At 64.2% G+C, this 57,363-nt stretch carries 48 protein-coding genes, 1 tRNA gene and 1 pseudogene (2 of these 50 only partly in view); 23 read left to right on the top strand and 27 right to left on the bottom strand.

Features of this window, described 5'->3' with window-relative positions; genetic code table 11:
- A protein-coding gene (locus tag DWB85_RS08345) for a DUF3604 domain-containing protein (protein WP_162846061.1) crosses the window boundary here: on the top strand, positions 1 to 38 show its final stretch. Its footprint begins 1,780 nt before the window's first position; only the last 38 of its 1,818 coding nucleotides appear in the window; its start codon lies off the left edge, out of view; it ends in the stop codon at positions 36 to 38.
- Positions 39 to 59: 21 nt separating this feature from the next.
- On the opposite strand, the gene DWB85_RS08340 is transcribed toward DWB85_RS08345, so the two are convergent.
- Positions 60 to 1,583, bottom strand: a complete 1,524-nt coding sequence (locus tag DWB85_RS08340) for an arylsulfatase (protein WP_239017265.1) — start codon at positions 1,581 to 1,583, stop codon at positions 60 to 62.
- 127 nt (positions 1,584 to 1,710) lie between these two features.
- Positions 1,711 to 4,194 carry a TonB-dependent receptor gene (locus DWB85_RS08335; protein WP_239017264.1) on the bottom strand — a complete coding sequence of 828 codons (2,484 nt, stop codon included), beginning with the start codon at positions 4,192 to 4,194 and terminating at the stop codon, positions 1,711 to 1,713.
- A gap of 236 nt (positions 4,195 to 4,430) precedes the next feature.
- Here DWB85_RS08335 and DWB85_RS08330 point away from each other — a divergent pair, with 236 nt between their 5' ends.
- Both DWB85_RS08330 and DWB85_RS08325 read left to right on the top strand, forming a co-directional pair.
- The gene (locus tag DWB85_RS08330) at positions 4,431 to 5,222 is read left to right on the top strand and encodes a 2-keto-4-pentenoate hydratase (RefSeq protein WP_117953756.1); all 792 of its coding nucleotides are present in this window, start codon (positions 4,431 to 4,433) and stop codon (positions 5,220 to 5,222) included.
- Between the two features lie 31 nt (positions 5,223 to 5,253).
- A complete protein-coding gene (locus DWB85_RS08325; protein ID WP_162846060.1) occupies positions 5,254 to 6,042 on the top strand; it encodes an HpcH/HpaI aldolase family protein in 789 nt (262 codons plus the stop codon).
- A gap of 77 nt (positions 6,043 to 6,119) precedes the next feature.
- Here the strand turns inward: DWB85_RS08325 and DWB85_RS08320 are convergent, their stop codons facing one another.
- The 4 genes from DWB85_RS08320 to DWB85_RS08305 all read right to left on the bottom strand — a co-directional run bounded on the left by DWB85_RS08320 (position 6,120) and on the right by DWB85_RS08305 (position 13,697).
- Positions 6,120 to 8,225 (bottom strand): PQQ-dependent dehydrogenase, methanol/ethanol family, encoded by a 2,106-nt coding sequence (locus DWB85_RS08320; RefSeq protein WP_117953754.1) that lies wholly within the window; start codon positions 8,223 to 8,225, stop codon positions 6,120 to 6,122.
- 31 nt (positions 8,226 to 8,256) lie between these two features.
- Complete coding sequence (locus DWB85_RS08315) at positions 8,257 to 10,389, bottom strand: PQQ-dependent dehydrogenase, methanol/ethanol family (protein WP_117953753.1); 2,133 nt, start codon at positions 10,387 to 10,389, stop codon at positions 8,257 to 8,259.
- A gap of 48 nt (positions 10,390 to 10,437) precedes the next feature.
- Positions 10,438 to 12,189, bottom strand: a complete 1,752-nt coding sequence (gene ilvD / locus DWB85_RS08310; RefSeq protein WP_117953752.1) for a dihydroxy-acid dehydratase — start codon at positions 12,187 to 12,189, stop codon at positions 10,438 to 10,440.
- A gap of 65 nt (positions 12,190 to 12,254) precedes the next feature.
- Positions 12,255 to 13,697, bottom strand: coding sequence for a coniferyl aldehyde dehydrogenase (locus DWB85_RS08305; RefSeq protein ID WP_117953751.1), 1,443 nt, complete (start codon positions 13,695 to 13,697; stop codon positions 12,255 to 12,257).
- Between the two features lie 217 nt (positions 13,698 to 13,914).
- Here DWB85_RS08305 and DWB85_RS08300 point away from each other — a divergent pair, with 217 nt between their 5' ends.
- The 4 genes from DWB85_RS08300 (at position 13,915) to DWB85_RS08285 (ending at position 19,310) form a co-directional block, all read left to right on the top strand.
- Positions 13,915 to 15,423 (top strand): WS/DGAT/MGAT family O-acyltransferase, encoded by a 1,509-nt coding sequence (locus tag DWB85_RS08300; protein WP_117953750.1) that lies wholly within the window; start codon positions 13,915 to 13,917, stop codon positions 15,421 to 15,423.
- A complete protein-coding gene (locus DWB85_RS08295) occupies positions 15,420 to 16,796 on the top strand; it encodes a wax ester/triacylglycerol synthase family O-acyltransferase (RefSeq protein WP_162846059.1) in 1,377 nt (458 codons plus the stop codon). Before DWB85_RS08300 ends, DWB85_RS08295 begins: the two co-directional genes overlap by 4 nt.
- A 32-nt stretch (positions 16,797 to 16,828) precedes the next feature.
- Positions 16,829 to 17,725 (top strand): 3-hydroxyacyl-CoA dehydrogenase, encoded by an 897-nt coding sequence (locus DWB85_RS08290; protein WP_117953748.1) that lies wholly within the window; start codon positions 16,829 to 16,831, stop codon positions 17,723 to 17,725.
- Between the two features lie 91 nt (positions 17,726 to 17,816).
- Positions 17,817 to 19,310 (top strand): UxaA family hydrolase, encoded by a 1,494-nt coding sequence (locus DWB85_RS08285; RefSeq protein WP_117953747.1) that lies wholly within the window; start codon positions 17,817 to 17,819, stop codon positions 19,308 to 19,310.
- A gap of 132 nt (positions 19,311 to 19,442) precedes the next feature.
- Here DWB85_RS08285 and DWB85_RS08280 read toward each other — a convergent pair whose 3' ends face one another.
- From DWB85_RS08280 to DWB85_RS08215, 14 genes are all read right to left on the bottom strand, one after another.
- The gene (locus tag DWB85_RS08280) at positions 19,443 to 20,819 is read right to left on the bottom strand and encodes an FAD-binding oxidoreductase (RefSeq protein WP_117953746.1); all 1,377 of its coding nucleotides are present in this window, start codon (positions 20,817 to 20,819) and stop codon (positions 19,443 to 19,445) included.
- Between the two features lie 33 nt (positions 20,820 to 20,852).
- Entirely contained in the window at positions 20,853 to 21,797 is a 945-nt protein-coding gene (locus tag DWB85_RS08275; RefSeq protein ID WP_117953745.1) for a 2-hydroxyacid dehydrogenase, read from the bottom strand.
- The gene (locus DWB85_RS08270) at positions 21,794 to 22,954 is read right to left on the bottom strand and encodes an L-lactate dehydrogenase (protein ID WP_117953744.1); all 1,161 of its coding nucleotides are present in this window, start codon (positions 22,952 to 22,954) and stop codon (positions 21,794 to 21,796) included. Before DWB85_RS08270 ends, DWB85_RS08275 begins: the two co-directional genes overlap by 4 nt.
- A gap of 97 nt (positions 22,955 to 23,051) precedes the next feature.
- Positions 23,052 to 24,422, bottom strand: a complete 1,371-nt coding sequence (locus DWB85_RS08265) for a GntP family permease (RefSeq protein WP_117953743.1) — start codon at positions 24,420 to 24,422, stop codon at positions 23,052 to 23,054.
- Positions 24,423 to 24,596: 174 nt separating this feature from the next.
- On the bottom strand, positions 24,597 to 26,303 hold the full coding sequence (locus DWB85_RS08260) for a Na(+)/H(+) antiporter subunit D (RefSeq protein ID WP_117953742.1): 1,707 nt from the start codon (positions 26,301 to 26,303) through the stop codon (positions 24,597 to 24,599).
- Complete coding sequence (locus DWB85_RS08255; RefSeq protein WP_117953741.1) at positions 26,296 to 26,562, bottom strand: hypothetical protein; 267 nt, start codon at positions 26,560 to 26,562, stop codon at positions 26,296 to 26,298. Before DWB85_RS08255 ends, DWB85_RS08260 begins: the two co-directional genes overlap by 8 nt.
- Positions 26,559 to 28,028, bottom strand: coding sequence for a monovalent cation/H+ antiporter subunit D family protein (locus tag DWB85_RS08250; protein ID WP_117953740.1), 1,470 nt, complete (start codon positions 28,026 to 28,028; stop codon positions 26,559 to 26,561). Before DWB85_RS08250 ends, DWB85_RS08255 begins: the two co-directional genes overlap by 4 nt.
- The gene (locus tag DWB85_RS08245) at positions 28,025 to 29,512 is read right to left on the bottom strand and encodes a monovalent cation/H+ antiporter subunit D family protein (protein WP_117953739.1); all 1,488 of its coding nucleotides are present in this window, start codon (positions 29,510 to 29,512) and stop codon (positions 28,025 to 28,027) included. The genes DWB85_RS08250 and DWB85_RS08245 overlap by 4 nt, the downstream gene beginning before the upstream one ends.
- A 4-nt stretch (positions 29,513 to 29,516) precedes the next feature.
- A complete protein-coding gene (locus DWB85_RS08240; RefSeq protein ID WP_117953738.1) occupies positions 29,517 to 29,876 on the bottom strand; it encodes a cation:proton antiporter subunit C in 360 nt (119 codons plus the stop codon).
- Positions 29,873 to 30,850, bottom strand: coding sequence for a DUF4040 domain-containing protein (locus DWB85_RS08235; RefSeq protein WP_117953737.1), 978 nt, complete (start codon positions 30,848 to 30,850; stop codon positions 29,873 to 29,875). The genes DWB85_RS08240 and DWB85_RS08235 overlap by 4 nt, the downstream gene beginning before the upstream one ends.
- Positions 30,847 to 31,170, bottom strand: a complete 324-nt coding sequence (gene mnhG / locus DWB85_RS08230) for a monovalent cation/H(+) antiporter subunit G (protein ID WP_117953736.1) — start codon at positions 31,168 to 31,170, stop codon at positions 30,847 to 30,849. Before mnhG ends, DWB85_RS08235 begins: the two co-directional genes overlap by 4 nt.
- A complete protein-coding gene (locus tag DWB85_RS08225; RefSeq protein ID WP_239017263.1) occupies positions 31,163 to 31,438 on the bottom strand; it encodes an MrpF/PhaF family protein in 276 nt (91 codons plus the stop codon). The genes mnhG and DWB85_RS08225 overlap by 8 nt, the downstream gene beginning before the upstream one ends.
- A 2-nt stretch (positions 31,439 to 31,440) precedes the next feature.
- Positions 31,441 to 31,935 (bottom strand): Na+/H+ antiporter subunit E, encoded by a 495-nt coding sequence (locus DWB85_RS08220; protein ID WP_205422692.1) that lies wholly within the window; start codon positions 31,933 to 31,935, stop codon positions 31,441 to 31,443.
- A gap of 4 nt (positions 31,936 to 31,939) precedes the next feature.
- Positions 31,940 to 32,416: a Rap1a/Tai family immunity protein gene (locus tag DWB85_RS08215; RefSeq protein WP_133300586.1), complete on the bottom strand. Its 477-nt coding sequence runs from the start codon at positions 32,414 to 32,416 to the stop codon at positions 31,940 to 31,942.
- A 240-nt stretch (positions 32,417 to 32,656) separates the two neighbouring features.
- Between DWB85_RS08215 and DWB85_RS08210 the strand changes: the two genes are divergently transcribed.
- The 5 genes from DWB85_RS08210 to DWB85_RS08190 all read left to right on the top strand — a co-directional run bounded on the left by DWB85_RS08210 (position 32,657) and on the right by DWB85_RS08190 (position 38,048).
- Positions 32,657 to 35,065: a Lon protease family protein gene (locus tag DWB85_RS08210; RefSeq protein ID WP_117953734.1), complete on the top strand. Its 2,409-nt coding sequence runs from the start codon at positions 32,657 to 32,659 to the stop codon at positions 35,063 to 35,065.
- Positions 35,058 to 35,825, top strand: coding sequence for a hypothetical protein (locus DWB85_RS08205; protein ID WP_117953733.1), 768 nt, complete (start codon positions 35,058 to 35,060; stop codon positions 35,823 to 35,825). Before DWB85_RS08210 ends, DWB85_RS08205 begins: the two co-directional genes overlap by 8 nt.
- A 26-nt stretch (positions 35,826 to 35,851) precedes the next feature.
- Positions 35,852 to 36,337 (top strand): hypothetical protein, encoded by a 486-nt coding sequence (locus DWB85_RS08200; protein WP_117953732.1) that lies wholly within the window; start codon positions 35,852 to 35,854, stop codon positions 36,335 to 36,337.
- Between the two features lie 158 nt (positions 36,338 to 36,495).
- Entirely contained in the window at positions 36,496 to 36,831 is a 336-nt protein-coding gene (locus tag DWB85_RS08195; protein ID WP_117953731.1) for a helix-turn-helix domain-containing protein, read from the top strand.
- A complete protein-coding gene (locus DWB85_RS08190) occupies positions 36,828 to 38,048 on the top strand; it encodes a type II toxin-antitoxin system HipA family toxin (RefSeq protein ID WP_117953730.1) in 1,221 nt (406 codons plus the stop codon). The genes DWB85_RS08195 and DWB85_RS08190 overlap by 4 nt, the downstream gene beginning before the upstream one ends.
- Positions 38,049 to 38,371: 323 nt before the next feature.
- Here the strand turns inward: DWB85_RS08190 and DWB85_RS08185 are convergent.
- Positions 38,372 to 38,458 (bottom strand) — tRNA-Leu (locus DWB85_RS08185).
- A 212-nt stretch (positions 38,459 to 38,670) separates the two neighbouring features.
- On the opposite strand from DWB85_RS08185, the gene rnr reads away from it, so the two are divergent.
- The 8 genes and pseudogenes from rnr to DWB85_RS19945 form a co-directional block, all read left to right on the top strand.
- Positions 38,671 to 41,022 (top strand): ribonuclease R, encoded by a 2,352-nt coding sequence (gene rnr, locus DWB85_RS08180; RefSeq protein WP_117953729.1) that lies wholly within the window; start codon positions 38,671 to 38,673, stop codon positions 41,020 to 41,022.
- Between the two features lie 191 nt (positions 41,023 to 41,213).
- Positions 41,214 to 41,975 (top strand): 23S rRNA (guanosine(2251)-2'-O)-methyltransferase RlmB, encoded by a 762-nt coding sequence (rlmB, locus tag DWB85_RS08175; protein WP_239017262.1) that lies wholly within the window; start codon positions 41,214 to 41,216, stop codon positions 41,973 to 41,975.
- Between the two features lie 188 nt (positions 41,976 to 42,163).
- Positions 42,164 to 42,601 (top strand): 30S ribosomal protein S6, encoded by a 438-nt coding sequence (gene rpsF, locus DWB85_RS08170; RefSeq protein WP_117953728.1) that lies wholly within the window; start codon positions 42,164 to 42,166, stop codon positions 42,599 to 42,601.
- A gap of 17 nt (positions 42,602 to 42,618) precedes the next feature.
- Positions 42,619 to 42,846, top strand: coding sequence for a 30S ribosomal protein S18 (gene rpsR, locus DWB85_RS08165; protein ID WP_117953727.1), 228 nt, complete (start codon positions 42,619 to 42,621; stop codon positions 42,844 to 42,846).
- Between the two features lie 37 nt (positions 42,847 to 42,883).
- Positions 42,884 to 43,771, top strand: coding sequence for a hypothetical protein (locus tag DWB85_RS08160; RefSeq protein WP_117953726.1), 888 nt, complete (start codon positions 42,884 to 42,886; stop codon positions 43,769 to 43,771).
- A 48-nt stretch (positions 43,772 to 43,819) separates the two neighbouring features.
- Positions 43,820 to 44,269 (top strand): 50S ribosomal protein L9, encoded by a 450-nt coding sequence (rplI, locus tag DWB85_RS08155; RefSeq protein ID WP_117953725.1) that lies wholly within the window; start codon positions 43,820 to 43,822, stop codon positions 44,267 to 44,269.
- Between the two features lie 302 nt (positions 44,270 to 44,571).
- Positions 44,572 to 45,984 (top strand): replicative DNA helicase, encoded by a 1,413-nt coding sequence (dnaB, locus tag DWB85_RS08150; RefSeq protein ID WP_117953724.1) that lies wholly within the window; start codon positions 44,572 to 44,574, stop codon positions 45,982 to 45,984.
- Positions 45,985 to 46,113: 129 nt separating this feature from the next.
- Positions 46,114 to 46,284: pseudogene (locus DWB85_RS19945) on the top strand (GIY-YIG nuclease family protein); the annotation flags it as partial.
- Positions 46,285 to 46,744: 460 nt separating this feature from the next.
- Here DWB85_RS19945 and DWB85_RS08140 read toward each other — a convergent pair.
- Positions 46,745 to 47,413 carry a replication protein P gene (locus DWB85_RS08140; protein ID WP_239017260.1) on the bottom strand — a complete coding sequence of 223 codons (669 nt, stop codon included), beginning with the start codon at positions 47,411 to 47,413 and terminating at the stop codon, positions 46,745 to 46,747.
- Positions 47,325 to 48,452: a DnaT-like ssDNA-binding domain-containing protein gene (locus DWB85_RS08130; protein WP_117953721.1), complete on the bottom strand. Its 1,128-nt coding sequence runs from the start codon at positions 48,450 to 48,452 to the stop codon at positions 47,325 to 47,327. Before DWB85_RS08130 ends, DWB85_RS08140 begins: the two co-directional genes overlap by 89 nt.
- A 356-nt stretch (positions 48,453 to 48,808) precedes the next feature.
- Between DWB85_RS08130 and radA the strand changes: the two genes are divergently transcribed.
- Positions 48,809 to 50,206, top strand: a complete 1,398-nt coding sequence (gene radA, locus DWB85_RS08125) for a DNA repair protein RadA (protein ID WP_117953720.1) — start codon at positions 48,809 to 48,811, stop codon at positions 50,204 to 50,206.
- Between the two features lie 48 nt (positions 50,207 to 50,254).
- Here the strand turns inward: radA and DWB85_RS08120 are convergent, their stop codons facing one another.
- Positions 50,255 to 50,626, bottom strand: a complete 372-nt coding sequence (locus DWB85_RS08120; RefSeq protein WP_117953719.1) for a PilZ domain-containing protein — start codon at positions 50,624 to 50,626, stop codon at positions 50,255 to 50,257.
- A 131-nt stretch (positions 50,627 to 50,757) separates the two neighbouring features.
- Here DWB85_RS08120 and DWB85_RS08115 point away from each other — a divergent pair, with 131 nt between their 5' ends.
- Together DWB85_RS08115 and DWB85_RS08110 are read left to right on the top strand one after the other, a co-directional pair.
- Positions 50,758 to 52,869: a toll/interleukin-1 receptor domain-containing protein gene (locus tag DWB85_RS08115; protein ID WP_117953718.1), complete on the top strand. Its 2,112-nt coding sequence runs from the start codon at positions 50,758 to 50,760 to the stop codon at positions 52,867 to 52,869.
- Positions 52,870 to 52,928: 59 nt separating this feature from the next.
- Positions 52,929 to 53,378 carry a hypothetical protein gene (locus DWB85_RS08110; RefSeq protein WP_133300585.1) on the top strand — a complete coding sequence of 150 codons (450 nt, stop codon included), beginning with the start codon at positions 52,929 to 52,931 and terminating at the stop codon, positions 53,376 to 53,378.
- 28 nt (positions 53,379 to 53,406) lie between these two features.
- On the opposite strand, the gene ettA is transcribed toward DWB85_RS08110, so the two are convergent.
- The 3 genes from ettA to DWB85_RS08095 all read right to left on the bottom strand — a co-directional run.
- The gene (gene ettA, locus DWB85_RS08105; RefSeq protein WP_117953716.1) at positions 53,407 to 55,071 is read right to left on the bottom strand and encodes an energy-dependent translational throttle protein EttA; all 1,665 of its coding nucleotides are present in this window, start codon (positions 55,069 to 55,071) and stop codon (positions 53,407 to 53,409) included.
- A 208-nt stretch (positions 55,072 to 55,279) separates the two neighbouring features.
- Positions 55,280 to 56,173: a transglutaminase family protein gene (locus tag DWB85_RS08100; protein ID WP_117953715.1), complete on the bottom strand. Its 894-nt coding sequence runs from the start codon at positions 56,171 to 56,173 to the stop codon at positions 55,280 to 55,282.
- Positions 56,173 to 57,363, bottom strand: partial view of a circularly permuted type 2 ATP-grasp protein gene (locus DWB85_RS08095; RefSeq protein WP_117953714.1) — the final stretch only. The gene runs 1,380 nt beyond the window's last position; 1,191 of the gene's 2,571 nt are visible here — the last part of the coding sequence; its start codon lies off the right edge, out of view; the stop codon is at positions 56,173 to 56,175. Before DWB85_RS08095 ends, DWB85_RS08100 begins: the two co-directional genes overlap by 1 nt.

The raw sequence follows: 57,363 nt of genomic DNA, 5'->3' as shown, positions 1-57,363 counted from the left end.
AGCGTGCCTGGACCTCCCCAATCTGGTATACACCCTGATTCGGCCCTCGCCAGCAGCAACTATTGAGCTGCCGGTGCATGCAATGAATCCATCACCGCATCGATGTCCAGGTCGAAGCTGCGCTGGCGCGGCGGATAGTCCTGCAGCGACTTGACGAATCCCTGGAAGCGCGGCATGACCGCGCCCAGCAGCCAGGAGCGATTCTCCTGCCACTCGTCGAAACCGCGGGCGTGCTGGAAGCGCTCGAAAGGGTCCAGCTTGAGATTGGTAATCACCGGCGTCACCAGCGGCTGCTGCACACCGTTGAACCACTTGTCCTGTGACTTGAACAGGAACTTGTAGTCGCCCCAGCGCATCCCGTGCAGGGTGGTCTCGGTGAAGTAGAAAAACTCCTCGCGGGCGGTGGGGCCGGTGTCGGTGAGTATGGCGCTCTGGTCGACGCCGTCCAGGTGGACGCGATAGCTGCGGTTGCCGATGCGATGGCCATCGAGCAACTGCTGCTTGAGCGCCGGCTGTCCCAGCATCGACATGATGGTCGGCACCCAGTCCTCCATGGTCATGAATTCACCGGTCGCCGTGTCTGCGGGTACCTTGCCCGGCCATTTGACCAGCATGGGTACCCGGAATCCGCCCTCGTAGCCGCCCACGCCCTTTTCACCGCGGAAAGGGTGGTTGCCGCCGTCCGGCCAGCTGTTGGAGGCGGCGCCATTGTCGGTGGAGAACATCACCAGGGTGTTGTCGGCAACCCCCAGTTCCTCCAGCAGGTCGAGCAGCACACCGACATCGTCGTCTATCTCCATCATGCCGTCGGCGTAGAGGCCATAGCCGCTCCTGTCCTGGTACTCGGCGGAGAGGTTGGTGCGGTAGTGCATGCGGGTCATGTTGTGCCAGACGAAGAAGGGCTTGTCCGCGGCCACGGCTTTGCGGATAAAGGCGGTGGATTTGCCCAGCACTTCCTCGTCCAGCACCTCCTGCCGCCTGCGGCCGAAGCCGCCGAGGTCCTCGGGCTTGCGGTCCGACCAGGCGTGGATAACGCCCCTCTGGGCAAAGGCGCGGGCATCCTCACCCTTGGGGAAATCGTACTGCTCCACATACTCGCCGGCGTTGAGGTGGTAGAGAATGCCGAAAAACTCGTCGAAGCCGTGGGCGGTGGGCAGGTGCTCGTCGCGGTCACCCAGGTGATTCTTGCCGAACTGGCCGGTGGCGTAACCCAGCGGCTTGAGCATTTCCGCCAGGGTCGGGTCCTCAGCCGAGAGGCCCTGGGCCGCCCCGGGCAGGCCGACGCTGCTGAGCCCGGTGCGGATGGGGTACTGGCCGGTAATAAAGGCCGAGCGTCCGGCGGTACAGGAGGGGTGGGCGTAATGATCCATGAAGATCATGCCTTCCTCGGCGATGCGGTCGATATTGGGTGTGGTGCCGCCCATCATGCCGCGGTGATAGGCGCTGATATTCCACATGCCGATATCGTCGCCCCAGATGATGAGGATGTTGGGTTTGTCGCTGTCTGCCCGGGCTGTCAGTGGCGCCAGCCCGCACAGCAGCAGGCACAGGGTGAATAAGAGATTGCCGCGAAATAGCATCATGTCATGTCCTCGCCAGGATGATCCGTTTTGTCGTGCCCGGTATAACCATAGTCCAGTGGCCCTGGCCACGAATGAAAAAAAGGGGGAGCCCGTCGGGCTCCCCCAACACCCCTGACGGGGTTCGCAGTCAGAATCTGTAGGTTGCCTGCACGGCGTAGGAGCGCAGGCGGTCGGTAGAGGCGAAGCCGTTACCGGGCACCAGCGGCTGGTCATCGCTGTTGCCACTGATGTACTCATCGGTGAGGTTCTTGCCAATCAGCGCCACGTCCCACATGCCATTTACTCCGCCGAGGCTCAGGCGCAGGTCGACCTTGGTGTAGTCGTCCTGCCAGGTGTAGATCTCATCGAGGTCACCGGCTGTGGCGTAACCGTCCGAGTAATTGATGTTCAGCACCGCCCGCGCCTCCAGGCTGTCGCCTACCGGCTGTCGGTAATCGAAGTTGAGGTTGTAGGCCCACTCCGGTGCATAGTTGATGGTGTCACCGGAAGCGTCCCGGCGCTCTGTCGACTGGCCGCGGTCGATGCAGCCGCCACGATTGACCGGTTCACTGCCGGACAGGGTCCAGCAGGGGCCATTGGCGTAGTCGGCGTAGGTCGCATCCAGGTAGCTGCCGGCAAAGCCGACGGTCAGGTATTCGGTTGCCGCCCACTTGACATCAACTTCCACACCCTTGGACTCCAGTTCTGCGGCGTTCTGCACGACGAAACCGGTTTGCCCGTCAAAGATGCTGACCTGGAAGTCGTCAACTTCGGTGTAGAACGCGGTGGCGTTGAATGTCATCAGGCCATCCAGCAGATAGCTTTTAAGACCCAGCTCGTAACTGATCGCTGTCTCTTCGTCGTACTCGAACCTCGGGTCGTCGGTGGTCTTGAGGAACCGGGCGTCAAATCCGCCACCTTTGGTGCCGTTGGCGATGGTGGCAAAGACCATGGAATCGCCACCGATGTCGTGTTCCAGGGTAATGGATCCCATGACATCTTCTTCATCGCGCTTGCGCTTGCGGATGTCGTGCTCGAAGGTACCCAGGAGGGCGGTATAGATGCCCTCGGAAATGGTCGTCATCGGGGTGCCGGCGAAATCATTCAGGAAGCGGTCATACTCGGCCGCGGTATCGCCATAGGTGACGGTCCCCGCCGGGGCTCCCACGGCGGCGCTGTAGTCCCAGCCATCGGTAAAGCGTTTGCTCAGGGGGTGATCAGCTTCCTTGCTCTCCTCGAAGTAGCGCAGGCCAACGGTGAGGCGCGTCGCATCGGTGAAACTCCAGGTGGCGGAGCCGAATACCGACCACATGTCCTGCTCCTGTTCGAGACTGTAGTCCCGGCTGAGGTTGGGCGTCAGGGCCGCCGGCGCGCCCAGCAGGGGAGCCGCGAGCGAGGTGCCGAGACTGTCACTGGCGCGGTACTCGAGATCGCTCTGGTGATAGTAAAAACCGACGATGTAGTCCAGTTTTTCCCCGCCCGGAGAGGTCAGGCGGATCTCCTGGCTGAACTGGTCGTAGTCCTCGCGGGCGTCAACCTGGATGAAGGGCAGGGCCGAGAAGTCACAGTCGCAGATATCGCGGTAGTCGTAGTGCGCGTAGCCGGTAATGGCGGTGAGGGAGTGCTCTCCAAGTAGCCAGTCAATGGTGAGCGTGCCAAGCTCCATGGAGTTTTTACTCACTTCCGGCAGATCCGGGAAACCGGGGAGCCCGGCATATTCAGGAAGCAATTCGCCGAGGGCCGCGCCGCCATCGTTGATGACAGCGCGTTCGTCGTCATACTTCTCGTTACCATTGCCACCAGTTATGCTGGCCACCAGGGCCTGGTTGAGGTTGTTGAAACCGACCCCCCCGGGGGCGGGATCAAAGGTAGCCAGCTGGGTGGACACCTGCTGGTTTTCGAATTCGCTCTGCTCCCACTTGCCGGTGATGAGCAAGGTGTCAGTGGCGTCCCAGGCCAGTTGCACGCGCAGGGTCTCGTCGTCGCGCTCGGGGCCGTCCTCGCCGGTCAGGACATTTTCCAGATAACCATCCAGTTCGTAGCCGCGGTAGGCAATGCGGCCGGACAGGGTATCGGTAATTGGCCCGGAGATAACGCCGGTGATCTCCTTCTCGCCGTCTTCCCAGCCGTACAGGCCGCTGATCATGCCCTCCACTTCCTGGGTGGGTTTGGCGCTGATCACGTGAATGGCGCCACCGATGGTGTTCTTGCCGAACAGCACACTTTGCGGGCCGCGCAGGACTTCGACCCGGTCGAGGTCCATAAACGGTGCCCGGGCCAGCTGGCTGCGGCCCATGTAGATACCATCGTGGAAAATCGACACGGACTGTTCGATACCCTGGTTGACGCCGGGGGTACCGACGCCGCGAATGAACACGAAGTTGCCGATCGGGCTCTGGGTGATGGCAACGGCGGGAATATCGACGGCAAAATCCTCGCCGCGGGTAATGCCCATATCCTTGATTGAATCACCACTCATGGCGATCATGGATATCGATACGTCCTGCATGCTCTCGGCACGCTTGGTGGCCGTCACCACGACCTCTTCCAGCTGTTGCGCCAGCACCGGCTGGGCCAGGCCGAGGCCGATGATGGCGGCGGTGAGTGTTTTCAGGGCGGGGCGCTTGTGCATTGGGTGTTCCCTCCGGATTGCCGTTTCAGGGGCAGTTATTAAAATAATCAGGGGCCGATTAGCGGCGTTGTTGCAGTAATCGGAGCGGGACTTTAGCAGCGAGCCGGGCCCGAGAATGTCAACTAGGGGACAGTTCGGGCCGACGGGCAAGTGTCGGCGGCTTGACAGTTATTGTTGCGCGCTTGCGCCACGATTGGCGTTATCCAATCCCGATAGTCAACCAGAGAGTTAACGCCATGCTGACCGAACACCTGCGCCAGGACATTGCCGCCGACATCTTCCGCTGCTTCCAGGAGAAATCCCAGGTCCCGCTGCTGAACCCGCGCTTCCCCGATATCGAAATGGAAGATGCCTACCGCATCCAGGAGAAGGTCGTGCAGCAGTTTCGCGACAAGGGCCACAAGGTCCGCGGCTACAAGATCGGCCTCACCTCCAAGCCGATGCAGGAAATGGCCAATTCCACCGAACCCGATTACAGTGCCATGCTGGATTTCATGTTCTATCCTGAGGCGGGTGAGAGCCCCCGCGCGGACTGGCAGCAGCCCCTGGTGGAAATCGAGATGGCCTTTGTCATGAAGGAGCGCCTGGCGGGTCCCGGGGTCAACGTGGCCGATGTGATCCGTGCCACCGACTTCGTCCTGCCGGCGATTGAAGTCGTCGACTTCCGGGTGGCCTACGGGCCGGGCATGGACGTGCGCGATACCATTGCCGACCTGGCCGCCGTGGGCGGGGTGATCCTCGGCGGCAATCCCCTGGACCTGCGCGATATCGACATTCGCAATATCCAGGGCAGCCTGGAAATCAATGGCGAGGTGAGGGAGCAGGGCAACTCCGCTGCGGTGCTAGGCAACCCGCTCAACGCGGTTGCCTGGCTGGCCAACAAGCTGGCTGAATTCGGCGTTGCCTTCGAGCCCGGCGATGTCATCCTGTCGGGTTCGTTCCTGCGGGCGGTACCGGTGGCGGCCGGTGACGAAATCGTGGCCCGCTTCGACAGCGGTTTCGGCGACGTCAGCTTCACCTTCAGCTGATAACGGCAGCGACGCATACTGGAGACTCAAAATGATCAACACCGCACTGCAACACTGGCGCGAGGGCAAGCCCTCGCTGGGCATCTGGATCAACCTGCCGGATATTCATGTGGCCGAAACCCTGGCCCGCACGGGGGTGGACTGGCTGTGCTTCGACCTGCAGCACGGCCTGATGGACTACAGCGACCTCAACCGCCTGCTGCCGGCTATCTGCGGCCAGCCGGTGACGCCGCTGGTGCGGGTGGCCGCCAATACCCCGGACCAGATCGGCAAGGTGCTGGATGTGGGTGCCGAGGGAGTCATCGTGCCCATGGTGAATTCGGCCGAGGAGGCCCGGCGGGCCGCGGCCGCCTGTTACTACCCGCCCCAGGGCCAGCGCTCCTGTGGGCCCATGCGGCCGGCGATGGAATCCGGGATCGAGTACCTGGCCCACGCCAACGCGCAGATCGCCTGCCTGCCAATGATAGAGACCGAGGAAGGGCTGGCGAATGTCGAGGAAATTGCTGCTGTGGAGGGCGTCGATGGCCTGTTCGTCGGCCCCATGGACCTGTGTTACGGCCTGGGTATAGCCCCCGGGGATTTCGCCAACCCGCGCTTCAAGGATGCCATCGCGGCCATTGTTGCCGCGTGCCAGAAGCATGAGCGCGCCGTGGGCATGTTCGGCTACTCGGCGGAGATGGCCCACGACTCCCTGGCCAGCGGCTTCCATTTCGCCTCCGCCGGCACCGACATCAGCTTCTTCCGCGCCGGCGTCAACCGCGGGCTGGCGATTGCCCGGGGCGAGGACCCGGACGCGGCCGCCGCCCGGGGTGGCTACTGACGGCGCCTGGCTGCCGTCATAGCCGCGCGGGCAGTCGTGCCTGTCGGCGCCCGCGCCCAATCCACATGGCGATCTCCTTACTCTGAGCCGCTATTGCGGTTTTGCAGTTCCTCGCGCCAGTCATGGCTGCGCTGGATGATGTACTGGCGAATACTCTCGGCCTCCTGCTGTTCCAGGATGCCACCGAAGGGCGGCATGCCCTGGTGGGACCTCAGGCCGTACACGATAGGCAGAAACTCGGCGTGTTTCTCCGGCGTCAGGTAGCGCAAATCGGGAATAATATTGGCGCTCAGGGCAGACAGCCCGTGGCATACCCCGCAGTGATCCGCATAGAGTCGCTTGCCCTCGGCCAGGGTCGCTGCATCCGCGGTCAGTGGCGGTGGTGACGGCGGCTCCAGTGTGCGCCGCTCGACAGGTGGCATGGCCGCCTTGCCGTTCAGCTTGAACACATACAGGCGGGAGTCCGGCACCACGCCGGTGCGATAGGCCAGGGCGCCGAAGGTGATGGGGAAAGCACCGCCCCAGCCCACATTGAAGGCCACATACTGCTCGCCCTCCACTGCGTAGGTGACAGGCCCTGCGACCACGCCGCTGGACACGGGCTGCTCCCACAGTTTAACGCCCTCATCCGCGCTATAGGCCAGCACCCGCCCGTCGGCGGTGCCCTGGAATACCAGATTGCCGGCAGTAGTCAGGGTGCCGCTGTTATGGATGTGCTCATAGGGCTGTTTCCAGCGCACTTCCTGCCGTACCGGATCCCAGGCGACCAGGTTGCCCCGATAGACCTGCGCCAGCTCCTCGATCCCCGCCAGGGTCTCGGGCACGATCGGCACCTCAAGGCCCAGGTTGGGAACACCGGTTTTGACCGCTTTCGGTGATTCCAGGGGCACGAAATGCTCCATCGTCACCTGCTGGGGGATGTAGACCAGGCCGGTCTCGGGATTGAAGCTCATGGGCGGCCAGTTGTGGGCCCCCTGGGAACCCGGGAATACCGTCTTGGGCTCGGAATCGGTCCAGTAATCGGCCGCTTCCCGGTCGATGATGGGACGCCCCGTTTGCGGGTCGATGCCCTTGGCCCAGGTGACCTCGCCGAACTTGCCCGCGGAAATGAACTTACCCGTGGCGGCGTCCAGCACGTAGAAGAAGCCGTTTTTCGGGGCCTGCATCACCACCCGGCGATCCTTGCCGGCGATCGGCAGGGTGGTGACGATGATGTGCTGGGTCGCGGTGTAGTCCCAAGCGTCTCCCGGGGTGGTCTGGTAGTGCCACACGTAGTCGCCCGAATCGGGGTTGATAGCCACGATGGAGGAAACGAACAGATTGTCGCCTTTTGCCTCCGAGCGCAGCTTGTAGTTCCAGAAAGAGCCATTGCCGACACCGATATACAGCAGGTTCAACTCGCTGTCGTAAGCCATGGCGTCCCAGACCGTGCCGCCGCCGCCCTGCTTCCAGTACTGGTCGCCGTGCCAGGTCTTGCGGATCATGCTGATGGTGTCGGTTTCGTCACCCCTGGCCGGGTCGCCGGGTACGGTGAAGAAGCGCCAGGCCTGCTTACCCGTCTCAGCTTCGTAGGCGGTGATGTAACCGCGTACGCCGAATTCGGCGCCGCCGTTGCCGATAATCACCTTGCCTTTCACCACCCGGGGAGCCCCGGTGATGGTGTAGTTGCGTTCGGCGTCGATCAGGGTGTTGACCGACCAGACCAGTTCACCGGTTTTTGCATCCAGCGCCTCCAGGCGGCCGTCGTAGACTCCCACATAGACCATGCCATTGTGGACAGCGACCCCGCGATTGGCGGCGTCACAGCAGCCTCGGCCCTGGTAGCCGCGCCAGACCTTGGGGTTGTACTCCCACAACAGCTCGCCTGACTTCGCATCCAGGGCAAAGACCATGCTGTAGGCGCCGGTGGTGTAGAGAACGCCATGCACCACGATGGGGGTGGCCTCCACCACGCGGTCGAGGGGGTACTTGAAGCTCCAGGCCAACCCCAACTTGTCGACGTTACCCTCATTGACGCTGTCTAGGGGGGAGAAACGCTCCTCGCCGCTGTTGCGCCCGTGGCCAGGCCAGTTGCCGGTTGCTTTCTGGCTTGCCAGCGCTTGCGGCGTGCTATCCTGAGCTGCCGGTGCGACAGGAGCGAAGCAGGCCAGTAGCCCGGTGATCAGTAACGCGCTGTAGTTCATATTATGTTTTCCAGTGTCATTGTGGGGTCAGTCAGCGGCCGGCGTCGCCATCCTCCGGGGCCCTCTGTTCCTGAGGCGCAATATAGGCCCCCTGCTGCCGCTGGTAAAGGCGATTGGCCTCCAGCAGCACGTACTGGCGGATGGCTTCGGCGCTGGCCTCGTCCACATAGGGGGCGAAACTGACCATGCCCCGGGCAGCCAGTATTCCCTCGCGCACGATGGCCTGCCACTGTTCATGGACGGCGGCGCCGGAGTAACGCAGGTCGGGCGTCAGGCCGCCGGTGCGCATGCCATCGCCGTGGCAGTAACTGCAGTGGCGCTGGTAGATCACCTTGCCGTGCTCCAGGGTCTCCACCGAGGCGGTCACCGGTGCCGGTTTCGGCAGTTCGCGGTCCCGCTCCGGCACTGGCGGCAGGGTAGCCTTGCCCCCCAGTTTATAGACCAGTACCCGGGACAGGTTGGGAATGTCCCAGTGGTGCACGATGGCCCCTGCCTCGGCTCCGGCGCCGCCGCCAAAGCCGACCGCCACGGCGACATACTGCTCGCCATCGATGGCATAGGTGATGGGCGCGGCCATGGCCAGGGTCTGGATGTCATCGCTCCACAGCACCTCGCCGGTAGCGGCGTTAAAAGCGCGCAGCTGGGCGTTATTGCCCTGGAACACCAGGTTGCCGGCGGTGCTGAGGGCGCCGCCACCGGCCACCCGAGTCCAGTCGCTGGCCCAGCGCAGCTCGCCCTTTAGCGGGTCCCAGGCCAGCAGGCGGCCCTTGTAGGTTTCATCCAGCACCTCATTGAGGTTGGGAATATTCGGCGGCACGTTGGCGATGCGGTCAAAGCCCACGTTCCAGTAGCCCTGATTGGGCTGGCGATCGCGCTCGTTGCTGGGCGCCAGGAACTTGATGGGAATCTGCATGGCCGGGATGTAGACCAGGCCGGTGCCGGGGTGGTAGGACATCGGGTGCCAGTTATGGGCGCCGGCATTGCTCGGCAGGCTGACGTTTTCGCCATCGAACAGGCGTGCGTCCGGGGTTTCCACCGGGCGCCCGGTCTCCATGTCGACATGGCTGGCCCAGGTGGTCACGGCGTAGGGCTCCGCCGACAATAGCTCGCCCGTCACCCGGTCGAGCACGTAGAAGAACCCGTTTTTGGGCGCCTGCATCAGCACCTGGCGCGGCTTGCCGTCGATCTCCAGGTCCGCCAGGATCATGTGCTGGGTAGCCGTGTAGTCCCAGGTCTCCCCGGGGGTGGTCTGGTAGTGCCAGACGTACTCACCGGTCGCCGCCTTCAGCGCCACGATCGAGGTCAGGAACAGGTTGTCTCCGCCCCCGGGGCTGCGCAGCTTCTGGTTCCAGGGCGAGCCGTTGCCCACGCCGATATACAGCAGTTCCAGCGCCGGATCGTAGGCCATGGCATCCCAGACGGTGCCGCCACCGCCCCACTGCCACCATTCCCCGGTCCAGGTGTCAGCGGCTTTTTTCATTACGGTTGATTCAAAACCGTCGGCGGGATTACCGGGTACGGTATAGAAGCGCCAGGCCTGCTTGCCGGTTTTCTGGTCATAGGCGGTGACGTAACCGCGCACGCCCAGTTCGGCGCCGCCATTGCCGATGACCACCAGGTCTCCGGCGATGCGCGGCGCCCCGGTAATGGTATAGGACTGTTCGCGATCCGTGGTCTGGACATCCCAGAGCACGCTGCCGTCGTCCGCGTCCAGGGCCACCAGGCGGCCGTCGTAGGTGCCCACGTACACGCTGCCGTCGGCATAGGCCACACCGCGATTGACCGCGTCGCAACAGCCCTTGGCGAGGAAGGACCGGTCCACCTCGGGGTTGTAGAACCACTTCAGGGCGCCGGTTTTGGCGTCCAGGGCGTAGACCATGGACCAGCTGCCGGACACATACAGTGTGCCGTCGACCATCAGCGGCGTGGCCTCGACCCCGCGCCGGGTGTACATGTCGAAGTACCAGGCCAGGCCCAGCTGGTCGACATTGTCGGTGTTGATCTGGCGCAGGGCGGAGTTGCGCTGCTCGCCCACATCGTTGCCGTGCAGGCGCCACTCCGTATCGGCTGCCTTGGCTACGACAGGCTCAGCGGCGGTCGCGGCGCCGGCGAATAAACAGGCCACGCAGATGGTGGCCAACCAGAGCCCCTTGTTGCTGCTCATTGCTCGTTTCTCCCTCTCTGTTATAGTTTTACGGGCGGAACCGGTGCTTCAGTCCTGGTTGCCGGGTTGGGCCTCGTTGGGCCAGTGCACATTGCCGGCGTGGGTGACGGCGCCCCGGGTGGCGGGCCCCACGCTGGCGACGTATTTCTGGGCGTAGCCGGAGCGGGTCATATAGGCCTTGCCGCTGGGGTCGCCCCTTTCAGTGCCTGTCCGCCGTGCCGCCAGCGTCTGTTCGTCAACCTCCAGGGTCAGCGATTTGCTGTGCAGGTCGATGTTGATGGTATCGCCGTCCTCGACCAGCGCCAGCGGCCCGCCCAGGGCGGCCTCGGGGGTGACATAGCCCACGCTGAAGCCGCGGGAGGCGCCGGAAAAGCGGCCATCGGTAACCAGCGCCACGCTCTCGCCCTTGCCCATGCCGTACAGCAGTGCGGTCACCGTGACCATCTCGCGCATGCCGGGCCCGCCAACCGGCCCCTCGTTGCGGATAACCACCGCTTCGCCTTCATTGATGTCGTCCGCCAGTACGCTCTGCAGGCAGGCTTCCTCGGACTCGAATACCCGGGCTGGCCCGCTGAAGCTGCTGCGCTCGAGCCCGGCGGTCTTGATCACCGCGCCATCGGGCGCCAGGTTGCCCTTGAGCACCGCCAGGCCACCGCCCTCGGTGCGCGGCTGCTCGATCGGCATCACCACCCTGCCGTCCGCGTCCGGCGCATCCGCCAGGGCCTCGGCCAGGGTGCGACCGTCCAGGGTGAGGCAGTCGCCGTGCAGATAGCCGCCCGCCAGCAGCTGTTTCAGAACGACCGGGACGCCACCGACTTCGTGGAGGTCGGGATACAGGTAGGGCCCCGACGGACTCAGGTGGGTAATCAGCGGCGTGCGCGCGAAGACGGCGGCCACATCGTCGACGTCGAAGTCGATACCGGCCTCGTTGGCAATGGCCGGGATATGCAGCACGGCGTTGGTGGAGCCGCCGGTGGCGGATACCGCCGCGCAGGCATTCTCCAGGCTCTCCCGGGTCACCAGGTCCCGCGGCAGCGGGTAGTTGGCCTCCACCGCCACCATCAGCTGACGGCCGGCCTTGCGCGCCATGGCCCGGCGCTGGGAGTGGACTGAGGGGATGGTGCTCGAACCCAGGGGGGCGAAGCCCAGCACCTCGGCCACCATGCCCATGGTATTGGCGGTAAACTGGCCGGCGCAGCAGCCGGAGGCGGGCCAGGCCGCGCGCGATACCGCCTCCAGTTCCTCTTCGTCGGACTGCTTTGCGATCAGTTTGCCGGTGTACTCCCCCACGGTCTTGATTTCCACCGGCTGGTCGCGGAAGCGGCCGGGCAGGGCGGGGCCCCCGTTGAGGAAGGCGCCAGGCACGTTGAGGCGGGTCAGCGCCATCATCATCCCGGGGAAATTCTTGTCGCAGGCGCCGATACACATCAGGCCGTCGTACTGGTGGGCGCGCACCACCAGCTCGATGCTGTCGGCGATCACCTCCCGCGACATCAACGAGAAGTGCATGCCGGTGTGGCCGTTGACCAGAGCGTCCGAGACTGAAATGGTATTGAATTCGCGCGGTGTGCCGCCCCCCCGGTAGATGCCCCAGCGGGCCTGTTCCGAGACCTCGTTCAGGCGCATGTTACAGGCGCTCATTTCGCCGTGGCTGGACACCACGCCGACAAAGGGCTGGGCGATGTCCTCGTCGTCCAGGCCCAGGCCGCGCAGCATGGCGCGGGCGGCGGCTTTTACCGGGCCGGCCTTCATCACGTTGGAGCGGTAGGGCGGGCGCTTGGCGTTGTTATCGTTGCTCATTCACTTGTCCTTTCTTTATCTGGCATGCGCACAGGGGCGAGCACCTGGCTGGCGGCGCCGAATCTCTAGCTCTTCATCTTCAGCATGAAGTTGAGGATCTTGTTGGCCTTGCCGGCGTAGGGCGGCATCAGCATATCGACACTGCGGAACGGCCCCTGGTAAAACACCGGGCGCATTTTGGAAAACGTACTGAAGCCCTCGTAACCGTGATAGTGACCCATGCCGCTGTTGCCGACCCCGCCAAAGGGCAGGTCGTGCTGGGCGGCGTGCAGCAGGCCGTCGTTGACGGTCACCCCGCCGGACATGGTGTTGTCGATATACCAGTCAACCAGTGACTTGTCGTTAGTATAGACATAGAACGCCAGGGGACGGGGATGGCCGTCGATATAGTCGACGACCGCCTCGCGATCGCGGTAGGTCATCACCGGCAGCAGCGGGCCGAAGACCTCCCGCTGCATGATCTCCATCTGGTCGTCGACATCGAGCACGATGTGCGGCGGGAAGATACGGCGTTCGGCGTCGGGCTGCTGGCCCTCGAACAGGTTGATGACACGCGCGCCCCTGGCGCGGGCATCCTCCAGGGTCGCCTGCAGGCGGTCGTAGGAGCGCTGGTCGATGACGGCGGTGTAGTCGCCGTTGTTGATATCCGGGTAGCGCGCGTTGCAGATGCGCCGGGCCTCGTCGACAAAATCCTGCTCCCTGCCCTCGGGCAGGAACAGGTAGTCGACGTTGGTGCAGATCTGGCCGGCATTGAACATCTTGACCCACATGATCCGTTCCACCGCCTTGGTGAAGTTGAAATCGGGGGCGATGACGGTGGGGGACTTGCCGCCCAGTTCCAGGGTGACCGGGGTCAGGTGCTGGGCACAGTTCGCCATGACCGCCTTGCCGGTGGCCGGAGAGCCGGTGAAGAACAGGTGGTTGAAGGGCAGCGAGGTGAACGCCGGTCCGCGGCCGTTGCCGTCCTCGAAGAAGGCGAGCTTGCCGCGGGGGAAATACTTCGGCGCCAGTTCCTTGAACAGCTTGGCCAGGGCCTGGGAATTCTCCGACATCTTGATCATGGCGGTATTGCCGGCGGCAAAGATGCCGGTCAGGGGCGAGAAGGCCATGGAGATGGGGAAGTTCCAGGGCACCACGATACCCACCACGCCCAGCGGCTGGGGGATCACCCTGGCCTTCGCCAGCGGATACTGGGTGGCATCGAGATGGCGCTTCTGCGGCTTCATCCACTTCTTCAGCTGCTTGATGGCGTCGAGGATGCCGTCCTGATTGATCAGCAGCTCGGAAAAGATGGTCTCGAAGCGCGAGCGGCAGCCGTAATCGGCGTTGACCGCCTCGATCAGCGCTTCCCGGTTTTCCACCAGCATCCGGTGCAGCGCCTTCAGGTCGGCCACCCGCTCCTGGTAGTCCGGATTGCGATGGGCCAGGTAATAGGCCTGCTGTTCGTCGAAGACGTCCTGGAATTCATCGGGAATGAGTTGTTGTCCTGTTGCGAGCGGCTGGTTCATTGCCTTGACCTCGTGTTGGGGCACTGTGGCCCGTGCTGGAAGTTGATGTCCCGGTGTTTGGGGCTATGACCGCAAATGTAACCGGGTCGGCGCAAAAAGAGTGTCATGCAGGCGACAGTTGACGAATTCCCCCGGATAGTCAGCTAGTTGACAGATGCGGGGCACTGGATAGACGACTATATTGCTACTGCAACCATTAGTCCGGGAGAACAGGCGCATGCGACAGACCACAGGCGGTGACGCGTTTTTTCTGTATACCGATCGGGAGAGCCGGCACCAGCATATTTCGATGCTGAACATCTACGACCAGTCCTCGGTGCGCGGCGGTCCATTACGCTTCAAGACTATTCTCGAGCAGGTGGAGAAACGCCTGGGGGCATCGCCGATCTTCCGCCAGAAACTGGTGCAGGTACCGCTGAATCTCGACTACCCCTACTGGATCAACGATCCGGATTTCGACCTCGAGTTTCACGTACGGCATATAGCGCTGCCCAAGCCCGGGGACTGGCGCCAGCTCTGCATCCAGGTATCCCGGCTGCATTCGCGCCCGCTGGACATGTCCAGGCCGGTGTGGGAGATGTACGTGATCGAGGGCCTGGACAACGTCGATTTCCTGCCCGGGGGCGCGTTCGCCATCATGACCAAGGTCCACCATGTAGCCCTGGACGGTGTCGCCGCCGCCGAGCTGACCATGGCCATCCACGACACCGAGCCCTATCCCGACAAGGAGCGGCGCCAGCGCCGCTGGCGAGCGGAGCGGCCTCCGCGCTCATCGGAGCTGCTCGGCCGCGCCGGTATCAATAACCTGCGCCGCGGCCTGCGTACCGGCCTGACGTTGACCGGGAAGCTGGGCGGCGCCGCGCGGGCAATGGCCTCCTCCAGCAAGGAACCGGTATCTGCCGAGCAGGGCAAAGCGCCGGTGACCCGCTTCAACCAGCCCATTTCGCCCCACCGGGTGTGGGATGCAGCGCGTTTTGACCTGGAGGAGTTCCGGGCGGTAAAGACGGCGGTCCCCGGGGCCACCATCAACGACGTGGTGCTGACCGTCTGCGGTGGCGCCATGATCCGCTATCTCGACAGCAAGCATGAAACCCCCGACCTGCCGCTGACCGCCATGGTCCCGGTCAGCGTGCGCTCGAAAGACGAGAGTGGGGGTGCCGGCAACAAGATCCACCTGAGCCGGACCAGTCTCGGCACCCTGGAGCGCGACCCGCTCAAGCGCCTGGCGCTGGTGCGCAAGAATATGGAGGCGTTGAAACGCGCGAACGCGGTGAGTGCCCGCGAACTGATGGAAATACAGGAGCAGATACCGGCCCCCACCCTGATGCTGGCGGGTCGGGCGGTGGCCGCCTCCCGGGGACCCGGCCGCAGCTATCGGGCCAGCCACAACATGGTGGTCACCAACGTGCCCGGGCCGCAGCAGCCCCTGTACTTCTGCGGTGCGCGGCTGGTGATGTTCACCGGTATGGCGGTCATTGGCGACAATATGGGCATCAGTCACGCGGTCACCAGCTACGACGGGGACCTGGTCATCGCGCCGCTGTCCGACCGCAAGATGATGCCCGACCCCGCGTTTTACCGCGAATGCCTGGAGGCGGCTTTTGCCGAACTCAGGGAAGCGGCAGTGGGCAAGCTTGCCAGCAAGCCGGGCAAGCCGAAAAAGAAAAGCGCCCCCGCGAAGAAACGCGGCAAGCGGGCAACAAGCCGCGGCGGTGCGAAAACATGAATCGACTGACGCTGCTGGACAGCATGTTCCTGGGGCTGGAGTCCCCGGAGATTCCCGCCCACGTCGCCGGGTTGCAGATTTACGAGTTGCCCAGGGGCAAGGGCAGCGCCTGGCTCCACGGCCTGATGGCGGAGCTGCGCCAGCGTCCCCCGGGGTCGCCGTTTAACGAGAAGTTGCACTGCCGCCTGGGGGGGCTGCCGGAGCTGGTGGTGGACGAGGATTACGACCCCGAATACCACCTGCGCCATACGGTCCTGCCCCGGCCCGGAACCGATGAGCAGCTGCGCAGCGTGCTGGCGCGGCTGCAGGCCCACCTGATTGACCGGGACCGGCCGCTGTGGGAATTCCACCTGATTGAAGGCCTCGAGAACCGTCGCTTTGCCTTCTACATCAAGATTCACCACGCCATCTGTGACGGAGCGACCTTTTCCAAGTGGATGTCACAGGCCACCACCCGCAGCGCGGCCAGCAAGGACATGCGCCCGATCTGGCAGCGCCCCCGGATGCGCGCCAGCCGTACCCCGCGCACCGGCCTGGAAGCGCTGCAGGCGCCCGTCAATATGCTGGCCACGGCCCGGGACCTCGGCCTCGGCCTGGGGCAACTGGGCGGAAAACTGCTGCAACGCCGTTTCCTGCAGGGCGACCGGAGTATCGCCCTGCCCCTGTCCAGCCCGAGCACGGCCCTGTCCGCGCCGCCGACCGCGTCGCGCAACCTGGCGTTCACCCACTTCCCCCTCGCCGACCTGAAGGCCATGGGCAAACCCTCGGGGGCCACCCTGAACGATGTGGTGCTGGCCCTCTGCGATGCCGCCCTGCGGCGATTTCTGGCGGAGCAGGGTCAGGTCCCCGAGCAGCCCCTGGTCGCGCTGGTGCCGGTAAACCTGCGCCAACCGGGCAGTGAGGAGGAAGGTAACCTGGTGACCAGTATCCAGGTCAAGCTGGGCGACCGGGACCAGGGGCACGCCGAACGCCTGGCGGCGGTCCGCGACGCCATGCGCAGCGGCAAGGCGCTGTACACCGAAATTCCCACCGTCGCCTCCCAGGCCTACAGCCTTGGCGCCGCGGGCCTCGGGGCCATCGGCACCGCGCTGCACCTGGAGGGCATCATGCCGCCTCCCTGCAACCTGATTATTTCCAATGTTCCCGGACCGCGGGAAACCCGTTATTTCGGCGGCGCCAGATTGCTGGAGACCTACCCGATTTCCGGTATCGCGCCGATGAGCGCGCTCAACGTGACTGTCTACAGTTACGATGGCGAGCTGTTTTTCGGCCTGGTGGCGGGGCGCCGCGCCCTGCCGCACCTGCACGACCTGAAGCTCTGCATAGACGAGGTCTACGATGAATTCCACGAGCAGCTGCTCGGCGCGGACTGAGCAGCGACCAACCAAGGAGAGTATAGACAGATATGAAGATCAACAAAGTATTGATTGTCGGCGCCGGCACCATGGGCCAGCAAATCAGTTTCCAGTGCGCGATGCACGGTTTCGAGACCGTCGTGTACAACCACCGGGCGCCGTCGCTGGAGGTGTGCCGGCAGGCACATCAGTCATTCGCGACGCACTTTCAGCAGACAAGAGGCGTGCCCGCAAAGGACACCGATGCCGCCCTCACGCGGCTCAGCTATTCAACAGATTTGCCCAGTGCCTGTGAAGATGCAGACCTGGTCAACGAGTCGATCCTCGAGGACCTGGCGATCAAGCAACCCTTCTACGAGCAGCTGTGCCAGTACCTGCCGCAGTCGTCGATCATCACCACCAATACCTCGACCTTCCTCCCCAGCCAGTTGACCGGCTGCATCACCCGGCCGGAGCGGTTTATGGCCCTGCACTTCGTGGTCGGCATCTGGGATGCCCCCATCGCCGAGCTGATGGGCCACCCGGGCACCTCAGCGGACACCGTCGCCACCACCACCGATTTTGCCCGGGCGATCGGCCTGGTGCCCATCAGCATCAACAAGGAGCAGCCAGGCTATGTCATCAATTCCCTGCTGATTCCCTGGGCGCTGGCGGCCCAGTCACTGGTGACCAACGCTGTCACCAGCGTGGAAGACGTGGACAGGACCTGGATGATTTCCACCGGCATGGCCATGGGACCCTTTGGGCTCATGGATATGATCGGGCTCGGTACCGTGCACGCCGTGCTGTCCAATCTGGCGGATGCCAGCGGCGATGCCCAGCAGCGCAAGGACGCTGACTACGTGCAGGCGCACTTTATCGACCAGGGCAAACTGGGGCTCAAGAGCGGTTCCGGCTACTACGACTATCCGGACCCGGCCTTCTCCCGGCCCGGTTTCCTGGGCTGAGGCGCCTACTGTCGGCAAGGCGACAGTATTCAGCTGCCCCGTTACTCTATTCTAGCCAGTCAACAGTCTCCAGGCCTGCGAGGGTGCCACCATGGAAAATATCTGTATCGAACTTCATCCCAACGACGATGTGCTTATCGCGCGGGATGATATCCCCGCGGGTACCCCGCTGACGGACACGCTGCGGACCACGTCGGACATCCCCGCCAGCCACAAGGTGGCACGGCGGGCGATTGCCCGCGGGGCCCCGGTACACCGCTACAACCAGGTGATCGGCTTTGCGGCGCAGGACATCCAGGCCGGTGAGCATGTGCACTCGCACAACCTGGAAATGGGCCGGGTCGAGCTGGACTACGCGTTTTGCCGTGACGCCAGGCCGACCCCGCCGCCTGCCGCGCAGCGTACCTTCATGGGTATCCGCCGCGCCGATGGCCGGGTGGCGACGCGTAACTACATCGCCGTGATCTCCAGCGTCAATTGCTCGGCGACGGCGGCAAAGATGATCGGCGACCACTACCGCAACGCCCTGGACGGGTTTCCCAATGTGGACGGCGTGCTGGCGCTTACCCACAAGAGCGGCTGTGGCCTCGATCACCCGCTGCCGGGTATCAACGCCCTGAAAAGCGCGCTCGCGGGTTACGCCCGCCACCCCAATATCGCCCACGTCATAGTCGTTGGCCTCGGCTGCGAAATTGCCAACCTCGGCGACGTGCTCGGCGGGGCCCCCGGGGACTCCTACTCCATCCAGGCCGAAGGCGGCACCCGCAAGCTGGTGGACAGGGTGATCAGCCGTATCGATGAACTCCTGCCGGCGGTGAACGCGGTGCAGCGTGAACCGGTGCCGCTGTCCGCGCTCACCCTGGCCATGCAGTGCGGCGGTTCGTCCGGGATTTCGGGGATCAGTTGCAACCCCGCGCTCGGCCATGCGGTCGACCTGCTGGTACAGCAGGGGGGCACGGCGATCCTGTCCGAGACCACCGAGTGCTACGGTGCCGAGCACCTGCTCACCGCCCGCGCCGCCAGCGAGGAGGTCGGTCGCAAACTGGTGGAGCGCATCAAGTGGTGGGAAGACTTTACCGCCAGGAACAGCATGGTGATCGACAACAACCCCTCGCCGGGCAACAAGGCGGGCGGTCTGACCACCATCATCGAGAAGTCGCTCGGCTCCATCGCCAAGGGCGGCACCACCAGCCTGAACGAGGTCTACCAGTACGCCGAACCGGTCGAGGCCGGCAAGGGCCTGGTGTTCATGGACGCGCCCGCGTTTGACCCGGTGGGCGCCACCGCCCAGGTCGCCGGGGGCGCCACCCTTATGGTGTTCACCACCGACCGGGGGTCCGCCTTTGGCTGCAAACCGGCGCCGTCCATCAAACTGGCGGGGAGCACCTCACTGTTCGAGCGCATGCCGGACGATATGGACATCAATGCCGGGACCATCCTCGACGGCAGTGAATCGGTGGAGGTGGTTGGCGCGCGCATCTTCGAGCGCATCATCGCGGTGGCCTCCGGCGAGCGCTCGCTGAGCGAGGCCATGGGTTATGGTGAGGAGGAGTTCTGCCCCTGGGACATGGGCGTGATGCTCTGACAGTGCCCGGAGGGTAAAACACGAGCGGCGCTCACGGCCCGCCGCTACCGCGCCTGCCCCCGGCATGAACACACCGGGCTTGTGCAGTGCAGCCTTACCGGCGCAGCGGAGGCTGCGCCGGCGCTGAGGCGGTCAGAATATCTTGCCGGGGTTGAGAATGTTGCCCGGGTCCAGCGCCTGCTTGATGGAACGCATCAGCGCCATTTCCGCCGGCGAGCGCGAGTGGGGCAGGAACTCGCGTTTTTCCAGGCCGATGCCGTGCTCCGCCGACACCGAGCCGCCCGCTTTGCCCAGGCGCTCGTAGACCAGGGTCTCGATGGCGTGCTTGTCCTCCACCGGGCCAATGCCCAGGTGGATATTGCCGTCGCCGAGGTGACCGAAGCTGACCAGGCGGGTATCGGGATAGCGCGCTTCGAGCACGCCAGCCAGGTCATCAATATAGGCCTCCATCTCGCGGATCGGCAGGCTGATGTCGAAGATTGCCGGCGGGAACGTGGCGTGCATCAGGGTTTCCACGTCGTCGCGCATCTCCCATAACTGCGCCGCCTGCTGGCTGGACTGGCAGATCACCGCATCGGCGACATGCCCTTCTTCCATCAGCGCACCCAGCACCGCCATGAACTGCTCCTGCTCCCGCTCCGGGTCGGCGCCCTCGGATTCCAACAGCACATAGTAGGGATGGCTGGTCGGCAATACCGCCTGGTGCTTGCCGGATTCATCGGTCATGAAGTGGTAGAAATTGCGCCACATCACTTCAAAGGAGCTGAGCTTGCCCTCCAGTTCGACGCCCAGCCGGCGCAGCAGGCCGGCCACGTCGGCAAAGCTGTCCAGGGCCACAAAAGCGGTTTGCACCGAGCGCGCCCGGGGTCGCAGCCGCAGCACGGCCCGGGTCACAATACCCAGGGTACCTTCGCTGCCGATAAACAGCTGCTTGAGGTCGTAACCGGTATTGTTCTTGAGCATTTCGTTCATCGACGAGATCACCGTGCCGTCCGCCAGCACCGCTTCCAGACCCAGCACCTGCTCGCGCATCATGCCGTAGCGCACCACGCTGTTGCCGCCGGCGTTGGTACCGATCATGCCACCGATCTGGGCGCTGCCGCGGGCGCCGAAGTCCACGGCAAACTGCCAGCCCGCCTCTTGCGCCGCTTCCTGCACGTTTTGCAGGACGGCGCCGGCCTGGACCGTCATGACGCCCGCCTCGGCATCGACGTGCTCAATGGCGTTCATCCGCTCGAGGGAGATCACCAGGTCCTCGGGATTACAGGTAATACCATCCACCAGGCCGGTCAGGCCGCCCCAGGGGACGAGGCTCTGCCCGGCGTCGTTGCACAGGCGCAGAACTTGCGAGACTTCCTCGGTGGAGGCCGGGCGCACGATGGCTCGTGCCGGACAGCTCCCCTGTCCCCAGCTGCGGTTGGGCCGGCTGCTGACATCATCGCCGGTCAGCAGGCCCTTGTCGCCGACGATGTCTCTCAGTTGTGCAAGCAGCTTGTCTGTGTCGCTCATTGTCGCGGTCCTCGTTGGCAGTCAGCGGGTTATTCAGCTGCAGCGGTCGCCGGGTTGGCCGGCGCTGAGGAATTGCTGGATATTGGCCAGCGCCCGGCGCGCCATGTCCGCCCGGCACTCGCCGGTGGCGCTGCCGATGTGCGGCAGCAGGGTGACGTTATCGAAGCTTAGCAGGTCCTGGTGGACCTGCGGCTCGAACTCGAATACATCCAGCCCGGCACCCCCCAGCTGGCCGCCCGCCAGGGCATCAACCAGCGCCTGCTCATCCACCAGCGGGCCGCGCCCGGTATTGATCAGTACCGCGCCGGGCTTCATCTGCGCCAGGGCCTCGCTGTTGACCAGGTGCCGGTTGTCCTCTGTCAGCGGGCAGTTGAGGCTGACGATGTCCGCGCGGGCGAGCAAATCGGCGAGTTCGGCGCAGTATTCGGCGCCCAGCGCTGCCTCGGCTTCGGCCTTGCGGCGTGGCCCGTGGTAGAGAATATTCATGTTGAAGCCCTGCGCCCGGCGGGCCACGGCCTGGCCTATCTCGCCCAGGCCGATGATGCCCAGGGTCTTGCCGTGAACCCGCAGGCCCATATGGCCCGCACCCTGCGCCCACTCGTCGGCGCGCAGCCTGCGCTCGCAGTAGCTCAGCCGGCGGCAGGTCGCCAGCAGCAGGGCGAAGGTGAGGTCGGCGGTGTCCTCGGTGACCACCGGCGTGTTGCTGACCGCGATGCCCCGGGAGGTGGCGGCGGCCAGGTCGATATTATCGGTGCCGGTGGCGATGTTGGCGATCAGTCCCAGGCTGTCCGGGAAGCGCTGGATCAGCTGCTCGGGCACCGGATCGACGCCGGTTGCCAGGTAAACGGCGGCGCCTTCCAGCACCTCCGCCGCAGGGTCGGTGCCGCCGACGCGTACCTCGGCAAAACCGGCCAGTGCCTCGGTGAACATCGGTGGCAGTTCACGCGACAGCACGATGATGGGCTTGCCTGTACTCATTGTGCCAGCTCCTCTATCAGTTCCGGAGAGAATTCGTCGATGCTGCGAATGCCCAGCAGCGCCATGGCCACCAGCAATTCGCGCTGCAACACATCCAGCAGGCTGGCCACCGCGTCCTCGCCGCCAGCAGCCAGGGCGTACACCCAGGGCCGGCCCATCAGCACGCCGTCGGCGCCCAGGGCCAGGGCCTTGGCCAGGTCGATGCCGCTGCGGATGCCGCCGTCCAGCAGGATCTCCGTCTGCTCACCGAGGGCGGCGCCGATGGCGCCGAGTTTGCTGATACTGGAGGCCACGCCGTCGAGCTGGCGACCACCGTGGTTGGAGACCACCAGGCCGTCGGCGCCGGTATCGACTGCGGCGCGGGCGTCATCCACTTCCAGCACGCCCTTGATGTACAGCTTGCCCTTCCAGATGCCGCGCAGCCAGGCGATGTCCTCCCAGGTGACGGTGGGATCGAACTGCTGGTCGATAAAGGCTTTGTAGGCGTCCAGGTCATCGGGATCGGGCACCACGTCCCGCAGGTTGCCGATGCAGTGGGGCTTGCCGCGGATGCCCACGTCCAGCGCCCAGGCGGGGCTGGTGGCGAGCTGGGCGAGGTAGGACAGCTTGCCCGGAATACCGCCGCCGAGCATGCCGTTGCGGTAGTCGCGCAGGCGCATGCCGGCCACCGGCAGGTCGACGGTGAACAGCAGGGTGTCGCAGCCCGCCGCCGCGGCCCGCGCCAGCAGTTTCTCGACGATGGCCCGGTCCCGCAGCATGTACAGCTGGAACCAGGGCGCCCGGCCGGTCGCCGCGACTTCCTCCAGGGTGCAGATGCCCAGGGTGGAAAGCGTGAAGGGAATACCGGCGCGCTGTGCCGCGCGGGCGCCCTGCGCCTCCCCGCGGCAGGCGTACATGCCGGCCATGCCCACCGGCGCCAGGGCCAGGGGCATGTTGACCTCCCGCCCGGCCAGGGTGCTGGCGGTGCTGACTCCGTCCACGTCCCGCAGTACCCGCTGCAGCAGGTGATAGCGGCCAAAGTCACTCTCGTTGGCCGCCGCCGTGACCTCGTCGTTGGCCGCACCATCGAGGTAGTCGAACAGGAAGCGCGGCAGGCGGCGACGCGCGCGACGGCGGTAGTCGCCCACGGTGACGGGTACAACATCGTAAATACTCATGGCAGCATCTCTTCTTGTCTTCGGTTTCCAGTAGGTATTACATGGCCGCAAGTCTGGCAGGGATTGCCCGCCAACTCTGTCGCCCCGGCGACAGTTGTCAGCCAATGGCCGCCACCACCATGACCGCCAGTGTCGCCAGCACGGGAATCACCACGGTGATAATGCCGACGTCCTTGTAGGCTTCCCGGTGGCTCAGCCCGGTAATGGTCAGCATGGCCACGATCGCGCCGCAATGGGGCAGTGAGTCAAAGCCGCCGCTGGCCATGGTGGACACCCGGTGCAGGACCTGGGGATCGATGCCCATCTCGATGTAGGCCGGTGCCATGGTTTGCATGAAAATCTGCAGGCCGCCGGAAGCCGATCCGGTAATGGCGGAGACCAGGCTGACCGAGGTGAACATCGAGAGCAGCGGCGGCAAGCCGGAATCCAGCATGATGGACGTGAACTGGGAAAACCCGGCGGTGTGGGTGACCACGCCGCCAAAGCCGATCACCGCGGCGGTATTGATCAGCGGCATGATGGCGTCCTGGGTGCCCTCGCCCATCACGTGCAGGGCGTGTCTGCGGACAAAGGGAAACAGTGCTGCCGCCAGCAGTGAGCCGGCGATCAGGGCAATGCTGGGCCAGACAATGGGCTGGCTGTTGGCAAAGCGCAGCAGCGCCATGATGCCGTCCCCGCTGTCGATGGCGCCCTCGGGCAGGGCCAGGGTGAGTACCCGCGGCAGGATAATGGTCAGCAGCACCAGGGCCAGCGGCAGGCAGGCCAGGGCCCAGTGGGGGTAGGCGCTGTCCTCGATGTCGGTGATGCGGTCCCGGGGGCCGGCCTGGAAGTGCTCACCGCGCGCGGCGGCGAGTACCCGCTGGCGCTCCAGGTACCAGATGCCGCCCGCAAACATCAGGCCGCCACCGAGCAGCCCGAGCCAGAATCCCGCGAACAGGTCCGTGCCCAGCGCCGAGGCGGCGATCACGTTGTGGATGGACGGCGTACCGGGCAGGGCGGTGAGGGTGAAGGTGCCAGCCCCCAGGGCGAGGGCGGCGCAAAACAGGCGCTTGGGAATATCGGCTTCCTGCAGCAGCTTGAGTCCCAGGGGGTACATGGCGAACACCACCACGAACACCACCACCCCGCCGTAGGTCAGCAGGCCGCAGGCCAGGGTGGTGATCCACAGCGCCCGGTGGGCCCCCAGCTTGCGCACCAGCGCCAGGGCGATACTGGCCGCGGCATGGCTGTCGCCCATTACCCGGCCGAAGATGGCGCCGGCGGTAAACAGCAGGAAAAACTTGCCGGCGAAGGTGAAGGCGCCCAGTGGCCCGAAGGCGTAGAAGTCGGTCATGCCCGCGGCCAGCGGCAAGCTGTTGGTCAGGATCACCAGCAGGGAGCAGAGCAGGGACGCAAAAACGATATTGACCCCGCGCAGCGCCAGCCAGATCAACAGGGCCACACTGCCCAGCAGTCCCATATACGCCATAGTTTACTCCTTGGTCAGGCGGCCGGGGGCCAGCCCTTGATTAGTATTCTAGGGTAGTAGTGTAGCCCCTGTCGGGGCAGAAGTTTGTCGGCAAGGTGACAATCCGGGAAGCCTGCCGGGGCAGGTAGGTGCCGCCTGTGGCCCTGGCCGCGGCTCCGGCCGGGCAGCACGGACTCAGATATAGTAAATCAGCACATAGGCCGACAGCAGGATGGCGATCCAAATGGCGGTGGTGCCGATGGTCCAGGAACGGGCGAATACCGCCTGCTCCTCACTGTCGGCCGTGTGCGGCTGGCCGAGATAGCGGGCGGTGAAATTGTGCAGCATTTTCCGCCAGGCCGCCCCCATCCGGGTACGCAGGTCGCCCAGGGCATCCAGGTAGCGCGCCAGGCGCCCCGCCAGCAGGGGCAGGCCCCGCCGCCACAGCCAGTCCACATCGAGGCTGATGGTCTCGGTGCGTTTCATCAGCGGCAGCAGCAGGAAGAAGGCCAGCCCCGAGAACAGCAGCAGTTGCAGGTAGAACAGCACCTTGCCGGGGGTGTAAGCCACGTAGTCAACCGGGTAGGGCAGGAACTGGTACAGCCACTCGGGGAAAATGCCCAGTACCAGGCACAGTGCCGAGAAAATAATCATCGCCGCGGCCATGTTCCAGGGCGCGTCCTTGGGCCGCAGCCCGGAATCCTTCTGGAAGAATACGAACCAGGGGAACTTGATGCCGGCGTGCAGGAATACCCCGGCGGAGGCCGCGGTCAGCAGCATGTAAACCCAGACCAGCTCCTCACTGGCGGCGGCCTGGGAGATCATGCTCTTGGTGGTGAAACCCGAGGTCAGCGGGAAACTGGAGATCGACAGGGCGCCGACAATGCAGCAGGCGGTGGTGAGCGGCATGGTCCGGAACAGCCCGCCGAGTTCGCTGCAGCGATTGCGCCCGGTGCGATAAATGACCACCCCGGCGCTCATGAACAGCAGCGCCTTGTAGATGATGTGGGCGAAGGCGTGGGCGGCGGCGCCGTTCAGTGCCAGCTGGGTGCCAATACCCACGGCGCAGACCATGAACCCGACCTGGTTGACCACCGAGTAGGCGAGTATGCGGCGGATGTCATTTTCCAGCAGCGCGTAAATAATGCCGTACATGATCATGAACAGGCCGACCCAGACCAGTAGCGGCTCCCCGGGGAACAGCAGGATCAGGGCCAGTACCGCGGTCTTGGTGGTAAACGCGGAGAGAAACACCGAACCGGTGAAGCTGGACTCCGGGTAGGCGTCCGCCAGCCAGGCCGACAGCGGTGGCGCCGCGGCGTTGATCAGGATGCCGCACAGAATCATCCAGCTGTTGAAGTCCTGGGCCAGCATGGGAGTGATCTGGATGGATCCGGTGCTGACCACCACGCCCTCGATCCCGACCTTCAGTATCACCCCGCCAACCAGGTGGAGGATGGCGTAGCGGATGCCGGCGGCGCGGGCGGCGGCGTTGCCACCGCACCACACCACAACGGTGGAAAACAGGGCCATCAGCTCCCAGTAGATGAACAGGGAAATCAGGTCGCCGGCAAAGCTGACCCCGATCGCCCCGGCGGCGTAGAAATAGGCCGCCGCCAGCTCGTGCCAGCGCGCCAGGCGGAAAGCGAACAGGCCGCCGACAAAGGCCATCAGGGCAAAGATGGTGGCAAACAGGCGGCGCAGCGGGCCCCCTTCCACCGGTTCGATCTGGTAGGACAGGAAGCGCACCGTGTCCTGCACCCCGTCGGGCACCTGCCACACCGCCCACAGGGTGAGCAGCGGCGCCAGCAGCACCACCGCGGTGCGCACATGGCCGCGGGCCGGGCCGATGGCCAGGGCGGCCACCACCATGATCAGCGCGGGCGACATCAGCTCAGGCATGCTCTTCAGGCTCCGCGTAGTAGTCGTTGGGGCGTTTGAGCAAATAGCCCAGGCCCTTGGCGAACAGCACCATCAGCAGGCAGCTCAGGAAACCGAACACGGCGCCGAAGCCCAGCCAGCCATCCACGGTGAAGTAGCCCTTGACGTAAATCACCAGCTGGGCCAGCACGGTCAGCGCCAGCACGCTGGCAAAGCCCCACCACAGTTTGCGGATGGTGGCCGGGCGCGTCAGCCAGTGGTTGTCGTTTTGCGTGCTCATGGCAGCAGGCCCTCCACCAGTTGTTGCTCCAGTTCGATCACCGGGCCGTTGAAGAAAAAGAAGCCCAGGGTCAGCAGGGCCGTGGTGCACAGGGCGATAATCACCAGCAAGGGGGCCTCGCCGTGTTGCTTGCCCCCCGGCTGCTCGCTGTAGAACCAGGCCGCGAACACGATCGGTAAAAAGTAGATCGCGTTGAGGGCGGTGCTGCCGATGATGGTGAAAATCGCCAGCAGGTTATTGGCCTCGAAGGCCCCGGCCAGGATATACCACTTGGACACGAATCCGGCGGTCGGCGGTACGCCGATCATACTCAGGGCGCCGATGGTAAAGGCGGCCATGGTCCAGGGCATGCGCCGGCCGATACCGCGCAGCTGGACCAGTTCGGTCTTCTTGGCGGCGGTGTATATGGCGCCGGCGGCGAAGAACAGGGTGATCTTGCCGAAGGCGTGGGCCACCATGTGCACGGCGGCGCCGATTTCGGCCAGCGGCTTGAGCACCGCCGCCGCCATCACCACGTAGGACAGCTGGGCAATGGTGGAGTAGGCCAGCAGGCGTTTCAGGTTCTGCTGGCGCAGGGCTACCAGGCTGGCGGCAATAATGGTGAAGGCGGCGGCATACACCAGCCAGCCGGAGCTGGGCGTGGCGAACAGGAAATCGACGCCGAAGATGTAGACGATCACCTTGGTGACGGTGAATACCCCGGCCTTCACCACCGCCACCGCGTGCAGCAGGGCGCTGACCGGGGTGGGCGCAACCATGGCGGCCGGCAGCCAGCGGTGCACCGGCATCACTGCCGCCTTGCCGATGCCGAACACGAACAGCGCCAGCAGCAGGCCGACATCGGCCCCGGCGATGTTCCCTTCGAGAATGCCGCCGGGGGTGAAGTCGCCGTGCCCGGCCACGTGGTAGGTCCACAGGATGGCCGGCAGCAGCAGGCCGATGGAGGTGCACAGCAGGATGCCCAGGTAGACCCGCGCCGAGCGGATGGTGGCCTCGTCGCCCTTGTGTGCCACCAGCGGGTAAGTGGACAGGGTCAGCAGCTCGTAGCACAGGAACAGGGTCAGCAGGTTACCGGCGAAGGCGATGCCGATGGTGGCCGCCAGGGCCAGGGCGAAGCAGGTATAGAAGCGGGTCTGGTTTTTTTCCTTGTTGCCGCGCATGTAACCGATGCTGTACACCGAGTTGACAATCCACAGGCCGGAAGCCAGGGCGGCAAACAGCATGCCCAGCGGCTCCACCTCGAAGGCGATGGCGACCCCCGGCAGCATTTCGCTGACGGTCAGCGCCGGCCGGGCACCGGCGAACAGCGCCGGCAGCATGCCCCACACCACCCAGGCCAGGGTGGCGGCGCCGGTGAGGGTGACGCCCTCGCGCAGGTTGTCGGAAATCCGCCCGGCCAGCTGGATGCCCAGCGCGGTCACCAGCGGCACGCAGATAGCGAGGAGTATGACCTTGTCACCGCTCACAGGGTGTGCCTCATCAACAGGTTTGCCGCCGCGGAGGCCAGCGCCAGCGGGAACTGGGGAAAGAAGCCGAAGCCGATGTTGGCCAGCGCCACCAGCCAGGTCACCAGCAGCAGCTGCAGCGGGGCCTCGGTCGGCGCCGCCTCGGCCACGGGGGGCTTGAAGTACAGGGTCTCGACCATGCGCCAGACGTAGGCCAGGGCCATCAGCGAACTGATGATGATAATCGCCACCAGCAGCCAGGCGAAGTCGCCCTGGTCCATGGCCGCGTCTATCAGCAGCCACTTGCTGATGAAGCCGGCGGTGCCGGGCACCCCGATCAGGCTGAAACCGCAGATGACCAGGGCGGCGGTCGTCCACGGCATGCTGCGGGCGGCGCCGGCCAGCTGGTCCAGGCGCAGGTCGCGGTAGTGGCAGGCCAGCCCGGCAATGGCCAGGAACAGGCCGCCCTTGGCCAGGGCGTGGTTGAACATGTGGGCGGCAGAGGCGGTCAGTCCGGCCACGGAAATAAAGCTCGCGCCGAGGATGATGTAGCCGATTTGCGCCACCGACGACATTGCCAGCAGTCGCTTGATATGGCCCTCGAACATGGCTACCGCGGAGGCGACCAGGATTCCCAGCAGGGCCAGCGGCAGCAGGAACAGGGAGAACTGCAGGCCGTGGTTGGTCAGGTTGGCCTGGAACACAAAAAAGTCGAAGCGGATCAGCACGTAGATGGCCACCTTGGTGGCGCAGGCGGCGAGAAACACCGTCACCATGTGCGGGGCGTGGGCGTAGGCGTTGGGCAGCCACACATGCAGCGGGAACACCGCCGCTTTCAGGGCCAGGCCGATGGTGATAAAGCCCGCCGCCACCAGGATCGGGTTGATCTCGGTGACGTTGACGATGCGGGTTTCCATGTCGGCCAGGTTGAGGGTGCCGGTCATCATGTACACCAGGCCCACGCCGATCAGGTAAAAGGTGGCGCCGATGGTGCCCATGATCAGGTACTTGAACACCGCCGGCAGGGCGCGCCGGTCGGGGCCGCCGGCGATCAGCACATAGCTGGCGAGGGAGGAAATCTCCATGAATACGAAAATATTGAAGGCGTCGGCAGACACCGCGATGCCCGCCAGCCCCGCCAGTGCCAGCAGCCAGGCGGCGTAAAACAGCGGCTGGCGCTCATGCTCGATCTGGCGATTTATACTGGGCCGGGCAGCGATCATGGCGGCGGCCGCGGCGCCGCTAACGATGAGCAGGACCAGGGAGCTGAAGGGCCCCACCGACAGTTCAATCCCGTAGGGTGCGTCCCAGCCGCCCATGTCGTAACGCAGGTGGCCGCCATCGGCCACCACCATGGCCATGTTCAGGGCGATGGCGAAACTCAGCAGGGCAGCGGCGGTGGCGCCGGCCCAGGCCAGGCCGCGGGGCCGCAGCAGCAGGACCAGCGGCGCAGACAGCATCGGCACGATAACCTGCAGGGCCGGCAGGTGGGGTGTCAGGTCCATGAAATCAATCCGCGTCCAGTATTTCGTCTTCTTCGATGGTGCCGTAGGCCTCGAAGGTGCGCACCACGATTGCCAGGCCCAGGGCCAGGGTGGAGACGCCCACCACAATGGCGGTGAGAATCAGCACCTGGGGCAAGGGGTTGGAGTAGACCTGGTTTTCCATGCCCTTCTGGATAATGGGCGCGGTGCCGCCCTCGACCTTGTCCATGGTGATGTACATCAGGAATACCGCCGACTGGAAGATGGACAGGCCGATCAGCTTTTTCACCAGGTTTTTTTTGGTGATGACCGTGTACAGGCCCACCATCAGCAGGATGGCGAATACCCAGTAATTGAAGTAGCCCAGTAGTTCCAGCAGGTTCATGTGCGCATTGGCCTCTCGGCAAAAGCGTGGAAGATGCTGAGCAGGGCGCCGCAGACCGCCATGCCGACGCCGGCCTCGATCAACAGGATGCCCAGCTGCTGGCCGCTCACCGCATCGGCGGACAATACCGAGTACTCGAGGAAGTTACCCCCCAGCAGAATGCACAGCAGGCCGACGCCGCCGTAGAGGGTAGCGCCGCCGATGACCAGGGCCATGAGCACGGGCTTGGGCACCGCCCGCAGTGCCGCGGCCTCACCCTCCAGCAGGGCGTAGAGAATCACCCCCGAGGCGATCAGCGCCCCGGCCTGGAAGCCGCCGCCCGGCCCGTACTCGCCGTGGAACTGCACGTACAGCCCGAACAGCACGATAAAGGGAATGAGCAGGCGGCCGACGACCTGGGGAATCAGGTGGTGGCGCAGCCCCGAGGCCCAGGGGTCGTAGCGGCTGCCCTCGGGAGGGCGGATGCCGAGAATAAACTGCACCCCGATGCAGGCGGCGAAGACCACGAATACCTCGCCCAGGGTGTCGTAGCCGCGGAAGCTGCCCAGCACGGCGGTCACCACGTTGGGGAAGTCCATCAGCAGCGGGGTGTTCTCCAGGTACCAGGGGGCCAGGTGCTGGTGCACAGGCGCATCCGGGTCGCCGAGCGGGGGTTTGTCGAAGGAGGCGTAGATGAGCAGCGTGGCCAGCACCGCCACGACCACAAAGGCCAGTCGCCTGCCGACGCGCGCGGCCTTCTCCTCCTCGGTAGTCAGCGCCAGGGCGGAGAGAAAGATCACCGTGGTAATGCCCGCGCCCACCGCGGCCTCGGTCAGGGCCACATCGGCGGCGTCGAGGATAAAGAAGTTGGCGGCCATCAGCAGGCTGAAAATCGAGGTCAGCATGACCGCCACGAACAGGTTCTCGGTTTTCACGATGGCCAGCGCGGTGATCACCAGCAGGGACAGCAGGAACAGGGCGAACACGATAATCATGTGGTTTCGTCCTCACCCTGGGCCACCGGCCGCATTCCTGATTGCAGGGCCGCGTTGGCCAGCGCGTAGCTCGCGGTCGGCGCGGTGAGCAGCAGGAACAGCATGATGGCCACCAGCTTGGCCGAGGCCAGGGTCAGGCCCGCCTGCAGCACCAGGCCGGCAAAAATCAGGATAGTGGCCATGGTTTCCGTGAGACTGGCGGCGTGCAGCCGGCTGTAGAATTCGGGCAGGCGCAGGGCGCCGATGCCGCCGGCCAGCACAAACAGGCCTCCCGTGCAGAGCAGCGCCCAGCTGAGCACATCGAGCAGCGTGTCAATCATTCCCGGTGGCCTCCGTCTTGCGCGGTTTGGTCTGGATGAATTCCAGCACCGCCAGCACGCCAACCAGGTTGATCAGCGCGTAGGCCAGCGCCAGGTCGAGAAAGTCCGGGCGATTGAACAGGAAGGCGAGGACCGCCAGCAGCAGGGCGGTCTTGGTGCCGAACATATTGACCGCCAGTACCCGGTCATACACGCTGGGGCCGCGCAGGGCGCGGACCAGGGCGAGGATCATGGTCACCAGGATGGCGAGCGAGACAGCAATGTACATGGTCAGTCCAGCCCCAGCTTTGCCACCCGCCGCTCTGCTTCTCCACTGCGCAGGCCTCGGGCGCTGTTGGCGGTGAGACAGTGAACCAGGAGCCGGTTTTCATGCACGTCGATAGTGACCGTGCCGGGAGACAGGGTGATCGAGTTGCCGAGGATGACTTTGCCCGAGTCGGTTTTTTCACTGCTGCTGAGTTCGATCACGCTGGGCTGGATTGGCAGCGAGGGAGACAGCACCACCCGGGTGACCTCGAGGCTGGACTGGACTACTTCCTTGAGCACCCACCACCACAGCGCCGGCAGCCGCAGTAGCGCGCGCAGGGGCATGGCGTGACGGAAGGCTCCCATGCGCTTGGCCAGCCACAGGCTGAGCAGGCAGGAAAATACCCCCAGGCCGATCAGCAGCGGCTTGAACAGGCCGGACCAGAGCAGCCAGCTGGCCATCAGGATCAGGAACAGTGCCACCAGCTGCAGCGGTTTCGCGATATAGGGTGTGCTCACAGTCTTACTCGTCGCAGGGGTAGTGGTCGCGCAATGAGTCTTCCACAGTGACCCGGGCGGGAGAGTGGGCAAAATCATCGATATCGCGGGCAATGAGGTCGGCGACCACGGTAGTCACCACCTCGCGCAGCGGCACCCGATCATACAGGCAGAAACCGGTCAGGCTCCCGGGCGGGTAGTGGCTGCTCCTGCCGGGCATGCGCGTGCGCAGGGCGCGTTCAGTCAGCGCATCCAGGTTGTCCTCATCCTGCGCCAGATCCCGCAGGATACGGTCGTCGGTTACAACCGCGCCGTCGATAAAGCCCCGGATGTAGCTGCTGCAGTACTGTCCGTCGGCGCCCTCCGGGTCGCTGTCGAGATGTACGCAATGGGAGACGAGTTCGTGAATCGTCAGCACCTCCAGCGCCTGGCTGTGGGGCGCCCAGTGCACCGCCAGCAGCAGCGCGCAGGCGGTCACGTGATTACGCAACGGTCTCAACATAATTATTAGTGTCAGCTCCGTACCTCGGGGATCGAGAGGCGTAGTATAGAGGAAAGTGAGCTGAATGAAACAAGCCACTCCGCGATTCAAAACCGGGCAGAATATCAGGTTATTGGCGGCGCGGTGGCGTGCCGGCTCGCCATGGCAGGCGCTGCGGACGCGCCTAAACTTGATCCAGCTTAAGGGTGTAAACCCTGAAATTGGACTAACCTACCCTCTGTTAATGATCGAGGAGCACCGATGACTGACGAGTTGCCAGCCCTGGCCCGCGCCCCTGCGGCCCGGCCTCTGCCCGCAGTGGCGCTCTACCACGCCTGCGACCCGGCCCAGCTGCCTTTTGAGTCACTGGATGAACTGGAACCCCTGGCCGATCACTTCGGCCAGGACCGGGCAGTGGAGGCGCTGGAGTTCGGGCTGGAGATAGGCCATGAGGGCTTCAACGTATTCCTGCTGGGCAGTACCGGCGTGGGCAAGCGCGAACTGCTGGAAACCGTGCTCAGCAGCGCCGAGCGCAGCCGGCGCGGCGAACTCCGGGACTGGTGCTACGTCAATAATTTCGAGCGCCCGGACCAGCCTGTCGCCCTGAGCCTGCCCCCGGGGGGCGGCAGCCAGTTGCGCCGGGACATGGCTGAGGCGGTGGAAACCCTGCTCGCCATCATGCCGGCCACCTTCCAGAGCGACGAGTACCAGGCCCAGGTGCAGGCCCTGGGCGAGGAGTACCAGGAGCGGGAGAAAGCCGCGTTCCAGTCGCTGGCGGAGAAAGCCGGGGAGCACAACGTGGCCATGGTGCAGACACCTGGCGGCTACACCCTGGCGCCCACCAGCGAGGGTGAGATCATGTCGCCCCAGGATTTCGAGGCGCTGCCGGAGGAACAGAAAAAAGCGACCCTGGCCTATATCGAGGAGCTCAAGGAGGAGCTCAAAATCGTCGTCCGCCAGCTGCCGGGCTGGAAGATGGAGAGCCGGGAGCGCTTCAAGGCCCTCAACCAGGAGTTCAGCCAGCGCGCCATCGACCCGGTCTTCGGCCAGCTGAAGGACAAGTACCGGGAGTTTGCCGCGGTACTGACCTACCTGGAAGCGGTGCACGCCAATGTTATCGAGGAGGCCGAGTCCTTTACCGAGTTGCGGCAGGAATCGGCTATTCCGGAAAACGTGAAACAGCGGGTACGGGAGTATCCACAGTACAGCGTCAATGTGCTGGTGGATAACCGCGAACTCGATGCCGCGCCGGTCATCTACGAGGACAGTCCCACCTTTGCCAACCTGGTGGGAAGGGCGGAGCACGTGTCGCAAATGGGTACCCTGGTTACGGATTTCACCCTGGTGAAGCCGGGCGCCCTGCACCGGGCCAACGGCGGTTACCTGGTGCTGGAGGCGGACAAGGTGCTCACCAGCCCCTACGCCTGGCTGGCCCTGAAGCGGGCGCTGAAGTCCGGTGAGCTGCGCATCCAGTCCCTGGACCAGTTCTTCAGCTTTGTCAGCACCGTGCAGCTGGAGCCGGAACCCATCCCCCTGGATCTCAAGGTGGTGCTGACCGGGGACCGCTACCTGTACTACCTGCTGCAGCAATACGATCCGGAATTCGCCAGTCTGTTCAAGGTGGCCGCGGACATGTCCGAGGATATTCCGCGCTCGGCCCGGAACACCGCGCTGTTCGCCCGCATGATCCGCAGCCTGCAGCAGAGCAACGGCCTGCTGCCCCTGGACCGCGGCGGCGTGGCGCGGGTCATCGAGCAGGCCGCCCGGCGGCTGGAGGACGGCGAGCGCCTGAGCCTGCACCGCCAGCGCCTGGCCAACCTGCTGGCGGAGGCGGACTACCAGGCGCGGCGCAACAAGGCCGATGTCATTACCGCCGCGGTGGTCGACGCCAGCGTGGCCGCGGCCCGGCACCGCATGGACCAGCTCCGCGAGAAGTCCCACGAGGGTATTCTGCGGGAGATCATGCTGGTCTCCACCGACGGTACCGCGGTGGGCCAGGTCAACGGCCTGACCGTGTACCTGCTGGGGGACTATTCCTTTGGCCGCCCGGCCCGGATTACCGCCACCGCCCGCCTGGGCAGCGGCAAGGTGCTGGATATCGAGCGCGAGGTGGACCTGGGCGGACGCATTCACTCCAAGGCGGTGATGATCATCTCCGCCCTGCTGGCCAATCGTTACGCCCGCGAGCGCCCCCTGCCGCTGGCGGCGACCCTGGCCTTCGAGCAGTCCTATGGGGGTATCGAGGGCGACAGCGCCTCGGTGGCGGAATTTGTCGCCCTGGTGTCGGCCATTGCGGATATCCCGGTGCGCCAGGAACTCGCCGTGACCGGCTCCCTGAACCAGCACGGTCAGGTGCAGGCCATCGGCGGCATCAATGACAAGATCGAGGGCTTCTTCGACATCTGCCGGGCCCGCGGGCTAAGCGGCAGCCAGGGGGTGGTCATGCCCGCGGCCAACCGGGTCCACCTGATGCTGCGCCAGGATGTCATCGACGCCGTGGCGGCGGGCAGTTTCCATATTTACGCGGTGGATGACATCGACCAGGCCCTGCAGGTATTGACCGGGTTCACCACCGCCTCCATCGATACCCGCGTCGCGGCCCGGGTTGAGGCGCTGCAGGCGATCGCGCGCGAGCTGCACGCCAGGGATGCGGACAAGAACGATGGCTGACGACACCGCCCGGACCACGCTGCTGGTCCCCATCGACAACCAGGGGGTGAATCCCGCCACGCTGGAGCTGCTGGTGCGTATTGCCCAGCACCTGGACCGGCGCCTGCTGGGCCTGATCCTGGAAAACCCGCGCCTTGCGCGGGTGGCGGAGCTGCCGTTCACCACGGAAATCCTGCTCGGCAGCGGCGTCGAGCGCAGCCTGGAGCGCGACCACCTGAGCCGTCATCACAGCCAGGTGACGGCAGACACCCGCCGCCGCCTGCTGGCCCTGGCCCGGCAGGCGCGCATCGAGCTGAGTTTCGAGGAGGATCGGGGCGAACGCTGGCACTCGGCGCTGACCCGGGCCGATGGCCTGGACATCTTCATGCTGCCCCATCGGCGCTGGCAGAGCCTCGCCGGGCGCAGCCTGCCGGATCGCCGGGCGATCCCCAGGCTGGGATTGTTGATGGGCAAGGATGAGCTCGACTGCCGCCTGGTGACCACGGCGCTGGCGCTGGAGGAGGCGGGCCTGGTGGGCAGCGTGTACGCGCTGTATACCGGCAAGCCGGATATGGAGACCTGCGCGCCCCTGCTGCTGGGACGGGCGCGCTGCCACGTGCAGTCCGGCGCGCCGGCGGATGCCGCCGGCCTCACCAGCCTGATCCGCCGCTCGCCCTACGACCTGCTGATTATCGGCCGCCAGCGGCTGGCCAATATCCCGGCTGAAGTCCTCGATTCTGCCCTGGAGGCCGCCGGCGGCCAGGTCATGGTGGTGTCGTGAACAGGCCCTAAGCAAAGGAGAATCTCATGAATATCAAATCCGGAATTGCAAAGCTGGTAACGGTCACTGGCATGGTACTCAGCCTTGCAGCAGGCCAGGTGACGGCGGCTCCGGCAAATAACGATCATGACCACGGTCATGGTGCGATGGAACTCAGGCTTGATGACGGCAGCAAGTGGGCTGTCGATGCGCCACTAAGCCGCGCCATGAACAACATTCGAAGCGCCATGCACAATGAAATTGATGCTATCCATTCAGGTGAGCTGACACAGGAAAAGTACCTGGCATTGGCCAAAAAGATCAACCAAGAGGTCACTTACATGGTTGAGAATTGCAAGCTTGAACCGGAGGCCGATGCCCAGCTGCATCTGATCATTTCCCAACTGATGGAAGGTTCAGCCGCGATGGAAAACAACGCTAACGCCCGGGCTGGCGCGGTGAAGGTTGTTGGGGCGATGGAAAATTACGCTACCTATTTTGATGACCCGGACTTCACAGCGATTAAGCATTGATGTGAACCTATTCGAAAATTAACCGGACAGTAGTGATGAATATAATTTATCCAGCCTTACTCTGTTGAGCTGGGATCTGGACTTTGTCGACTTTATAAATAATAATGTCCTATATAATGAACAAATAAGATTTTATGGTTCATTAAATAAGACAGTTTATGAAAACGCAGGCAACCAGCACGCTACCAAGAGCAGCCCGCCAAGCCCTCGTCAAGCTGGGTGAGGACATTGCTGTTGCGCGCAAAAAGCGCCGGATATCGACGGTGTCCATGGCGGAGCGTGCATTCATCAGCCGGGGCACGCTCTATAAGGTCGAAAAGGGTGACCCCTCGGTCTCCATGGGCATCTACGCAACGGTGCTTTCTATCCTTGGGTTGGTGGAAGGTCTCGGAGATGTGGCCGATCGGCGTACCGATATCCTGGGGCTGGACATCGACGAAGATCGCCTGCCGAAAAAGATTCAGCCGCGCCGTCGCAAACGAGACCGCTCATGACGGACACCATCGAAATCCATATTGACCATGGCGGCGCTACACGCTTGGTCGGCCGATGCCGCTATGTCGCCAAGCGAAACAGTCAGAGCTCTGTTTTTGAATATGCCGGGGAGTGGCTGGGCACCCCGGATGCCTTTGCTCTCGATCCTGCCAATCTGCCGCTGGACGGCGGACAGATCTACACCACCTCGGATAAGTCAGCACTGCCTGGAGCGCTGCGGGATGCCGCCCCTGATCGTTGGGGGCAGCAACTGATCCGTCGTGCCTTGCGAAAATCCGGCGAAAAACGAACCCTGTCAGAAATTGATTATTTGCTGGCGATTACCGATCAAACCCGGATTGGGGCATTGCGATTCAAGCGCGAAGGCGAGGACAGTTTCGGTCACAATATCGGGCGCTACCGCGTGCCACCGCTGATCCAGCTGCCGGCGCTCATTAATGCTGCCGATGCAGTTCAAACCAATACGGACACGGCAGAAGACTTGAAGCTGCTATTGAACGAAGGATCACCGCTCGGTGGTGCTCGACCCAAGTCAGCCGTCATGGACAATGACGGCACGCTGGCCATTGCCAAGTTTCCGAAACCTGATGATGTTCGCAGTATCACCCATGGTGAAGTGCTGGCGATGAGGCTGGCAGCCAACGCAGGTATCAATGCCGCCCGGGCCCGGCTGCAGGACGTGGCCGGTCGACCGGTGGCCTTGATCACGCGTTTTGATCGGCACGATGGGAGACGTCTCCCTTTTTTGTCGGCGATGAGTTTGCTGGGCCTCAATGATGGCGACGAGGCGACCTACACCGACATTGCAGAATGTATCCGCATGTATTCAAGTGAGCCGACCAAAGATCTGCATGAACTGTGGCGGCGAATCGTCTTCGGCGTGTTGATCGGCAATCTTGATGACCATCTGCGCAATCATGGATTTCTCTATGACAGGGAAGACAAGTGGCGTCTATCGCCGGTCTATGATTTGAATCCTGTGCCGTCGGAGGAGAAAGTTCGCGAGCTCACCACCTGGATTTCAGAAGAAGCACCTGACGCGGATCTGGATATTGCGCGCAGAGCAGCGCCATTTTTTGCTTTGAAAGAGGACCAGGCCGAAGCCGTCATCGACGAGGTTTCCAACGCGTTGAAAGGGTGGCAGAGCACGGCGCGCCAACTGGGCATGAGTGCGGCGGACATCGCTGTCTATTCGACAGCGATTCAATGCGATTGAGCAGACAAAAAAGCCGAGCTGGATAGCTCGGCCTCCTTTAAATTGGTGCCCAGGAGAGGGCGGTTCCTCACGCTTTCGAAGCACTGCTTCGAGTGAGGGTTCGCGCCGGCGCTTTATCAGCCGGCCGGGAGTCCGACCCTGGAAACAAAAAAGCCGAGCTGGATAGCTCGGCCTCCTTCAAATTGGTGCCCAGGAGAGGGCGGTTCCTCACGCTTTCGAAGCACTGCTTCGAGTGAGGGTTCGCGCCGGCGCTTTATCAGCCGGCCGGGAGTCCGACCCTGGAAACAAAAAAGCCGAGCTGGATAGCTCGGCCTCCTTCAAATTGGTGCCCAGGAGAGGACTTGAACCTCCACGCCCTTGCGAGCACTAGCACCTGAAGCTAGCGTGTCTACCAATTTCACCACCTGGGCAGTTAGGTACCGCGACAGCAATACCTGAGGGCGCGCACTTTATATTTCGCACACGGCTTTGTCAATCCTCGCGTATAATGTTTTTTATGGCCGCCAAGCGCGCGGCCCGTCATCCCCGCGCAGGCGGGGATCCAGTGCCCTGTCAGCATGCGCTGCGTTCTGATCAGCGTCGGGCAGCGGCCCACACACACCACCAAAAAGGCCCCATTTATATGGCCAGAAAAGGCAAAATTGCCGACCCTCACGCCAAGCGCGAGGCCGCCAAATACGACAACCCCATTCCCAGTCGGGAGGTCATTCTCGAGGTCCTGCGGGACGCAAACAAACCCCTGAACCACGGCAAGCTGTGCAAGCGGCTGGACCTGGCCGAGCAGGAGCAGATGGACGCCCTGCGCAATCGCCTGCGAGCCATGGAGCGCGACGGCCAGATCATGTCCGATCGCAAGGGCGCCTATGGCCTGGTGGACAAGATGAACCTGGTGCACTGCAAGGTGCAGGGTCACCGGGACGGCTACGGTTTTGCCATGCCGGTGCGGGAGGGCGATGACATTTACCTCAGTTCCCGGCAGATGAATCTTGTGTTCGACGGTGACGAGGTGCTCATCCTGATCACCGGCGAGGACCGCCGCGGCCGTCCGGAAGGCAAGATCATCGAGGTGCTCAAGCGCGGCGTGACCAGCGTGGTGGGGCGTTATCAGGAGGAGAGCGGTATCGGCTTCGTGATCCCCGACAATGGCCGCCTCACCAACCAGTTCCTGATTCCACCGAAAGAGAAAAACGGGGCCCGCAATGGGCAAATAGTGACCGCCGAGATTACCGACTATCCCACCCGCAAGCTGGGTGCCAAGGCGCGGATTACCGAAATTCTGGGGGACCACCTGGACCCCGGCCTGGAAATCGACGTGGCCATTCGCTCCCACGACATCCCCTGGGAGTGGCCGGAGGAGGTGCTGGCCGAGGCCGCCGCGCTGGAGGAGGAGCCCGCAGAGGAGGACAAGCTGCACCGCGTCGACCTGCGCGACCTGGCCTTCGTCACTATCGACGGTGAGGATGCCCGGGATTTCGACGACGCCGTCTACTGCGAGAAACGCCGCTTTGGCGGCTGGCGCCTGTGGGTGGCGATTGCCGACGTGTCCCACTACGTGCGCCCCGGCTCCGCGCTGGACGAGGAAGCCAGCACCCGGGCAACCTCCGTGTATTTTCCCGAGCGCGTGGTGCCGATGCTGCCGGAGGCGCTGTCCAACGGCCTCTGTTCGCTGAAACCGGCGGTGGACCGGCTGGCCATGGTCTGTGAAATGGAGATTGGCAAGGCCGGCAAACTGGGCAAATACCGCTTTTACGAGGCGGTGATTCACTCCCATGCGCGCCTGACCTATACCCAGGTGGGCGAGGTGCTGGAAAACGGGGATCACCCGGATGTGGACAAGGCTCGCGAGCCAGACATCCGCCGTTTGCACGACCTGTACAAGGCGCTGCGCGGGGCCCGCGATGTGCGCGGGGCGATCGATTTCGACACGGTGGAAACCCGCATCATTTTCGATGAGCAGAAAAAGATCGAGTCCATCGTCCCGGTGGTGCGCAATGACGCCCACAAGCTCATCGAGGAGTGCATGCTCTGCGCCAACGTGGCCGCAGCCGGTTTCTTCGAGGCCAACAACATCCCGATGCTGTACCGGGTGCACGAGGGGCCGAGCGAGGAGAAGCTGGAAAATCTGCGCAAGTTTCTCGGCGAACTGGGGCTGGACCTCCGCGGTGGAGCCCGGCCCACGCCGCTGGATTACCAGCAGCTGCTGGAACAGGTGAAGGACCGGGACGACGCCCACGTCATTCAGACCATGTTACTGCGCTCATTGAGTCAGGCGGTGTACCAGCCAGACAACAACGGTCACTTCGGGCTGCACTACGATGCCTACGCCCACTTTACCTCGCCGATCCGTCGCTACCCGGACCTGTTGGTGCATCGCGGTATTCGCCACCGGCTTCGCTCCAGGAGCAAGACCCAGCATATCCTGCGGGTGAAGGGCGCCGAGCCCATTCCCGGCAAGCGCATTTTCCCCTACGACCACGCGGCCATGGTGGTATTCGGCGAGCACAGCTCCATGGCCGAGCGCCGGGCCGATGACGCCACCCGCGAGGTCAATGCCTGGCTCAAGTGCGAGTACCTGCAGGAGCACGTGGGCGATGAGTTTGACGGGGTGATCGCCGCGGTGACCAGTTTCGGCCTGTTCGTGGAGCTGGTGGACATCTATATAGAAGGCCTGGTGCACATTACCGCGCTGCCGGGGGATTACTACAATTTCGATGCCGCCAAACAGCGGCTGACAGGTGAGCGCAGCGGGCGCAGCTTCCAGCTCGGCGGCAAGGTGCGGGTGCAGGTGGCGCGGGTCGACCTGGATGATCGCAAGATCGACCTGGAGTTGCTGGATGCCAAACCGCCGAAGAAGGCCCGGGGCGGCGGCGCCGGCAAGAAAACCGGCGCCAAACAGGCGAAAAAGGGCAAAAAGCCGGGCAACAGCGGCAAGAAAAAGCCCCAGGGCAAGACCGGGATGCGGCGCCGGTACTAGCCTGACCAGTGATCCCGGCGAACAAGGTGAATTGCGCTGAAAGCGCAAGAGAGGGTGCCCTGGGGTACAAGGTGAATTGCGCTGAAAGCGCAAGAGAGGGTGCCCTGGGGCAAGCCGGGATCCATGTGTTTGCCAATTCAGGCACAAGGAGCGATTAGATCCCGGCCTGCGCCGGGATGACGGTGTTAGAAATGCAATACATTTACGGTATCCACGCAGTCGACAGTCTGCTGCGCAAAAACCCCCGCTCTGTGCAGCGCCTGTGGGTGCAGCAGGGCCGCGACGACAAGCGGATCAATTCGCTGCTGGAACTGGCCCAGAACCAGGGCGTGCCGGTGGCCCGGGAGCCGCGCCAGGACCTTGACCAGATGGTCAAGGGGCGGCACCAGGGGGTGGTGGCGGAGACCCTGGATGCGCCCCACCACGGCGAGATACGGCATGCCAACCTCTGGCAGGAGGCCGACCTGCTGCGCATGGTCGACGAGAAGGACGGCCCGGTGCTGATCCTGGTGCTGGACGGGGTGACGGACCCCCACAACCTGGGCGCCTGCATGCGCAGTGCCGATGCCGCCGGGGTCGACGCCGTGGTCGTGCCGCGGGACAAATCTGCCGATCTCACGCCGATCGCCCGCAAGGTGGCCTGTGGCGCGGCCGAGGTCGTGCCTTTTGCCCGGGTGACCAATATCGCCCGCACCCTGGAGGCCCTGAAAGCGCGCAATGTGTGGCTGTTCGGCACCGCCGGCGAGGCGGAAAAAACCATATACGACAGTGACTTGACCGGGGCCATGGCGCTGGTCATGGGAGCCGAGGGCGGCGGCTTGCGGCGCCTGACCCGGGAGCACTGCGATTTCCTGGTGAAACTGCCGATGGCCGGCTCGGTGAGCAGCCTCAACGTGTCCGTGGCCACGGGCATCTGCCTGTTCGAGGCGGTCAGGCAGCGGGGGCTCTGGTAATTCAGCGTCGTTCCCCGGGCCTCTCATCACGTCGTTCCCGCTATCGCGGGGACGACAATGCCGGGTGTTGCACCCCCTGCTCAAACTCTATACAATCCGCGCCTCAAAATTTGCCCGGTGGCCCCGCGCTGCCGATCCTCCTTGCTGCACCACCTGATGGGCAGCATTAACCCGTAAGGAGCTACTCAATGCGTCATTACGAAATCGTATTCATGGTCCATCCGGACCAGTCTGAGCAAGTGCCCGGCATGATCGAGCGCTACTCCAACACCATCCAGAAGGACGGCGGCAGCGTGCACCGTCTGGAAGACTGGGGCCGTCGCCAGCTGGCATTCCCCATCAACAAGATCCACAAGGCACACTACGTGCTGATGAACGTGGAAGCGACCAACGACGCCATGGAAGAGCTGACGACCACCTTCCGTTACAACGATGCTGTTATCCGCAACCTGGTTATCCGCCGCGATGAGCCTGTCACCGATGAGTCTTTCATCATGAAGGCGGAGAAAGAGTCGCGCGAGCGCAAGAGCCGTTACGAGGAGCGCAAGGCCGCGGAGGCGAGCAGCGCCGACAAGCCCGCCGAGAAAACAGCAGAGCCGGCTTCTGAAGCCAGCTCCGAAGCGTAATAGAGAGGAGTATTGTCATGGCCCGTTTTTTCCGTCGCCGCAAGTTCTGCAAGTTCACCGCCGAAGGTGTCAAGGAGATCGATTACAAGGATCTCGAGACCCTCAAGGCCTATGTGTCCGAAACCGGCAAGATCGTACCCAGCCGTATTACCGGCACCAAGGCCAAGTACCAGCGCCAGCTGGCGACTGCCGTGAAGCGCGCGCGCTTCCTGGCCCTGCTGCCCTACACGGATTCCCACAAGTAAGAATCCTGTACCCGCGCATTGACACAGCGAGGCCTGGATGAAGGCGATAGCTGAATTTGCCATGCGTGGCCGCTTCCAGGCGCTGGTGCTGACTGTAGCCGGTGCCGGGAGTATTTTGTTTTGCTGGATCAGCGCCGCGGTACTGGCGCTGGTCACCCTGCGCAAGGGCGTGGGGAACGGGGCCCAGTTGTTGTTCTGGGCCCTGCTGCCCTCCGGGGTGTTGTTGTATGCGGTCGGCGATGGCGGCCCGCTGTCACTGCTGGTGGGAACCTGGCTGCTGGCGGCGGTTCTGCGCATCACGGTCAGCCTGCCCATGGCCGTGCTGGCCAGTGTCGTGGTTGGCGCGGCCAGCGCCCTGGCGCTGCTGGCGTTTGGCGGCCAGTACCTGGCGCAGATGGTCTCCGTGTTCGGCGATTTTCTCGCCAACCTGGAGCAGCAGCTGTCCCAGGGCGGCGAGATGGTGCAGCTGGCCCGGCCCACCACGGCGCAAATCGCCGGCATGCTGGGGGCGGGTACCGGACTGATGGCGGTACTGTGCCTGATGCTGGCCCGCTACTGGCAGGCGGCCCTGTACAACCCCGGTGGCTTTGCCAGCGAGTTCGGGCAGCTGCGTTACACACCGGCAGTGGCCGCGGGCCTGGCGCTGGCGGCGGTTGCGCTGTCTGCGCTGGGCCTGGAATACCGCACCTGGGCAGTGATTGCGTTGTTGCCGCTGAACTTTGCCGGACTGGCACTGGTTCATGCGAGGGTCCGGCACAAGGGCCAGGGCACAGGATGGCTGATCGCCTTCTACCTGGCCTGGTTGTTGCTGGATCCGGTGAAATTGATGGTCGTGTTCGCCGCCATCGCCGACAGCTGGTTTGATTTTCGCCAGCGCTGGGCCGGCAAGTCCGGTACCGACATCGGCCCCGGCGAAGACAGTTAACGAATTTTGAAGTAGCGGGAGCACGCTCCCCATAACGAGGAAAGTAAGATGGAAGTCATTTTGCTGGAAAACATCGGCAACCTGGGGAACCTGGGTGACAAGGTTGATGTAAAAGCCGGTTTCGGCCGTAACTACCTGATCCCCCAGGGCAAGGCAGTGCCTGCCACCGCAGATGCGGTCGCCCAGTTCGAAGCCCGTCGTGCCGAGCTGGAAGCCGCAGCCGCGGAAGCGCTGGCCGCTGCCGAAGCCCGTGGCGCCGAACTCAATGCCATGCAGCTGATCACTATCACCGCCAATGCCGGTGAAGAGGGCAAGCTGTTCGGTTCTATCGGTACTCGCGACATCGCCGATGCGGTAACCGCCGCCGGCGTGGAAGTTGACAAGGCGGAAATTCGCCTGCCCGAAGGCGCCCTGCGCGAAGTGGGCGAATACGAAATCGACATCCAGGTGCACGGCGAGGTTACCGCCACCATCGCCCTGGCGGTTGTGCCCGAGTAAGACACGCTGTTGTTCCGGCGAGAGCCGGGACCCGGACAGTTGGAAATGCACCGATCACTGCGTGGCCGGTGCATTTTTTGTGCCCGGCGACAAGGCCCGGCCAGCGTTATCCCTGGGCCAGGCGGCGCAACCAGCGTCATCCCGATATGCCAGAGCATCGCGCAAGCGGGGCCCAGCGTCCCGGGTCCCCGCCACGACGGCAAAAGAATCTGGATTCCCGCCTTCGCGGTAGTCCGACATTTCGGAATGACGGAGGCCGAGTAATTCGTTAATCTGTCCGGCCCGATTACAAATAACCACCCATGGCAGACCTCGACTACCCCGGCAACATCTCCGAGCTCCCCGGCGCCCCCGATGGCGAGGTGGCGCGGATCAAGATGCAGCCCCATTCCCTGGAAGCGGAGCAATCCGTGCTGGGTGGCCTGCTGCTGTCTGCCGATGGCTGGGACTCGGTCGCGGAGGAGGTCGCCGCCAGCGACTTCTACCGGCCCTCACACCGGGTGATTTTTCGCGAAATCGCCCAGCTGGCGGAGGCCGCTGAGCCAATCGACGTCATTACCGTGGCCGACAAGCTGGAAGCCCGGGGCCAGCTGGACGGCGCCGGCGGTCTGCCATACCTCGCCGAACTGGCCCAGAATACCCCCAGCGCCTCCAATATTCGCGCCTACGCCCAGGTGGTGCGCGAGCGCGCCAGCCTGCGCAAGCTGATCGAGGCGGCCCAGGAAATCGCCGATTCCGGCTTCAACCCGGAAGGCCGCACGTCCATGGACCTGATCGACGAGGCCGAGCGCCTGATCATGCAGATCAGCGAGCAGGGACCCAAGTCCGGCGGCCCCCAGGATGTGAACCCGCTGCTGAAAAAAGCCCTGGACCGCATCGACGAACTGTTCAATTCCGGCGGCGACATTACCGGCCTGACCACCGGCTTCCAGGACCTGGACGGCATGACCTCCGGCCTGCAGCCATCGGACCTGGTGATCGTCGCCGGCCGCCCCTCCATGGGTAAAACCAGTTTCGCCATGAACCTGGTGGAAAACGCGGTGCTGGCCCAGGACAAGCCCATCCTGGTGTTCTCCATGGAGATGCCGGCCGACCAGCTGATTGTCCGCATGCTGTCCTCCATCGGCCGCATCGACCAGACCCGTATCCGCAACGGCAAGCTGGAACAGGAGGACTGGCCCAAGCTCACTACCGCGGTCAACAAGCTGCGCGACGTGAAACTGTACATCGACGACACCCCGGCCCTGACCCCCACTGAAGTGCGCAGCCGGGTGCGCAAGGTGGTGCGCGAGAACAACGGCGAACTGGGCATGGTGATGATCGACTACCTGCAACTGATGCAGGTGGCTGGCTCCTCGGAAGGTCGCACCGCGGAGATCTCCGAGATCTCCCGCTCGCTGAAAGCCATCGCCAAGGAATTCGGGGTGCCCATGGTGGCCCTGTCCCAGCTCAACCGCTCCCTGGAACAGCGTCCCAACAAGCGCCCGGTCAACTCCGACCTGCGGGAATCCGGCGCCATCGAGCAGGACGCCGACGTGATCATGTTCATCTACCGGGACGAGGTCTACAACGAGGACTCCCCGGACAAAGGCGTGGCCGAGATCATTATCGGCAAGCAACGTAACGGCCCCATCGGTACCTGCCGGCTGGCCTTTATCGGCCAGTTCACCCGCTTCGAGAACCTGGCCAGGGGCTATGGCGGGGATGAGTACTGATTAGCCGCCATTCCAGCGTAAGCCGGAATCTATCCTTCCAGGCAAATTTCACATCTAATTCGTCCAGGTCATTCCGGCGTATGCCGGAATCTACTAGTTTGCAAGAATCCTCCATGTGGATTCCCAAAAATGGACTTCCAGCCAGCAGTCTACATGCTCGCCAGCAAGCGACACGGCACAATATACATCGGTGTAACAAGTAATTTAGTCCGCCGGATATGGCAACACCGAAATCATGTGACTGCGGGTTTTACGGCCAGGTATTGCGTCAATCGGCTGGTCTGGTTTGAGCTCTGTTCATCGATGTACGATGCGATTCAGTATGAAAAGCGTTTAAAGAACTGGAAACGCGAATGGAAGATCGAGTTGATTGAAGAGAGAAATCCTGCATGGCTGGATCTTTGGGGAGAGGTTAGCTCAGGTTGAGGGTGTGTGGATCCTGGCGTGCGCCGGGATGACGGGCTGAGATAGCATTTATGTGAGGTATGGATTCCGGCTTTCGCCGGAATGACGAGTAGAGATTGCAGTTCCATCAGGCCTGGATCCCGGCGTGCGCCGGCATGACGGGCTGAGATAGCGCTTCTGTGAGATGTGGATTCCGGCTTTCGCCGGAATGACGGAACGAGATATTTTTTCCGTGACCGGTGATTTCTCCCATTATCCCACACGTCCTCCGCCATTCGTCATCCCGGCGCACAAGGTGAATTGCGCTGCAAGCGCAAGAGAGGGTGCCCTGGGGCACGCCGGGATCCACGGCCTGCTACAAGCCCGAACTCTCCCGCAACTTCCTGAGCTCAGCCAGTTGCTCCTCCCGGGTCAGGGGTTCCCCGGTATCCTTTTCCAGCGCCTCGGGCGCCGGCACCTCGAGTTTCTCGCCCCGCAGCACCGCCGCGCAGTATTTCTGGTAGTGCCCGCGGTACACTGGCCAGGTCCGTCGCTCCTCGTTGTTGGCGAGAAAAAACCAGTCGCTGTCCCGGCCCGCCAGATAGACCGCCGGGTGGCTCCAGGGCTGGGCTGATTTGGGTGAGGGCGCCTGGCAGGCCTCGACGTAGGCGTCGTGGGGGGCGGGCAGGCCTAGCTCCACCAGGCCCGCCTGGCAGCACTCGATCATGCGGTGCAGGGTGGGCAGGTACTCGCTGTTCTCGATAGCGTGTTTGGCGCCCTTGAGGATCTGTTCCACCGGGAAATCCGCCAGCGATTCCAGCCAAAGTTTCTTGATCTGCTTGAGCTGGCTGGCGTCCGGGTAGGCGGCGTAGTACTGGTTGTGGTAGTTGAGGCGAAACAGGGCAAAGACCTGGTTGATGGCCTCGACGTGGCCTTCACTGGCCGGGCGTTTCTGCTCAGCTCGCCCAGCTGGTGTCGGTGAGGTCGTCTTCGAGGCTTCTATCCCTTGTGCGACCTGTTGAATGAGTTCCCTGCTGTCCGCCATGGCTGGTATCCGATTGTTGCAGTTGGTGGCGCTTGGCCCAGTGGTATTTTACATGTTGCAGGAACTTGCTGTTCCAGGAGGTGTGCGCCTGGTTGGAGTCCTTCCAGTAAACGATGAATTCCGGCAGCAGCTCGCGGGCAAAGTCCAGGTCGATGTGCGACATGCGCAGGATATCGTAAACATCGGCGCTGGGCTGCCAGTGGTCGACGATGCGTTTCGGCTCGGTGCTGTGCTCCAGGCTGGAGGTGTAGCGGGCCCACTGGATGCGAATGTGCTGGATGAACTTCGAGTTGAGCTCCTTCGGCGCGGCCCCGCGTTCCCGCCAGTAGAGGATGAACTCGGGGATGGCCTGCTCGATAAAGTCGGCGGAAATGCCGCCGCGCTGCATAATCTCCAGCGCGTCCGCGCTCGGGCGCCAGTGGTTGTCCAGAGCCCTGGGCTGGCTGACCTCGAAGCTGGACGCCCGGCTCTGCTGCCGCCGGCGCCAGTTGTTGGTGACGTGCTGGCGGAACTTGTTCTCCCAGGCGTGGGAGGTCTCGCCGCGTTCGCGCCAGTAAAAGATGAAATCTTCCAGTTGGTCCAGGGCAAACTGCCGGGGTATGTTGTGGTTCAGGGCAAGCAGCTGCAGCAGGTCCTCGCTGGGGGACCAGTGCACCGGCAGCAGCCCGGCGCTGCGCCGGGCGGGGGGCGGCGGTGGCTCCGGCGCTGGCGGCGGCTGGCTGTGGAGCACCGGTTCGTTGAGGGCGAATACCAGTTTTTCGCAGCTGTGCAGGGGCGGAGAGTCCATCAGGATCACGCCCTTGTCCACCAGGCTGCGGCTGATGCGGTGCAGGTCCACCGCGTTCCAGAAGGGCAGTGAGGTCAGCAGGTACTCACGGCCGATGCTCAGCCAGGCATAGCTGCCGCGCAGCTGGTGCTCCCGGTGCTCGAACAGCTGCTGCAGGTGTTGCAGCAAAATGGCCTCCTCCAGGCCGATAGTCGCCGCCAGGCCGGGGGAAAAAACCAGCTGTCGTTCGGGGACCAGGGAGGAATTGGACATGGTGGTAACAGGCGTGATGGATGGTCTGATAGGATACCGGGGTTGATTCGGGACTTACAGTAAAAACACGCGGGCGCGCCAAGTGCGCCCCAGGCGACTACGCCTTATCGTTCACAATGTCACCCCGGCGAACGCCGGGGTCCACCGGGCTGGGGTTTCCCCCGGGTTCAAGAATGGATCCCGGCGTGCGCCGGGATGACAGCTGACACCGGGATGACAGTTGACACCGGGATGACAGCTGACATCGGGATGACCGCCGGCCTGATGGATTCCGGCGTGGCCCAGGGCACCCTCTATGGCGCCTGCGGCGCAATGCACCGCGTTTGCCGGGGTGGCGGGTAATGAAGAGGTAAACATTGGCCAAACAAAAAACAGCATTCGTCTGCAACGACTGCGGCTCTGACTACGCCAAGTGGCAGGGCCAGTGTTCGGACTGCGGGCAGTGGAACACCATCAGCGAGATCAGGCTGGGTCCCGCCCGGGCAGGGGGGGCGAAGGGCGCCGGCCGCGCCGGCAGCGGCGTTACCGCCAGCCGGGCGGGTTTTGCCGGCGCCCTGGCCAGTGCCCAGGTGCTCAAGGATATCGATCTTGCGGACCTGCCGCGCTTTTCCTCCGGCACGGGGGAGTTTGACCGGGTGCTGGGCGGCGGCCTGGTGCCCGGTTCCGCGGTGCTGGTGGGGGGCAACCCCGGCGCCGGCAAGAGTACCCTGCTGCTGCAGACCATGTGCCACCTGGCGCAGTCCATGGAGGCCCTGTACATCACCGGCGAGGAGTCCCTGCAGCAGGTCGCCATGCGCGCCCAGCGCCTGCAGTTGCCCGTCGACCGGCTCAGGCTGATGTCCGAGACCAACGTGGAAACCATTGCCGCCGCCGCCGGGGAGTTCAAGCCGAAAGTGCTGGTGGTGGACTCCATCCAGGTGGTGCATAGCGACGAGATCGCCTCGGCCCCGGGCAGCGTGTCCCAGGTGCGTGAATGCGCCGCCTACCTCACCCGCTTTGCCAAACACAGCGGCACGGTACTGTTCCTGGTGGGCCATGTGACCAAGGACGGTTCCCTCGCCGGGCCCAAGGTGCTGGAGCATATGATCGACTGCTCGATCCTGCTGGAGGGCACCCACGATTCCCGTTTCCGTACCCTGCGCGGGCAGAAAAACCGCTTTGGCGCGGTCAACGAGCTGGGCGTATTCGCCATGACCGGGCAGGGCCTGCGCGAGGTCAGGAACCCCTCCGCCATATTCCTCGATCGCAGCAGCGAACCGGCCTCGGGATCGGCGGTGATGGTGGTGTGGGAGGGCACCCGGCCGTTGCTGGTGGAAATCCAGGCGCTGGTGGACGACAGCCAGCTGGGTAACCCGCGCCGCGTGGCCGTGGGCCTGGAACAGAACCGGCTGGCCATGCTGCTGGCGGTGCTGCACCGCCACGGCGGCTTGCAGGTGGGCGACCAGGACGTGTTCGCCAACGTGGTGGGCGGGGTGAAAGTGCTGGAAACCAGCGCCGACCTGGCCCTGTTGCTGGCCATCGTCTCCAGCTTTCGCGACCGGCAGCTGCCCCGCGACATGGTGATTTTCGGCGAGGTCGGCCTGTCCGGTGAGATTCGCCCGGTGCCCTCGGGCCAGGAGCGCCTGGCCGAGGCCGCCAAGCACGGCTTCAAGCGCGCCATCGTGCCGCGGGCCAATGCCCCCAGGGCAGACATTGCCGGGATGAAAGTCATCGGGGTGAGCAAATTGAGTGAGGCGCTGGCCGCGGTGGAGTAAGCGCCGCGCCGATCCAGCCCCTGGCCGGGCGGCTGCCCGGCGCAGCCTCTAGTCCGGGCCGGCTTCCAGTCGCGCCAGTTCCTCTTCCAGGCTGGCGATATCCATGTGCTGGCCGAGCAGCGCCATCAGCGGCTCGATGTTCTCCCGGTCCACGTGCTGCACCGAGAAACCCAGCCGGCCCGCTTCCACGTGCTGCAGGTAGGCATACAGTTCCAGCTCCTTGCCGTCCTCCAGCTTGATCACCAGGGTGAAGGGCTCGTTGTACTGGGCATCCCACAGATCGGGCTGGTCGGTGGCCACTCCTGACAGGGATACATCGATCAGCCGCTGCGGCCACATGCTGCCCCCCTGGTGGACTTCCACCGGCAAGTCCAGGGCAACGCGGGTAAAGCGGCGCCGCTCGTTGCGAATTTCAGTCATGCTCGAACCTTATTGTCATGCGTGGGATTACTATAGCGCCGGCACGGTGGTTTGGCGATAGCCGGACGCTATATAGACAGCCGCCGACGGGACGGTGTCTAATACCGGTTTAGCACCCCGGGGAGCGGGCGTTGCCAGCTTTCAAGTACAAAGCGTTTATCAGCTACAGCCATGAGGATGAGGCGATCGCGCGCTGGCTGCACCGGGCGCTGGAAAGCTATCGCCCGCCACGCGGCGCGCAGGCGCCAGCCGCCGCGAGCCCCCACAGTAGCAACTACCCCCTGCGGCCGATATTCCGCGACCAGGAGGAACTGGTGGCCGCCGCCAACCTCAGCAACAGCCTGGTCGAGGCCCTGCGGCAGTCCGAGTACCTGATCGTCATCTGCTCGCCCAGCGCTGCCCGCTCCCACTGGACCGGCCAGGAAATCATCGAGTTCAAGAAAATCCACGGCGCCGACAACATCATTGCGGTCATCGCCGAGGGCGACCCCGGGCAGAGCTTCCCGGCGCCCCTGCGCCAGCAGGTACTGCCCAGCGGGGAGATCGGCGCGGCGGTGCTGGAGCCGCTGGCGGCGGATATACAGGGTGGCAGGAGCAGCCGCCGCCTCGCCCTGCACAAGGTGGCAGCCACCCTGCTGGGGGTCGACCTGGACCGCCTGGTGCAGCGCGAGGCCCAGCGGCGCTACCGCTTCCTGGCCCTGGTCGCTGCGGCGACCACGGTGGGCATGGTGGCGATGGGCTGGCTCACCTACACGGCGGTCGACCAGCGGCGGGCAGCGGATGCGGCGCGGCTGCTGGCGGACCAGTCCCGGCTATTGGCGGAACAGCGGCGCGAGGACGCCGAGGGCCTGATCGAGTTTATGCTCGGCGACCTGCGGCAAAAATTGCAGCCGGTTGGCCGTCTCGACGTGCTCGACTCGGTCGGCGCCAAGGCGCTGGAATACTATGCCGGCCAGGAACAGCAAACGTTGTCCGCCGATTCCCTGGGCCGCCGCGCCCGGGCCCTGCATTTGCTGGGCGAGATCAGCGATATGAAGGGCGACACGGAGGCTGCCGAGGATCGTTTCAGCCTGGCGGCGGAATCCACCCGCCTGCTGATGGAGGCAAACCCGCAGGATCCGCGGCACATTTTCAATCACGCCCAGAGCGTGTTCTGGGTGGGTATGGTGGACTACCAGCAGGGGCGCTTTGCCGAGGCCCGGGTTTCCTTTGAACAATACCTGCACTACGCAGAGCAGCTGCTGGGCATGGCGCCGGATGAACCTGAATGGCTGCTGGAGGTGTTTTACGGCCACCAGGCCCTGGGGGGGCTGGCGGTGGAAGTGCAGAACTGGGCCGCGGCCGAGACCAGCCTGGTGAGTGCGGTCGATACCCTGCGCGAGTTGCGCCGCCAGGGCGAGCCGCACCTGCTGGAGTGGGCGGGTATCCACTCCTGGCTGTTCAGTGTCTACCTGCACCAGAAACACTTCGATCGCGCCCGGCAGCACAACCAGGAGGAGGTCAAGGCCTTCGGACAGATACTGGCGGCTGACCCCTCCGATTACACGGCCCGCCTGCAACTGGTGATCGCCCGGCGCGGCGGGGCGCAGCTGGCGATGATCGGCGGCGACCCGGGGGCCGCGCTGACGCTGCTGGAACCGCTGGCCAGGGAACTCGAAGCGCTGGCAGCCTTTGAGCCGGATCAGACCCAGACCGTGGAGCAGGCAGTATTGTTGCTGCAGGATCTGGCGGAGGTCAGGCTGGCCCGTGGTGAGCTGGCGCTGGCGGCTGAACTGGCGCAGAACTGTCTGCAGCAGGCGCAAAACCTGGTGCAGCGCGATGACTCCATCCTGGTCTGGCAGGTGGAGCTGGACTGGAAGTGCCGCTACCTCGCGGCGCGGACGGCTTATTTACAGGGCGAGGTGGAAGTGGCACAGCGCCTGCTCGATTCCTACTACCCGCAGCTCGCAGCTGACTACGCACAACTGTCGGCCCAAAAGGAGGCGCCACTGCTGTTGGGGCAGAGCAGCTTGTTACGGGGAGATATTGTCTATACTCAGGGGCGCGAGAGCGACGCCCGGGAGCTCTGGTCCCGGGCGGACGCGGTGCTCAGCGGGGATGTAGAGGCCCTGGAGCCGCGGCGTATTGCCACGCTGGCAGCGGTGGCGAGTCGTCTCGGCCTGCGCCAGCGGGCCGCGGCGCTGGCCGCCTACCTGCGCAAGGTCGAGTATCGCTACCCCGGGCTTGAATCCGGCGCTGACTGACTGCAGCGCCGCGTTGGCGGCCGACGGGAAACTGGAGTTGAACAGGGAGGGCAACAACAATGCCTAAAAAAGCAGTTCTCAACGTGAAGATTAGTTCCATCACCACGGACGGCAGTGATGCCAGCGCCACTTATACCGCTACCAGGGCCGAGAGTTCCGGCGGCGGTAAAAGCCCCCCGAGCGTGCTGGCCAATGGCGATGTCACTGTCTTTGAAGACACCAACGTGACCTTCGAGCTGGAGACGGCAGGTTTTACCTTCCCGGCCAATGGCGCGGCGGTGATCCGCCTCAAGGACAATGCCGGGACCTGGCATGATGTCAGCCCGGGGGACACGTTCGAGACCTTTACCATCGCCGCCGACCAGCCGGGCAACAACGATACCGAACTGGAACTGGAGGACGATGCCTCCGACGGCACCTCAGCGGGTGTCACCCATCCCTACAACCTGTTCGTCGTTAGCGGCGGCACCACCTTTACCCTGGACCCGAATTTCATTAACAGGAACTAGATCGCGGGGCCCGCGGGCCCCGCGCCGCTTATTTCAATTTGCGGTACTTCACCCGGTGGGGCTGGTCCGCCGCCGCACCCAGGCGCTTTTTACGGTCCTCCTCGTAGTCACTGAAATTGCCCTCGTGGAACACCACGCCGCCGTCGTCCTCGTAGGCCAGGATGTGGGTGGCGATGCGGTCCAGGAACCAGCGGTCGTGGGAGATGACCATGGCCGAGCCGGGGAAGGCCAGCAGGGCCTCTTCCAGGGCGCGCAGGGTTTCCACGTCCAGGTCGTTGGTGGGCTCGTCCAGCAGCAGCACGTTGGCGCCCTGCTTGAGCAGCTTGGCCAGGTGCAGGCGGTTGCGCTCACCACCAGAGAGGTCTTTCACGTATTTCTGCTGGTCCGAGCCCTTGAAGTTGAAGCGTCCGCAGTAGGAGCGTGAAGGCACCTCGTAGTTGCCGATACGGATGATGTCGTTGCCGTCGGAGATCTCCTCCCACACGGTCTTGCTGCCGTCCAGGTCGTCGCGGGACTGGTCGACGTAGCCCAGCTTCACGGTTTCGCCGACTTTTACCTCGCCGCCATCGGGCTGCTCCTGGCCGACCATGATCTTGAACAGGGTCGACTTACCCATGCCGTTGGCACCGATGATGCCGACGATGGAACCGGGGGGCACTACAAAGCTGACGTCATCGAACAGCAGTCGGTCACCGAAGGTTTTCTTCAGCTTGCTCACCTCGATGACGTTGTCGCCCAGGCGGGGGCCGGGTGGAATGTAGATCTCGTTGGTCTCGTTGCGGCTCTGGAATTCCTGTGACTGCAGCTCGTCAAAGCGGGCCAGGCGGGCCTTGCTTTTGGCCTGGCGACCCTTGGGATTGGAGCGCACCCACTCCAGCTCCGCCTTGATGGCTTTCTGGTGGGAGGCTTCCTGGCGCTTTTCCTGCTCCAGGCGCTTTTCCTTGGCGTCCAGCCAGTCGGAGTAGTTACCCTCATAGGGAATGCCATAGCCCCGGTCCAGTTCCAGGATCCAGCCGGCGGCATTGTCGAGGAAGTAGCGGTCGTGGGTAATGGCCACCACGGTGCCCGGGAAGTCCTCCAGGAAGCGCTCCAGCCAGGCCACGGATTCGGCGTCCAGGTGGTTGGTGGGCTCGTCCAGCAGGATCATGTCGGGGCTGGACAGCAGCAGGCGGCACAGGGCCACCCGCCGGCGTTCACCGCCTGACAGGGTGGTCACGTCGGCGTCCCAGGGCGGCAGGCGCAGGGCGTCGGCGGCCACCTCCAGCTTGTGCTCCAGGTTGTGGGCATCGGTGGCCTGGATGATGTCCTCCAGCCGCGCCTGCTCTTTGGCCAGGGCGTCGAAATCGGCATCCGGCTCGGCGTAGTCGGCGTAGACCTTCTCCAGGCCCGCCAGCGCGTCTATCGCCTCCTGCACGCCCTCCTCGACGTTGCCGCGCACGTCCTTGGCCGGATCCAGCTGCGGCTCCTGGGGCAGGTAGCCGATCTTGATGCCGGGCTGGGGGCGGGCCTCGCCAACAATGTCGGTATCAATTCCCGCCATGATGCGCAGCAGGGTGGACTTGCCGGCCCCGTTGAGGCCCAGCACGCCGATCTTGGCGCCGGGGAAAAAGGACAGGGAGATGTCTTTGAGGATTTCTTTCCTGGGCGGCACGATCTTGCCGACCCGGTTCATGGTGTAAACGTATTGGGCCATTGTGTTGGGATTTCCGGGCTGTGAGTTAGCAGGGGCGGATTCTAGCAGCGCAGTGGGTTGGCGTCATGTGGGCGGAGGGGATGGATTCCGCCTCAAACGCGCTCGGCGGCGGCACGTGGGCTGGGGTACGCGCCAAGACCAGGTCCTTCCCAAAGAAGGCCGCTGGATTTCGGTGTGCCGGACCACGGCTTGCGCCGGAATGACGGGGTCAGGAAACGGGTTCCCCGAGCCGCGCCACGTCCACCGACACGCTCAGCTGCGGGTTATCCCCACCGCCAAAAATCACCCCCTTCACCGGCGTGACATCGAGATAATCCCGGCCGAAGGCGGTGACGATATGCTGGTTGTGGGCGGCGGTGTCGTTGGTGGGGTCGAACTCCACCCAGCCCTCGTCCGGGCAGTAGTAGGCGACCCAGGCGTGGGTGGCGTCGGCCCCGACCAGCTTTTCTTCCCCCGGCGCCGGCAGGGTTTCGATGTAGCCGGACACGTACTTGGCGGGGATGCCCATGGCCCGCAGGCAGCCGACCTGCAGGTGGGCGAAGTCCTGGCATACGCCGCGGCGGTGCGCCAGCACCTCGGCCAGGGGCGTGGCGATGGTAGTGAAATCCGGGTCGTAGGTGAAGTCGCGGAAAATCCGGCTGGTCAGGTGGGCCACGCAGGACTTGAGCGACGTCTCCGGGACAAAGGACTTCCCGGCGTACTGCGCCAGTTCCGCGCCGGCCTCGACCATGGGCGAGTCCAGCAGGTACTCGCGCGCGTCCAGCGCCTGCGGGCTGCGGTCGTTGTGGATTTGCTGCAACGCCTGCCCGTAGGAGATCCCCAGGTCCAGGTTGAGCACCTGGTCCGGGTGGGATACCTGGATCTCGCTCTCCACCGAGATCACCAGCTCCTTGTGCGCTCGCTGGATTTCAAAGTGGTAGGCCTGGTTGCCGAAGTAATCACTGCGGATGCGGGTCACCGCCGGCTGCGGCGACACGGTCACCCGGCTGCTCAGGCACTTCTGGCGCCGGGTGTCCCGGGGCAGTACGTAGGCCAGGTTATAGCAGGAGGTGACCCTGGCGGCATAGCGATAGCGGGTGCTGTGGCGGACCCGGTAGCGCATCAGCCAACCCCCCGTATGGTGCCGAACAGCTGCTGCGGCCCGGAGCGGTGATCGAAGTGCTTGTCGCTGATGCAGCGGCTGAATTCCCGCAGCAGAGCGCCGAGCTGGGTCATCAGGGTGTTCATTTCCGGTCGGGTATGACCGCTGATCTGCAGCAGGTGCGGCAGGCGGCTCAGCTTGAGGGTGGAGGTCGCTTCCAGCAGGGCGCGGGCCTCCTCGTCCAGCTCGCCGGCGGCGGGGTCGGACCGGGGCAGCTCCTGCAGGTGCTCCTCCAGCCGCGCCAGCTGGAATATCAGCGAGCGCGGGTTGCTGGGGTCCAGCAGCACCAGCTCCATGCCGAGCTCCATACCGCGCCGCTCCCGCCCGCGGCGGCGGTAGGTCATCAGCGCCTCCATGGCGGTGAGCATGGCGGTGAGCAGAGTGCCCTGGTCCGCTTCGCCGCCCACCGGGGTCATCAGTCCCTTGATGGTGGTAATGGTCTGCAGGGCGCGCTCGATGCGTTTGCCCATGTCCATGAAGCGCCAGCCCACGCCGCGAATCATGGACTCCTGGGTCAGGCCGGAGAGACCGGCCAGGGCGGTGACCAGGGGGTCCAGGGCCTCTTCCGGCGCCGAAGCCAGGCCGCCCACCAGGTCGGCGTCAAGGTCGTCGAGGGCATCCCGCAGGTCGTTGATCACCCGGATGGTATCAGTGGACAGGGATTCCTTGGATTCTTCCGCGGCCCGCAGCATGGATTCCAGGGTGGAGCGCACGCTGCCGCTGCGGTTGCCGTCGCGGACGATTTGCAGCAGCTCCTGTTCCGGGTCGGCGAGCTGTTCCGGGCTGGCGGTGGTGAAGCCGGGCAGGGTGTAGGTGGTCTCGGACACCGTCTGCAGCAGGATGCGCTGGGCCTCGGGGCTGATGGGATCCTCGCCGTTGAGCAGCACGAATACGGTGCGCAGCAGGCGCATGGAGGCCTCGGCGCGCTCGGCGTAGCGCCCCATCCAGTAGAGGTTTTCCACCACCCGGCTGGGCAGGCTGTTGGCCTGGGTCTCCGGCACGCTGCGCGGGCTGTCCTCGGCGAGGTCTGCCTGCAGTATGCGCTCCGGCTCGGAGGCGGTAATCCAGGTATCCTTGGACGGGCTGCCCTCCTGCATACTGATGAACTGGCCGTCGGTGGCGGTGGCGATGCGGGTGAGCCCGCCGGGCAA

This window comes from Seongchinamella sediminis (genome assembly GCF_003457605.1).
GTDB classification, from domain to species: Bacteria; Pseudomonadota; Gammaproteobacteria; order Pseudomonadales; family Halieaceae; genus Halioglobus; species Halioglobus sediminis.
The sequence above is the reverse complement of the archived record's forward strand: the minus strand, read 5'-3'. Positions and strand labels throughout refer to the sequence as shown.

Coding starts and splice junctions, on each gene's coding strand:
- DWB85_RS08340 (WP_239017265.1), bottom strand. CDS start 1,583: ATGATGCTATTTCGCGGCAATCTCTTATTCACCCTGTGCCTGCTGCTG.
- DWB85_RS08335 (WP_239017264.1), bottom strand. CDS start 4,194: ATGCACAAGCGCCCCGCCCTGAAAACACTCACCGCCGCCATCATCGGC.
- DWB85_RS08330 (WP_117953756.1), top strand. CDS start 4,431: ATGCTGACCGAACACCTGCGCCAGGACATTGCCGCCGACATCTTCCGC.
- DWB85_RS08325 (WP_162846060.1), top strand. CDS start 5,254: ATGATCAACACCGCACTGCAACACTGGCGCGAGGGCAAGCCCTCGCTG.
- DWB85_RS08320 (WP_117953754.1), bottom strand. CDS start 8,225: ATGAACTACAGCGCGTTACTGATCACCGGGCTACTGGCCTGCTTCGCT.
- DWB85_RS08315 (WP_117953753.1), bottom strand. CDS start 10,389: ATGAGCAGCAACAAGGGGCTCTGGTTGGCCACCATCTGCGTGGCCTGT.
- ilvD (WP_117953752.1), bottom strand. CDS start 12,189: ATGAGCAACGATAACAACGCCAAGCGCCCGCCCTACCGCTCCAACGTG.
- DWB85_RS08305 (WP_117953751.1), bottom strand. CDS start 13,697: ATGAACCAGCCGCTCGCAACAGGACAACAACTCATTCCCGATGAATTC.
- DWB85_RS08300 (WP_117953750.1), top strand. CDS start 13,915: ATGCGACAGACCACAGGCGGTGACGCGTTTTTTCTGTATACCGATCGG.
- DWB85_RS08295 (WP_162846059.1), top strand. CDS start 15,420: ATGAATCGACTGACGCTGCTGGACAGCATGTTCCTGGGGCTGGAGTCC.
- DWB85_RS08290 (WP_117953748.1), top strand. CDS start 16,829: ATGAAGATCAACAAAGTATTGATTGTCGGCGCCGGCACCATGGGCCAG.
- DWB85_RS08285 (WP_117953747.1), top strand. CDS start 17,817: ATGGAAAATATCTGTATCGAACTTCATCCCAACGACGATGTGCTTATC.
- DWB85_RS08280 (WP_117953746.1), bottom strand. CDS start 20,819: ATGAGCGACACAGACAAGCTGCTTGCACAACTGAGAGACATCGTCGGC.
- DWB85_RS08275 (WP_117953745.1), bottom strand. CDS start 21,797: ATGAGTACAGGCAAGCCCATCATCGTGCTGTCGCGTGAACTGCCACCG.
- DWB85_RS08270 (WP_117953744.1), bottom strand. CDS start 22,954: ATGAGTATTTACGATGTTGTACCCGTCACCGTGGGCGACTACCGCCGT.
- DWB85_RS08265 (WP_117953743.1), bottom strand. CDS start 24,422: ATGGCGTATATGGGACTGCTGGGCAGTGTGGCCCTGTTGATCTGGCTG.
- DWB85_RS08260 (WP_117953742.1), bottom strand. CDS start 26,303: ATGCCTGAGCTGATGTCGCCCGCGCTGATCATGGTGGTGGCCGCCCTG.
- DWB85_RS08255 (WP_117953741.1), bottom strand. CDS start 26,562: ATGAGCACGCAAAACGACAACCACTGGCTGACGCGCCCGGCCACCATC.
- DWB85_RS08245 (WP_117953739.1), bottom strand. CDS start 29,512: ATGGACCTGACACCCCACCTGCCGGCCCTGCAGGTTATCGTGCCGATG.
- DWB85_RS08240 (WP_117953738.1), bottom strand. CDS start 29,876: ATGAACCTGCTGGAACTACTGGGCTACTTCAATTACTGGGTATTCGCC.
- DWB85_RS08235 (WP_117953737.1), bottom strand. CDS start 30,850: ATGATTATCGTGTTCGCCCTGTTCCTGCTGTCCCTGCTGGTGATCACC.
- mnhG (WP_117953736.1), bottom strand. CDS start 31,170: ATGATTGACACGCTGCTCGATGTGCTCAGCTGGGCGCTGCTCTGCACG.
- DWB85_RS08225 (WP_239017263.1), bottom strand. CDS start 31,438: ATGTACATTGCTGTCTCGCTCGCCATCCTGGTGACCATGATCCTCGCC.
- DWB85_RS08215 (WP_133300586.1), bottom strand. CDS start 32,416: ATGTTGAGACCGTTGCGTAATCACGTGACCGCCTGCGCGCTGCTGCTG.
- DWB85_RS08210 (WP_117953734.1), top strand. CDS start 32,657: ATGACTGACGAGTTGCCAGCCCTGGCCCGCGCCCCTGCGGCCCGGCCT.
- DWB85_RS08205 (WP_117953733.1), top strand. CDS start 35,058: ATGGCTGACGACACCGCCCGGACCACGCTGCTGGTCCCCATCGACAAC.
- DWB85_RS08200 (WP_117953732.1), top strand. CDS start 35,852: ATGAATATCAAATCCGGAATTGCAAAGCTGGTAACGGTCACTGGCATG.
- DWB85_RS08195 (WP_117953731.1), top strand. CDS start 36,496: ATGAAAACGCAGGCAACCAGCACGCTACCAAGAGCAGCCCGCCAAGCC.
- DWB85_RS08190 (WP_117953730.1), top strand. CDS start 36,828: ATGACGGACACCATCGAAATCCATATTGACCATGGCGGCGCTACACGC.
- rnr (WP_117953729.1), top strand. CDS start 38,671: ATGGCCAGAAAAGGCAAAATTGCCGACCCTCACGCCAAGCGCGAGGCC.
- rlmB (WP_239017262.1), top strand. CDS start 41,214: ATGCAATACATTTACGGTATCCACGCAGTCGACAGTCTGCTGCGCAAA.
- rpsF (WP_117953728.1), top strand. CDS start 42,164: ATGCGTCATTACGAAATCGTATTCATGGTCCATCCGGACCAGTCTGAG.
- rpsR (WP_117953727.1), top strand. CDS start 42,619: ATGGCCCGTTTTTTCCGTCGCCGCAAGTTCTGCAAGTTCACCGCCGAA.
- DWB85_RS08160 (WP_117953726.1), top strand. CDS start 42,884: ATGAAGGCGATAGCTGAATTTGCCATGCGTGGCCGCTTCCAGGCGCTG.
- rplI (WP_117953725.1), top strand. CDS start 43,820: ATGGAAGTCATTTTGCTGGAAAACATCGGCAACCTGGGGAACCTGGGT.
- dnaB (WP_117953724.1), top strand. CDS start 44,572: ATGGCAGACCTCGACTACCCCGGCAACATCTCCGAGCTCCCCGGCGCC.
- DWB85_RS08140 (WP_239017260.1), bottom strand. CDS start 47,413: ATGGCGGACAGCAGGGAACTCATTCAACAGGTCGCACAAGGGATAGAA.
- DWB85_RS08130 (WP_117953721.1), bottom strand. CDS start 48,452: ATGTCCAATTCCTCCCTGGTCCCCGAACGACAGCTGGTTTTTTCCCCC.
- DWB85_RS08120 (WP_117953719.1), bottom strand. CDS start 50,626: ATGACTGAAATTCGCAACGAGCGGCGCCGCTTTACCCGCGTTGCCCTG.
- DWB85_RS08110 (WP_133300585.1), top strand. CDS start 52,929: ATGCCTAAAAAAGCAGTTCTCAACGTGAAGATTAGTTCCATCACCACG.
- ettA (WP_117953716.1), bottom strand. CDS start 55,071: ATGGCCCAATACGTTTACACCATGAACCGGGTCGGCAAGATCGTGCCG.
- DWB85_RS08100 (WP_117953715.1), bottom strand. CDS start 56,173: ATGCGCTACCGGGTCCGCCACAGCACCCGCTATCGCTATGCCGCCAGG.